Below are 54,436 nucleotides of genomic sequence, written 5' to 3'. Positions count from 1 at the left end.
GTCAACCCGGCCTTCCGTCTGCCGCCAGATCTCCGGCCCGGTGGAGCGGACGTGGGCGTCCCGATTGGAGAGGTTGTCCCATTGGTTGGCGTACAGGACGCCGTTGGGTTCGGTGCGCGCCAGTTCGAGCGCGAGGCGCTCGGCCACGTGCACGTAATTGTTGGGATCACTGTACGGCGCCGCGGGCACTTCGCGCAGTTCGGCCCCGTACAGGCGAAGCGCATCTTTCTTCTCCTGGCTTTGCGTCTGCGGGATCACGACGACGGTGCGGTAGCCGCGCGCGTTGCCCACGAGCGCGAGACCTATGCCGGTGTTGCCTGCAGTCCCCTCGACGATGAGGCCTCCCGGCCGCAACTCGCCGCGCGCTTCGGCATCGAGCACGATGTAGAGCGCCGCGCGGTCCTTCACCGATCCGCCGGGATTCATGAACTCGGCCTTGCCGAGAATTTCGCAGCCCGTCAGTTCGGACGCTTGACGCAGCCTGATGAGCGGTGTGTTGCCCACCGCCTCGGTAAAGCCATCACGCACGTCCATCAGCTCAGAATAGCCGATTCTCCGGGAAGCGCCAGCCTCAGCGGTTGCAGCCCAGGCGCGCCTTGCGCGGCAACAGCAGCACCAGGATCAGAACCAGCAGCGCCAGCGCGAGCAGCGTGGGGAATCCCGGCATGTGGCCGAAGCCGCGCCCCTGCACGTACGCGCTGACGATCCGGAAGATCTGATAGGCCGCCGCCGCGATGCCCAGCCACCAGGCCCAGGCATGGCGCTGCCACAAGCCGAAGGTCACCAGCGCGGCGATCAGCAGCGCGATCCACAGGGTGGGTTGCGCCAGGCTGTGCCCCAGGGCGCGGAAACTGCCGGTGCGCTGGAAGTGATAAACGGCGCCACTCACGAGGAGCGCGCCGTAGGCGGCGCTAGACAGGGAAGCGAGGCGGATCTGGGTATGCGCGGACATGTGCAGGAAATGTACTCGACGAGAGATCTCAGGGGATAATCGCCCGCCTCCATGGAAACCCTGCGCCGCGCCCGTTTCATTGCCCGCCTCGTGCTTGCGTGGTTCGCCGTTTCCGTCGGGATCGCCATTGCTTCGCCCATCGTCAACCCCCAGGGGCTTGAATTGGTCTGCTCGGCCGCCGGGGCCATCAAGATCCTGGTCAAGGGCGAGGACGGCTCGACCCAGGCGAAAAGCCATACGCTGGACTGCCCGATGTGCGCGGCGATGGACGCGCCTCTTCCCGCTGGCTTGCAGCCGATCCCCGCCGCGTTGCCGCTCTCGCGGGCGATGCAGTCGATCCCCACTGCCCGGCTGGCCGGGCTCACGGCCGCGCCCCTGCCGGCCCGAGGGCCACCTTCTCCGCTCTCGATCTGATCGCGCTCTCGCCTCGTTTTTCAAACGGGCTGCGGGCACATTTCATTGTGAGTTGGAGAAGAATATGAAGAAATCCCGTCTTGCCATCGCGCTTGCGCTGGCCTTCCCGTTGATGGCTCCGGCCTGGGCGCAAAGTGGCGCCGAGGCACCCGTCAGAAGCCTGGGCGTCGTCACCATCACCGGAGGCCCGCCCACCTCCCTGCCCACGCAAATCCCCACCACCATGGAGGGCGTCACGCGCGAGCAGATCGAGCAGACCATCAATGCCACCGACAGCGAGGACGCGCTCAAGTACTTTCCGAGCCTGCTGGTGCGCAAGCGCTACATCGGCGACTACAACCACGCCATCCTCTCCAGCCGCGCATCCGGCACCGGCAACAGCGCGCGCTCGGCGGTCTATGCCGACGGCATCCTGCTCTCCAACTACCTGGGTAACGGCGTCGGAGGATTGAGCTTTCCACCGCGCTGGGGCCTGGTGACGCCCGAGGAGATCGACCGGGTGGACGTCATGTACGGCCCCTTCTCCGCAGCCTATCCGGGCAACTCGGTCGGTGCCGTGGTCGACTATGTGACGCGCATGCCCACCCGGTTCGAATCCCACGCCAAGATCGGTTACGTGAGGCAGCCGTTCGAGCTGTACAACACCAATGCGACCTACAACGCCTGGCAGGCCAGCGCCTCCGCCGGCAACAGGTCGGGCGACCTGGCCTGGTGGTTCAACGTCAACCACACCGACAGCCACGGCCAGCCGCTGACCTTCGCCACCCGGCTGGTGAGCACCGGGACGCCCGGTGGCGCCGGACCCCCCGTGACCGGCGCCGTCCCGGATCGCAACAACACGAACGCGCCGATCTACGTGCTGGGTACGGGCACCGAATACCGCACCCGGCAGGATCATCTGAAGGTCAAGCTGGCCTACGACTTCACGCCCACTGTTCGCGCCGCCTACACCTTCGGCTTGTGGCAGAACAATGCGGAGGGCCGGCCCGTGTCGTACCTGCGCAATGCCGCAGGGCAGCCGGTGTACAGCGGGCCGATCAGCATCGACGGCCGCACGTTCCCGGTCGTCACGGGCGCCGATTTCGCGCTCACCAATGAAAGCCTGACCCATTTCATGCACGGCCTGTCGGTCAAGAGCCACGCCCAAGGCGTGTTCGACTGGGAAGTGGCCGCCAGCCTGTACGACTACAACAAGGACGAGAAGCGCCAGAACGGCGCAGGCGCCGTGTTGCCGGCGTCGTCCAGCGGCGGGCCCGGCACGCTGGCCGACGGCAGCGGCACCGGCTGGAACACGCTGGCACTCAAAGGTGTCTGGCGGCCCAGCGGCATGCAGGGTGCCCACATCGTGGATTTCGGCTTCCAGCAGGACAGCTACACACTGAAGTACCTGACCTCCAGCATCGCATCCAATTGGATCTCCGATCCGGCCGGCAGCGTCGCCAGCAATGTCGGCGGCCACACCCGCCTGCAAGGCCTCTACGCGCAGGACGCATGGGCCTTTGCGCCCAGGTGGAAGACCGTGCTGGGCGGTCGCGCCGAATCCTGGCGCGCCAGCGGCGGCTTCACGCAGATCCCGGGCGCCGTGCCGGCAGTCGACACATCCTGGCAGGAACGCCACGAGTCCTATTTCTCGCCCAAGGCCGCGCTGTCGTACCAGTGGGCATCGGACACGGTATTGAAGACTTCCGTCGGCCGTGCCGTGCGCTTTCCGACCGTGGGCGAACTCTATGGCGCGACTTCGACGGCCAACGCGCAATTCATCAACGACCCGAACCTCAAGCCCGAGAAGTCCTGGACCACGGAGCTGAGCGCAGAGAAAGACCTGGCCAACGCCCAGCTGCGCCTGACGTTCTTCGCCGAGAACACACGCGATTCGCTGTACTCGCAGACCACGCTCGACCCCATCGCCAACAGGAACGTGACCCGCGTGCAGAACGTCGGCCACATCCAGACCAAGGGCCTGGAAATGGCCTACAACGGCAGCGATGTACTGGCCAAGGGCCTGGACCTGGCCGGCAGCATCACTTACGCCGATTCGGTCATCAAGGAGAACGCGGGCTTCGTGGCCGTGCCCGGCGACACCCTCGGCAAGCGCCAGCCCAACATCCCCAAATGGCGTGCCACCGCGCTCGCCAGCTATCGCTGGAATTCACAGTGGACCAGCAGCCTGGGCGCGCGCTACAGCGGCCCCCAGTTCCGGACGCTGAACAACAGCGACGTCAACGGGTACACCTACCAGGGCGTCAGCAAGTACTTCACGGTGGACTTGCGCGTGCGCTGGCAGGTCAGCAAGCAACTCACCACGGCGTTCGGCATCGACAACCTGAACAACTACAGGTTCTGGAACTTCCACCCTTATCCGAAGCGAAGCTACACAGCCGAACTCAAGTTCGATCTGTGATCAGGGCCGCAGGCCGCGCAACACGGCCTCGGTCATGGTGACGGTATTGCCCTTGCCGCGGATGTCACCGGTGCGCGCCTGGGCGTCGCCCAGCGCTTCGGTGATGGCGCGGGACATCGACGCGGCCATCCGAACCGCACCGGGGTTGGCGCGGCTGTGCCCGAGCCAGTCGAACATCATGCGGGTGGATTCCATCATAGCGTACGGGTTGGCGATGCCCTTGCCTGCGATATCGGGCGCGGAGCCATGCGTGGCCTGCGCCATCGCGACGTCGCCGTCGCCGATGCACAGGCCTGGCGCCATTCCCAGTCCACCGACCAGGCCGGCGGCTTCATCGGACAGGATGTCGCCGAACATGTTGGTCGTGACGACCACGTCGAAAGTCTGGGGATCGCGCACCAGGCGCATCGCGAAGGTGTCCACGATCACGTCGTCCACCAGCACATCGGGGTATTCGGGCGCGAGCTTCTTGCACTCTTCCACGAACATGCCGCAGCCGAGCTTGAAGACGGTGTCCTTGTGCACGTAGGTCAGGTGCTTGCGCCGCTGGCGCGCCAACTCGAACGCGGCGCGCGCGACGCGGCGGCTACCGGTGCGCGTGATCACGCGAACCGAGAGCGTCACCTCGTCGGTGGGCCGGAATTCACCCGATCCGAGAAGCATGTTGCGGTCCGGCTGGAAGCCCTCGTTGTTCTCGCGCACGATCACCAGATCGACGTTGTCGTGCAGGCAGCCAATGTCGGGATAGGAACGGGTCGGCCGCACGTTGGCGAACAGGTTGAACGACTTCCGCAGGATCGGGTGCGGATTGATCGCGTTGGGTACCTTCGGGTAGGCCCGGTGGCCGATGGGCCCGAGGATCCAGCCGTCCAGCGTCTTGAGCGTTTCCAGCGTCTCGGGCGGCAGCGTGTGGCCGTGCGTGTCGAGCGCGGCGCGGCCAATCGGCAGCGGGTGCCAGTCGATGGCGACGCCGTGCAGTTCGGCGGCGGCGCGGCTGATCGCGACCGACGCGGGGACGATCTCGTGGCCGATGTCGTCGCCATTGAGGATGCCGATGCGAAGGGGCGTGATGGTGTTCATGATGGTTATTCGACTTTGACGTTGGCGTTTATGACCAGGTTGACCCAGAACTTGCCGTCCTCGGCCAGGAACTTGTCGAACTGCTCGGGCGAGCCGGAGATCGACACCTCGGTGCCCTCGCGCGCCAGCGCCGCCTTCACCGAGGGCTGCTGCATCGCGCTGACGGTCGCGTCGTAGACCTTCTTCACGATCGCGGGCGGAGTGCCGGCCGGCAGGAACATGCCGTACCAGAACTCGATGTTGTATTCGGGCAGGCCGGCTTCTTTCATGCCGGGCAGGTCGGGCACCAGCGGCGAACGCTCGCGCGTGCTGACGGCGATGGGGCGCAGGCGGCCGCTGGCGGCCTGCGGCAAGACCGAGGGCGAGGTGCCGAAGGTCAGCTGGGTGTCGTTGGCCATCACCGACTGCACCGCCAGGGCGCCACCCCGGTATGGCACGTGCGTCAGCTGCGCTCCCGTGAGCATGGTGAACAGCGCCGCGCCCAGGTGCGGCGCCGAGCCGTTGCCCGAAGTCGAGTAATTGAGCTTGCCCGGATCCTTCTTCGCCGCCGCGATCAGCTCGGGCACGGTGCGGATACCCGTGGCGGGATTGACGGCCAGCACCAGCGGCGAGGTCGTCATCTTGGTCACGGCCAGCAGGTCGGTGGTCGGGCTGCGCGACGCCGCGCAACTCGAGGCCGGCGACATCACCATCGGCTGCGTGTTCTCCGCGGTGCACCACTTCCTGCCTGCCGTGATCGACTCCTACCGGGCATCCCAACGTGCTGGTGCGAATCATCGAGGACGGTGCGGATGGCGTCTTCGCCTCGGTCAAGCACGGCGAGGCGGATTTCGGCATCAACTACATCGGCATGCAGGAACCCGACGTCGACTTCACGCCGCTGCTGAAGGACCCGTATGTGCTGGCCTGCCGCGCCGACCATGCGCTCGGCGCGCGCCGCACGGTGCGCTGGGAAGAACTCGCGGCCTGGGACCAGGTGCGGGTGTCCCAGGCCAGCCGCAACCGCGTCTTCATCCACCAGGCGTTGGCGGAGCTGCCCGCCCAACCGCGGCCGGTGTGCGAAGTGCGTCACGTATCGACGCTGATCGGCCTGGTGGAAGCGGGCCTTGGCGTGGCGATTGTTCCGCAACTGACCGTGCCGCGACGGCCCGCCGCTGTCGTTGGGATACCGTTGGACCCACCGGTCACCCGGACCATCGGCCTGATCCAGCGGGCCGGCAGAACCCTGTCGCCCGCAGCCGACGCATTCGCCAAGCTTTTGGTCCAGGCCAGCCGAACCAGGAGCGGACCGGCTCGCCGTCGCCGAGACTGATCAGCTGATATACATCAGCATTCGCAACTGTGCGATTTGTCCTACATCAAGTGCCGCCCCCATGACTTGGCCTGATCCGCCTCAGCGGCGATGCTGGTTCTTGTGAGCCATCCAGGAGAACCGCCATGAGCGCAACCCCGAAACCGGCAGGAAGCGATTCCGACGAATCGATCGATGAGTTTCCGCCGGTGCCCGACGAAGACGGTCCGCACGACGTGCCTGATGAAAAAGTCATCGAGAAGACCTTGCCCGCTGTGCCGATACCGGGCGGCGGCGACACGCCGCGCTCGACATAGCACTTGCGTTCCTTTCCCGCGCCTCCATCTGCTGTGTCTGGAGCACAGATGGGAGCCGCCGACCTCGAACTTCTCGACGCCTATTCGCGGACAGTCACGCAGGTAGCTGAGCGGGTGGGGTCGAGCGTCGCCGCCGTGCAGGTGCACGACCGGCGCGGCAAGCCGGCCGGCAGCGGGTCCGGCTTCCTGTTCACGCCGGACGGCTACCTGCTGACCAACTCGCACGTGGTGCGCGCGGGCCGCGCGAGCCGGCCCGACGCCTCCACCACGTTCCACGCCTCCTTCAGCGACGGCCGCCACTTCTCGGCGCGCTGGGTCGGCGATGACCCGCACACCGATCTGGCCGTGCTGCAGGTGGACGGCGTCTCGCAAGGGCCGTTGACCTGTGCGACGCTGGGCCGCTCGGCCCAGGTGCGGCGCGGCGAGATCGCCGTCGCCATCGGCAATCCGCTGGGCTTCGAGCACACGGTGACCGCGGGTATTGTGAGCGCGCTGGGACGCAGCATGCGCGCCTCCACCGGCCGCATGATCCCCGACGTGATCCAGACCGACGCGGCGCTCAACCCCGGCAATTCCGGCGGGCCGCTGCTCAACTCGCGCGGCGAAGTGATCGGCGTCAACACGGCGATCATTCCGCAGGCCCAGGCCATCTGCTTCGCGGTTGCCGTGGACATCGCCGGCATGGTCATCCCGCAGCTGCTGCGGCATGGACACGTACGGCGCGGCTGGCTGGGCGTGGGCGGCAGCACGATGGCGCTGGACCGGCGCATCATCGTGCCGTTGGGCCTGCAGCAGAGCCATGCCGTGCGCGTGCTGAGCGTCGAGCCGGACAGCCCGGCCGAGCGCGCCGGCCTGCGCCCCGGCGACATCCTGCTGGGCATCGACGGCCAGGACATCCCATCCGTCGATGCGCTGTACCAGGCGCTTCACCCGGATCGGGTGGGCCGGGACTGCATGCTGAAGATCCTGCGGCCGGGCAGCGCCGCGCCCCTTTACCTGCAGGCGAGGCCGGTGGAAACAGCGGCGGCTTGACGTTGTGCCACTTCACTCTTTGGGGTTAGCCGCCCGCGTCAGCGCCACGACCACGTCGGTCTGGGTGATCATTCCGACGAGACGCTCTCCCTCGCCAATGATGGGAATATGGTGATGGCCGGTTTTCCCGAACACGGGAAGGAGGTCCACCAGCCGGCGATGCATGCCGGCAACCTGCACCGATCGCGTCATGATTTGGCCCACGACCTCAGGCTTGTCCGAGTAAACGCTGCGGGTGGTGCGGATCAGTTTGCGCAGCTTGCCATCGAAGCCGTCGTACACGTCGAGATCCGCAGTCCGGAGAAAGTCGGCCAGCGTGATGATTCCTGCGATGCGGAACCTGCGATCCACGACCGGCAACGCCTTGATGCCGCGGGTTCGCAGCAGGGCCCACGCCTCCTGCAATGAAGTTCCGAATTCAACGGTCACCAGATTGACGGACATGACGTCCGCGCAGCTCACCTCGGCGAGTTTTCTCTCGTAGCCACGCAGTTGGGTCTGGATCAGCAGGTTTCGGAGGTCATCGCGGCTGACGTCCAGCACCTGGTTGTAGCGCGCCAGCACCCGGTCCAAGTCCGCTTCCACCGTGTCGGCCGCGTCGGAAACGGGCCGCCTTTGCTGCATATGCGGGTAGCTGCGGCCTGTCGCATTGTTGTATGCGATACCCGCGAGCACCAGCAGCACCGAATTGAGCATCACCGGATAAACCGCGAACCAGGGTTGATGAATCCCGCTCAACACCACCATGAGCGCCGTGGCACCGCCGGGCGGATGCAGGCAGCGCATCGCCAGCATCACGCCAATCGCGGTCGCGACGGCCACCCCGGCCGCCAATTCAGGCGAACCAAGTAAATGCGCTCCGTGAACACCTGCAATGCCGACGAGCGCGGACAAGGTGTTGCCGCCAATGACTGGCCAGGGCTGCGACATCGGTCCGCTGGGTATGGCAAACAGCAGCACCGCACTGGCGCCCAGCGGCGCAATCATCCAGGGGAACTGCCCGGCCATCGAGCCACCCGCCCAGTGGCACAGAATGCCCGCAAGGGATATGCCGATCAACGCTCCCGCGACGATGCGCAGACGTTCTCGAGAATCGATGCGCGTACGCGCAGGCAGGAAAGCGCGCCACCAACGGACGCCCGCCTCTGCGGTCGGGGAGGATGTAACGGGCATTGATCAGTGGCCCGAACCCGGCGGCGTTTCTTTTCGTTCGCCGGGTTCGAACTGTCTCGCGGAACTAGAGAGCCGCGTCCTTGAGCTTCTTGAGCGCGCGAACCTTGATGCGCACGGTGGCCGGCTTGGCGTCGAACCAGCGCTCGATCTTGGTGAACGGGTCAATGCCCTTGCGGCGCTTCTTGGCCTCGACCTTCTGAACGCCGATCTTGAGCAAGCCAGGCAACGTGAATTCGCCCAGGCCCTTCTTGGCCACGGAACCCAGAACGGTTTGTTCCAGCGCGGCCAGAATGGCCTTGACCACCTTGGGCTCGCTGCCGCTCTGCTCGGACAAATGCGTCACCAGCGAGGACTTGGTGAGCGTGGTCTTGATCGGCTTGATGCTGGTATCGGCCACGGCCTTGGAGACGGGAGCTGCTTTCGCAGGCTTCTTTGCTGCGGGTTTCTTGACTGCTTTTTTTACGGTTGCCATGAGGAATATGAGTAGTTGTTGAGGGCGCACGCCCGATTGAGCGCGCGACGGGATTGTATGTGGCCCTCACCCGGTCACAATCTCGCCATGCAATTCCAGCCGGTGCTTGATGAGATCGTAGCCACCTTGCGTCCTGAGCTGGGCCAGGCGGGACATGTCGCAAACTACATCCCGGCGCTCGCGCGGGTGCCCGCCGGGCAGTTCGGGATCGCCCTGAGGACTTGCGACGGCGATGAAGCCCATGCCGGCGACAGCACGACGCCCTTTTCCATCCAGAGCATCTCCAAGCTGTTCACGCTGACGCTCGGTATGAGGGAACTGGGCGAGACCCTGTGGGAACGGATCGGCCGCGAGCCCTCGGGCAACCCTTTTAACTCCCTCGTGCAGCTGGAAGCGGAACACGGCATCCCGCGCAACCCATTCATCAATGCGGGGGCGATTGCCGTTGCCGATCGCCTCGTCAGCCTGTTCGATGCGAAGGCCGAGATCCTCAGCCTGCTGTCCAGCCTGTGCGGCGATCCTGTCGACTTCGACGAGGAGGTCGCGGCCTCCGAGGCTGCCACCGGCTTCCGTAACGCCGCTTTGGCCAACTTCATGAAGAGCTTCGGCCGCATCGACAACGATGTTGGGACCGTGCTCGACATGTACTTCCACCATTGCGCGATCCGGATGAGCTGCCTGCAGCTGGCGCGTGCCGCCGGCTTCCTGTGCCGCGACGGCGTGCACCCGTACACGGGCGCCCAGATCCTGAGCGAACGGCAGGCGCGGCGCGTCAATGCGCTGATGCTGACGTGCGGAACCTACGATGCGGCCGGCGAGTTCGCCTTCCGCATCGGGCTGCCGTGCAAGAGCGGGGTCGGCGGCGGCATCGTGGCCGTGGTGCCCGACCATCTCACGTTGTGCGTCTGGTCGCCGGCGCTGGAGCCCAGCGGCAGCTCGCTGCTGGGCATCAAAGCGCTCGAACTGTTTACAGCCAAGACGGGGCTGTCGATCTTCTGAGTTCGTGCGCACCGGCGCACGTCCGGCATTGGCCCGTATTTTTCATCGATTTTTCACGTCACGCAAAAGATTTAGGCGTCCTGCGGCGCGATCGTTGCACGTCGGCTCACGCAGCCGGCAAGCACCCTGATGAGTTGCGCCCACGGCACGACGCACCGGGGCAGGACAGGGGACCACGAGCGGTCCTTCTTTTTGTCCTGAATCTCCATCCCGCTCGAGGAGAACGACATGAACCGCAAACTACCGTCCGCTATCGCCGTGGGCGCCGTCACGACCATTGCACTGCTTGCCGCCGCAGTCATCGCCAGCACGCCCGCCTACGCCGACGACATCACAATCGAGCAGTCACCGTTTGTCAGCAGCCGGACCCGGGCGGAAGTCAGCGCCGAACTCAAGACACCCTATCCCGGCGGCAATCCGTGGTCCGGTGCGTACAACATGTTCCAGGCGCGCAGCACCTCGACGAGTGAGCAGATCCAGGGCGAATACACAATGAACCGGGACAGTGCCAACGCATTCCACGGACAGGACAGCGGCTCGGTATACCTCATGAAGGCGCAGGCTCCCCTTGCACCCAGTTACACCGGCGTCATGGGAGCGCCGGCTCGGTAAGTGGTGAGCTGCCCGAATACCCGATGCGAGGCGGCGCGACCGGTGCTAAGCTTGCTTGCACCGAGTTCGCAATGTCCGATCGCTATGTATTCGGCAGCTTCCTGCTAGAGCGCACGCAACAGCGCGTGCTGCACAGCGACGGAACCCCGGTGGCCCTCACGCCGCGACTGTTCAGCGCGCTCCTTGTCTTTGTCGAACGCTCCGGGGAACTGCTGGACAAGGGCTCGATCATGGATGCCCTGTGGCCTGGACTGGTCGTCGAGGAGAACAACCTTAACCAGGTGGTTTCGGGCCTGCGGCGCGCGCTGGGCGACGACGCCCACGGCAGCCGCTTCATCGAGACCGTGCCGCGCCGCGGCTTCCGCTTCGTGGCTGCCGTCACCGTGCTGTCCGCCGGCGAAGACTGGCCTCCGCTGGGAAAGCCCGTCGCCGCCAGCGTGACGCAGGTCGCACCACGCTCACGGCGCCGGCGCTGGCGCGCCGTGGCGATGGCTTGCGCAGCCGGGGCCGGTACCCTGCTGGCGCTGGCGCTCTACTCGCGCAGCGTGCCACCCTCCATCGACGCGGAACTGACGGATCGGCGTTCGATCGCCGTGATGCCGTTCACTGACCTCAGCGAGCCAAAGGCGCCCCACGTCGCTCATGCGGTCGATCACCAGCTGACCATGGACCTTGGCCGGCTCCACAGCATTCGTGTGATCTCGCGTGAATCGAGCGCCGTGCTAGGAAGCAGCGGTACCCTGGATCCGAAGCGCGTGGGCCGCGAACTCGGCGTGCGGCACCTTCTGACCGGCGCCGTCCGCCAGGAGGGGAGCAGCCTGTCCGTCACCGTCCGCCTGCTGCGAACCGATACGGGCGCCCTGCTCTGGAGCGATCGCTTCGACTATTCGTCGGTTGCGGACTGGGCCGTGCAGCAGAACATCCTGGCGAGCGTCGGCAATCTCCTCGACATCAAGGTCCAACAGTCCGTGCTCGAGCGGGCGGTGCTTTCGCCGCCGAGCAGCGCGGCGGTGGACCGCTGGATGCGGGGCACTTACGTGATGACCACGTTCGTGACGCGCGAGCAGCTGATGCTCGCCCGCGGCCATTTCGAAGCGGCCCTCGCCGCCCAGCCCGACTCGGTCGCTGCTCTCGCAGGCCTGGCGTCCACGCATGTCCGCGAGGTGCACAAGCGCTGGAGCGCGGATCCGAAGCGGTCTCTCACGATTGCCAAGACGCTGGCGCGGCGTGCCCTCGCCGCGAACCCCGACGACCAGAGGTCGCTGCTGGTGCTCAGCAGCGCCTTGAACTTCGCCGGCGAGCTCGACGACGCCATCACCACCACGCAGCGGCTGCTCCAGCTGAACCCGAACAACGCGGCAGCGAACCGCGAGCTCGCGATCAGCTTCTATTTTCTCGGGCGTTGGGAAGACGCGTTACGGCAAGTCGAAGTCGCGGAGCGGCTGAACCCGCTGGATGTCAACAGCATGTCGGCATTGCACGACACTGCGGCCACGGCGCTGGTCGCGCTGCACCGGTACGACGAAGCCGTCGAACGGTCGCGCCGCGGCGCCGCCACGAATCCGTCGAACCTGGTCCCCCTGCTCGTGGCGGCCTCCGCCGAGGCGCACCGCAACAACCTGGTCGCGGCACGGCAGCAGGCGGCCGAGATTCTCAAACGCCAGCCCGGCTACTGGGTAGGCCGCGACCGGGGCACTCGTGGTTCGACCGCACCGGCCTACGTGGCCGCCACGGATCACTTTTCCGAGGGGCTCAGGCTTGCGGGATTGCCCGGAGGTCCGCCTTCGGCCGCCGCTCCCGCGACGGCGAGCCGATAGCGCGGCGTACGAACCGGTCGGCGCTCAGCCCGCAACCACGTCCTGTCGTTGCTGGCCCAGGCCTTCGATGCCCAGCGTCACCACGTCCCCCGGTTTCAGGTACATCGGCGGCTTCATGCCCAGGCCGACGCCGGGCGGCGTGCCGGTGGAGATGATGTCGCCCGGACGCAGGCTCATGAACTGCGACAGGTAGGACACCAGCTGGCGCACGCCGAACACCATCGTGGCCGTGGAACCCTTCTGCCGCCGCACGCCGTTGACGTCCAGCCACATCGGCAGGTGCTGCGGATCCGGGATCTCGTCGCGTGTCACCAGCCAGGGGCCGGTGGGCCCGAAAGTGTCGGCCGACTTGCCCTTGGTCCACTGACCCTGGCGCTCGATCTGGAAGGCGCGCTCGGACAGGTCGTTGATCACGCAGTAGCCGGCCACGTGGTCCATCGCATCCTGCTCGCTCACGTATTTGGCGGTCTTGCCGATCACCACACCGAGTTCGACCTCCCAGTCGGTCTTGACCGAGTTGCGAGGGATCTCGACCTGGTCGTTGGGGCCGACGATCGCCGAAGTCGCCTTCATGAAGATGATGGGCTCCGGCGGCACGGTGGCGCCGGTCTCGGCCGCATGGTCGGAGTAGTTCAGGCCGATGCAGATGAACTTGCCGGTCCCGGCGACGCAGGCGCCCAGGCGCGGCGAGCCGTTCACCAGCGGCAGGCTGTGCGGGTCGACGGCGGCCAGGCGCGCCAGTCCTTCGGGCAGCAGCACCTCGCCGGCGATGTCGCGCACGTGCGCCGACAGGTCGCGCAGCCGGCCCTGGGCATCGAGCAGGCCGGGTTTTTCCTGGCCCACGAGGCCGTATCGCAGTAGTTTCATTTCGTCTCTTCCTCGTGGGGTTTCAGATGGCCCAGCCGCCGTCGATGACGTGGATTTGGCCGGTGGTGTAGGTGGCGCCCGCCAGGTAGAGGGCGAGTTCGGCGATTTCCTCGGCCGCGCCGATGCGGCCCATCGGCTGTCGCGCCACGAACTCGGCGCGCGCCTTGTCGAAGTCGCCGGTCGAGCGCAAGCGGTCCTGCAGCGAGGGCGATTCCACGGTGCCCGGGCAGATCGCGTTGCAGCGGATGCCCTGCCCCACGTAGTCGGCGGCGACCGACTTGGTCAGCCCGATCACTGCGGCCTTGGTCACGCCGTAGGCGAAGCGGTTGGGCACGCCCTTGACGCTGCTGGCCACCGAGGACATGTTGATGATGGCGCCGTCGCGCCGCTCCAGCATGCCGGGCAGCACGGCGCGCAGCGTGCGCACCATCGCCTTGACGTTCAGCTCGTAGGCGAAGTCCAGGTCCTGGTCGCTGGCCTGCAGTACCGTGCCGCCGTGGACGACGCCGGCGCAGTTGAACAGCACGTCGACGGCGCCGATGTCGGCCACCAGCGAGCGCACCGCGCTTTCGTCGAGCACGTCGAGCCGGCGCGTGGTGACGCCCTGCACGTCTGCCAGCGCGCCGAGCGCTTTCTCGTTGATGTCGGTGGCCCAGACGCCGGCGCCGGCGCGGGCGAAGGCTTCGGCGCTGGCGCGGCCTATGCCCTGGGCGGCGGCAGTGATGAGGACAGTCTTGCCTGCGAGGTTCATGCGGCGGGTTCTCCAATGGGGTTGAGTCCGAATTCCGCGCGGAGCGCGGCGCTGTGTTCGCCGACGCACGGCGCGCCGCGCGCGCTGCGCGGGCGCTGCCCGTCGATGCGCAGCGGGCCGCGGGTGGTGTGCACGGGGGTGCCGTCGCCGCGCCGCACCGTCTGCAGCATGTCCAGGCGGCGGAAGGCTTCGCTTTCCAGCAGGCGCGGCCAGTCCAGCACCTCGGCGCACCAGACGTCGGCCGGCCGCAGCCGCTCCAGCCAGTGGGCCGTGTCCTGGTGCACCAACGTGGCGGCGATCAGGCGCTTGATCTCGTCGCGCTTTTCGAATGCATCGGCCGGCGTGTAGCGGCGCAGGTCAGGCAGCGGCAGCGTTTCCGCAAGCTGTTCCAGCGGCATCATGGCCAGCGCCAGGTAGCCGTCGCGCGTCGGGTAAATGCCGTAGGGCGCGGCCAGGTAGGCATTGGCGTTGCGATAACCCGCACGTTGCGGCAGCCGGCCGCCGTCGTTGAGGTGCGTGGTGAGCAGCTCGAACTGCAGGTCGATCAGCGCCTCCAGCAGGCTGGTCTGCACCAAGGCGCCTTCGCCGGTAATGCCTCGCCGCACCAGCGCGGCCAGGATGCCTTCGGTTAGCACGTGGCCGGCCAGCATGTCGGCGATCGAGAGGCCCAGCGGCACCGGGCCGTCGTCGGCGTTGCCATTGAGCCAGGTGACGCCGGACACCGATTGCGCCAGCAAGTCCTGCCCGGGTAGCGGGGCCCAGGGCCCGGTCTCGCCGTAGCCGGAGACGCCGGCGTAGACCAGCCGCGGGTTCAGCGCGCGCGCCGCCTCCCAGCCCAGGCCCAGACGCTCGATCACGCCGGGGCGGAAGTTCTGCACCAGCACATCGGCGCGTGTCACCAGTTCGCGCAGCACCGCCAGGTCCTGCGGCTGCTTCAGGTCCAGCGCCAGGCTTTCCTTGTTGCGGTTGATCGCATGGAACAGCGTCGAGTCGCCGCCCACGTCGGTGTCGGTCAGGTACAGGGTGCGGCAAATGTCGCCGCCGCCGGTGCGCTCGACCTTGATCACGCGGGCGCCCAGGTCGCCCAGCCGCAGCGCCGCCGACGGCCCCGAAAGGAACTGGCTGAGGTCCAGGACCAGCAGGCCTTGCAAGGGGCTCATGCGGGCAGGCTCGCTCGGAACAGGCGGTTGATGTCGTCGACGATCGCGCCCGCCGCCTCACCGGCACGCAGGCCCGCCAGCAGGCGCTGCGAGGCGGCCTCCTGGAATGGCATGTAGCCGTCGTGGCGCGGGCGCACCCAGGCACCCTCCAACGTGGCGCGGGTGGCGCGGTAGAAGTCGTGCGTGGCCGCGTTGACGGCGCCGTCCTCCCAGGCGGCGGCGTGTCCCGGCTGGCCGCCGGCCGCTGCGTAAGGGCCGGCCTGCGCCTCGGCGCCGGCCACCCACAGGGCGAACTCGAGCGCCTGCGCAGGATGGGCGCTACCGGCCGAGACCGCGATGCCGGTGCCGCCCAGGGCCGAGCCGCGCGGCGGCCGGCCATCCAGCGTCGGCATGTCGGCGAAGCCGATGCGCGCCGGCCGGAAGCCCTCGCAGGCATAGCTGACGTAGCCGTAGATCAGGGGCACGCAGTGGATGGTCGAATCCTTTTGCGCCATCCGTTCGAACACGGCGATCGGGTCTTCGTCGAAGCAGGCGGCGTCCAGGTGCGGCAGCAGCGCGCGCAGGCGGGCGATGGCTTCGACAGCCGTCGCGCGGTCGAACAGGTCCGGGCCTTCCACGCGGCCGGGCGCGCCCAGTTGCGCGGTCAGCGTGTACAGGCACATCAGCGCGTGCGGCGAGCGCAAAGGCAGTGCGACTTGACCCTGGCGCGCCAGCTCCAGAACGCCGAGCCAGTCCGCGGCCGGGGCAGCCAGCCGGTCCGGGCGCCAGGCTTGGACCTGGGTCGCCGCGTCGATCGGTAGTGCCCACTGGTGGCCCTGCCAGTGGTAGCTGGGATAAGAGGCGCCGACGCTGCCCTCGGCGATCGCAGCCAGGCGCGCGTCGGCCAGCGGCAGCAGGCAGGACTCGCGCGCGACCTGGCCGACGTGGGGATGGTCGATCACGATCAGGTCGTACTCGCGCGCCAGCTGGTCCACGGGGAAGGACTCGAAGTCCTGCAGCGAGCGGCGGTCCCAGCTGATCTTCACGCCGGTGCGCTCGCGCCAGATCGCAGAGCAGGCCTCCAGCGGGCGCCAGCCGCGCGGGTGGTTCCAGGTCATGCCCTTCAGGGCCAGTTCGGTCTTGTTGGTCATTGGACGGGGCCGGTGCCGTAGATCAAATCGGGCAGCCACAGCGAGATCTGCGGGAACACCGACAGCAGCACGAGCAGGCCCAGCATCACGGCCAGGTAGGGCGCGATCTCGCGCGAATACGCGCCCATGCTGACCTTCAGGGTCTGCGAGGAGATGTACATGAGCCCGCCCACCGGTGGCGTGATGCCGGCGATGGTCAGGTTGGTGATCAGCACGATGCCGAAATGGACCTTGTCGATGTGGGCGCCTTCCACCAGCGGCAGCAACATCGGGGTCAGGATGATCAGCGCCGCCGAGCCCTCGATGGCCGTCCCCAGCACGATCAGCACCAGGTTGATCAGCAGCAGCATGGCGATCGCGTTGGTGGTGGTGCCCGCCAGCCAGCCCGACATCGCCTGCGGCACCTGCTGCCACGACAGGTAGAAGCCGAAGGCGGCGGCGGCGCAAATCATCATCATCACGCTGGCCGAGTCGCGCACCGATTCGGCCAGCACCTCGGGCAGGTCCCGCCAGTTCATGTCGCGGTAGCCGAAGATGGCGACGAGGATGACGTACAGCACCACGATCGCGCCCGACTCGGTGGTGGTGAAGATGCCGTAGCGGGTGCCGGCCAGGATCACCACCGGGATCGACAAGGCCCACAGGCCGTCGATCACCGCCTGCGTCACCTCGCGCGCACCGGCCCGGCTCTCACGCTGCGGCTTGTAGCCGCGCTTGAGCGCCACGAAGTGGGTGGTCAGCATCAGGCCCGCGGCCAGCAGCAGGCCGGGTACGATCCCGGCGGCGAACAGGCGGCCGATCGAAGCTTCGGCCAGGAAGCCGTAGACGATCAGGCCGATCGACGGCGGAATCAGCGCGGTGATGATCGCCGAGGACGAGGTGATCACCGCGGCGAAGGGCGCGCTGTAGCCGCGCTGCACCATCTGCATGCCGATGGTTTTCGACAGCATCGCGGCGTCGGCGTTGGCGGACGCCGTCAGGCCGCCCAGCAGCGTGGCCAGCACGGTGCACATCTGCGCCAGCGCGCCGGTGGCGTGGCCGACCAGCACTTCGGCCAGGTGCAGCAGCCGGCGCGTGATGCCCGACGCGTTCATCACGCAGCCGGCCAGCACGAACAGCGGCAGCGCCAGCAGCGACACCGATTCGGTGCCTTCGGCCATCTGCTGCGCGAAGTTGGCCAGCGGCATCTCGCCCAGGTTCAGGAGGAAGAAGCCCAGGGCAGCGACCGCCATAGCCCAGGTCACGGGCGTCTGCAGCGCCAGCAGGACCAGCATCAGCGCCGCGGGAAGCCACAACTGCAGCGTACTCACGATGCCATCTCCGTGGAAGGACGCCACTGCCAGCCGTCGCGCCAGGGCGCCAGCAGCACGTGCTGCACCAGCATCAGGACGGAGGCGATGGCCATGGGCGTGTAGACCAGCGAACGGGGGACGTCGAGCGAGACGACGCGGATGGAATGGGCGATCACGGCCTGCCAGGCGAACATGGCCGCCAGCACGGCGAACAGCGCAGCCAGCAGGAACCAGTTGAAGATGAAGATGGCGCGCCGCAGCGGCGCCGGGAACAGCGCCACCAGGGCGTCGACGTCGGCGTGCATGCGCCAGCGGATGCAGGCGGCGGCGCCGAAGAACACCAGCCAGCTGAAGGCGATGACTGCGGCCTCGAAGGTCCAGGCCGCCGGCTGTGGGAACAGGTAGCGGGTGACCACGCCCCAGGTGATGGAGAACACGATCGCCAGCATGCAGGCGACGCCGATCGCCTCGTCGATGCGGCGCAGGCTGAGCAGCCGGGCGGCGCCGGGCGAAGGGGTGGCGAGCGGGGCGGGCGGCGTCTGCGCCGGGCCGGCACTCAGGGAGACATTGCTCACGGATGGCCTCAGTGCGCCATCGCCTGGCGCGCCTTGTCGTAGATGCCGGGCGTGAGGCCGGGCACCTTGGCGTAGGCGGCGCGCGCCTTCTCGGCGAAGGCCTTGACGTTGACGTCGGTGACGATCTGCACGCCCTGCTTCTTCAGCTCCTCGGCATAGGCGGCATCGGAAGCCAGCGTGGCGGCGGTCAGTTCATCGCCCGCCTTGCGGCCTTCTTCCAGCAGGATCGCCTTCAGGTCGGCCGGCAGGCTGTCGAAGAAACTGGTGCTGGTGACGAAGGCGGCGAACATCATCTGGTGCGCGGTGGTGGAGATGACCTTGCGCACCTCGTACAGCTTGGAGCCGGCCAGCGAACCGTAGTTGGCCTCGGCGGCGTCGACGACGCCGGTCTGCAGCGCGTTGTAGACCTCGCCCCAAGGCAGCGCCTGCGGCCGGGCGCCCAGGGCTGTGAAGGTCTCCAGCATGATCGGCGAAGGCGGGACGCGCAGCGTCAGGCCGGCGATGTCCGCGGGGGTGCGGACCGGCTTGCTCGCCAGCAGGTGGCGCACGCCGAACAGGCCGTCGGCCATGATCAGCTTCAGGCCCTGGGCCTCCAGGCGCGCCGACATGTCCTTGAACACAGTCGAAGCGAACAGCCGCTTGGCGTCGTCCGGGCCAGCGAACATGTAGGGGCCGGCGACGACGGCCATGTCGGGCACGAACTGGCTGAGCTGGCCGTAGTCAGTGACGCTCATCACGCGGGCGCCGCCCTTGATCATCTCGTTGACCTTCTTCTGCGGGCCGAGCTGGTCACCGGTGAAGATGCTCAGGGTCAGGCGCCCCTTGGACCGGTCCTTCACGCGCTCGGCGAAGCTGTTCATCACCTTCACCACTGGCTCGTTCGGGTTGGCCTGGGAGGTCGAGAAACGCAGTGCGTAAGTCTGGGCCTGGGCCGGCACGAAGGCGGCGCTGAGGGAAACCGCGGTGGCGGCGGCGAGGAAGGCGCGGCGTAGCGTCATGTTGTCTCCTGATGGGGTGGCGTCTTAAATTCTTTAGCGAACTAACAGTTCGTATGCGAATCATAGAAACAGCACCCACAAAGCGCTCTAGGGGTTTTCCCTGAAAGTTTCAGTGAGTGGCACTTGAAAATGACGCGCAAGCGAACTTATCATTCATACATGAACGAACAATTGGATTCCTCCGGCGCTGCCGAGCTGCCCTTGGCGGGCCTGCGCGTGCTGGATTTCAGCCAGTTCCTGGCCGGGCCTTCGTGCGCGCTGCGCATGGCCGACCTGGGCGCGGATGTGATCAAGGTCGAACGCCCCGAAGGCGGCGACCTGTGCCGCCAGCTGGTGGTGGCCGACCAGCGCGTCGGCGACGACAGCGCCCTGTTCCACACCATCAACCGCAACAAGCGCAGCTTCGCCGCCGACCTGAAGCAGCCCGAGGACCTGGCGCGCATCAAGGAGCTGATCGCCAAGGCGGACGTGATGATCCACAACTTCCGCCCAGGCGTGATGGAACGCATCGGTCTGGACTACGCCGCGGTCCAGGCGCTGAACCCGCGCATCGTCTATGCGGCCGTCACCGGCTATGGCGAGCAGGGGCCGTGGCGCGACAAGCCGGGCCAGGACTTGCTGGTGCAGTCCCTGTCGGGCCTGGCCTGGCTGACGGGAACGGGGGGCGACGATGCGCCGCCAGTGCCCGCCGGCGTCTCGCTGATCGACATGATGACCGGCGCTCACCTGCTGCAAGGCATCCTGGCCCTGCTGCTGCGGCGCGGTGTCACCGGTCGCGGCGGCCGGGTCGACGCCAGCCTGCTCGAATCGGCGATGGACCTGCAGTTCGAGCCCTTCACCGCCTTCCTCAATGGCGATCGCCGCCAGCCGCAGCGCAGCACGGTCAACCACGCCAGCGTGCATGGCGCCGCGCCGTACGGGATCTACCGCAGCGCCGACGGCTACCTGGCCGTCGCGATGACGCCGATGGACGAACTGGCGCGGCTGATCGCCTGCGAGCCGCTGGCTCGCTTGGCCGCCGACCGCAGCGGCTGGTACCGCGAGCGTGACGCGCTCAAGCGCGCGCTGCAGGACCACCTGGTGACGCGGACCACCGCCAACTGGCTGGCCGTGCTGGAGCCGGCCGGTGTCTGGTGCGCCGACGTCCTGACCTGGCCGCGGCTGGTGGCGCATCCGGCCTTCGCCGCGCTGGAGATGGTGCAGCCGCTCGGCGAGGGCGCGGCCGCCATGCAGACCACTCGCTGCCCGTTGCGTATCGACCGGCAGGTGCTGCGCAATCCGCGCCCGGCGCCGGCGCTCGGCCAGCACACGCAGGAAATCATCGAGGAACTCGGGCTCGCGCCCGCCACCACCGCAGAAAGCATGGCATGACCGAAGAACGCTATTTCGAGGACTACGAGACCGGCGCGCAGCGCCAGACCACCGGCCGCACAATCACCGAGGCTGACATCGTGCTGCACGCCGGCCAGACCGGCGACTTCTTCCCGCACCACATGGACGCCGCCTGGTGCGCTACGCAGGACTTCGGCCAGCGCATCGCGCACGGCACCCTGGTGTTCAGCGTCGGCATCGGCCTCACGGCCTCCACCATCAATCCACGCGCGATGTCCTACGGCTACGACCGGATGCGCTTCGTCAAGCCGGTGTTCATCGGCGACACCATCTATTCGAAGGTTGAGATCAGCGACAAGAGGCCGCATCCCAAGCGCGGCGGCCATGGCATCGTGGTGGAAACCGTCACGGTCACCAACCAGCGGCAGGAAACCGTGCTGGTCTGCGATCATCTGCACTTGGTCGAACGGCGCGCGCCCCTGTGACGCCGGCGACAATCAAGAAAAGACCATGACCCGAGCCGAGTCCGAATCCGCGCCCCGCAGCAAGTACGCCGTCCCGGCCCTGGAGAAGGCGCTGGACGTGCTGGAATACCTGGCCGAGCAAGCGGTGCCTCTCACCCAGGCCCAGCTGGCCCGGGCGCTGGGGCGTGAGCCGGGCGAGCTGTTCCGCATGCTGACCTGCCTGGAATCGCGCGGCTACGTGCGCCGCGACGATGCGGGCGGCTACCAGCTGACGCTCAAGCTGTTCGAACTGAGCCGTACGCACTCGCCGCACGAACAGCTGATCGAGGTGGCCATGCCCCTCATGCACGATCTGGTGGACCGGGTGCGGCAGTCTTGCCACCTCTCGGTGCTGCACCGGGACCAGGTGCTGGTGCTGGCGCAGGTCGAAAGCCCGCAGCCGGTGCGCCTGTCGGTGCAGATCGGCTCGCTGCATTCGCCCGTGGCCACCGTGTCCGGCCAGCTGCTGCTATCCCACATCCCGGCGCCGGAGCGCACCGAACTGCTGGCACGGCAGGCCGACTACCTGCGCATGGGCGCGGCCGAACGGCAGGAGTTCGCCCAGAGGCTTACCCGCGTGCGGGAAGACGGCTGGGCCTATGCGGAAGGCGCGCGCTTCGTCGGCGGTCTAGACCTGGGCGTGCTGGTCGGCCGCGAAGGTGCGAAAACGAAGGCGGCGCTGACCATCGCCGCGGTGAAGGGCGCGGACGGCCCCGACCTGTTCGAGTTGCTGCCACGGCTGCAGCAATGCGCAGCGGAGATTGCCCGGGGCTGTGGCCTGGCCTGAGCAGCTACCGCTCCGCGCGGTTACTGGTACCGCGCCGTGTCCGTAACGAAGGACCATTCGTGCCGTAGCGGCCGACGTGCAGGTCATCGACAAGGATGGCCGGCTTGCGCTGCCCGACCAGGTCGGCGAGGACCTGTGCGGAACCGCATGCCATCGTCCACCCCAGCGTGCCATGCCCCGTATTGAGCCAAAGATTCGGATACCGGGTGCCGCCGAGCACCGGCGTGCCGTCCGGCGTCATCGGGCGAAGGCCGGTCCAAAGAGTGGCCTTCGACACGTCTCCGCCTTGCGGAAACAAGTCGCTCACCACCATTTCCAGCGTCGCACGCCGGCGCGGGTTCAACCGCAGGTCGAAGCCCGACAGTTCCGCCATGCCACCAACACGAATCCGGTCGTCAAAGCGGGTCACGGCGATCTTGTAGGTTTCATCCATGACCGTGGAGACAGGTGCGGCCGCATGGTCGCGGACCGGCACGGTGAGCGAGAACCCTTTGACCGGATAGACCGGGATGTCAAGCCTGGCGGATCTCAGCAGCCCCCTCGAATAGCTTCCGAGCGCCACGACGTACTGATCGGCCGTCAGCATTTCGCCTCCCGAGCGAACACCGGCGATGGCCCCTCCGGCCACAGCCAGCGAATCGATCGGGCGCCCCCACAGGAAGCGCACACCTATTTGCTCCGCCAACGCGGCGAGGCGAGTTGTGAACAAATGGCAGTCCCCGGTCTCGTCTCCCGGAAGGCGCAGACCGCCCACCAGTTTGTCCTTGACCAAAGCCAACGCCGGCTCGGCGACGGCGCAAGCGTCGCGATCCAGCATCTGGAAGGGGACACCGCACTCCTTCAGCACGGCGATGTCCTTCGCGGCGGCGTCGTACTGCTTTTGCGTGCGGAACACCTGCAACGTGCCTCGCTGGCGGCCTTCGTATTGGATGCCCGTGTCCGCGCGCAGCGCCTGAAGGCAGTCGCGGCTGTACTCAGCCAGCCGCACCATGCGACTCTTGTTGACCTTGTAGCGCTCGGCGGTGCAGTTGCGCAGCATCTGCACGGTCCATTGGAGCTGCCAAAGCGACTCCGCCGGCTTGATGAACAGTGGCGAATGACGCTGGAACAGCCACTGCAACGCCTTGAGCGGGATGCCGGGCCCTGCCCACGGCGCCGAGTAACCCGGCGACACCTGGCCCGCGTTGGCGAAGCTCGTTTCAAGCGCTGCTCCCGGCTGCCGATCGACGACCGTCACCTCGTGGCCATCTCGGGCCAGATAGTAGGCGCTGGTCACTCCAACGACGCCCGCGCCCAGTACAAGGATCCGCATGATGCTACCGCGCCTCCACGCCGGAGAAGTCTAGACTGATCTGGCGCGTGATGTGAAGGAAGCGGTCGATGTCGGCTACTGAATTGCAGTGCAGCGGCGAAACACGGATGGCACCTTCCAGGCCGAACGAGTCCAGCATCCGCTTCGAGTACAAGCTCGTGGACACCCGTTCGTAGACGATGACCCCGCGCTTTTCGTACTCGCGAACGGCTTGGGAATGCTCCAGGTTGTCGATGCCGATGGCGAGGATCAGATCGCGCTTGGTCAGGTCTTCGTAGTCGAGGAAGACCTGCACCCCGTCGAGGTGCCGCAGCCCCGAGCGGCCATCGCTGCCGTTCAACATGCGTGACAGCAACGCCCGCTCGTGCAATTCGATCTTCTTGATGCCACAGGCGAATAGTTCGCGCCGGTCGGCGCTGGTGATGAACTGCCCGCCGATCCAACACACGTAGTTCACGATCTCGGTCACCACGCCGAACTGCCACGGCGCCGAGCTGCCCAGGTCCCAGAAGTCCTTTTTCTTGCCCGCCAGCTTGTGGTGAGGCAGCAGTGCGGCTCGATCCGACACCCACGAAATGCCGGAGCCACGGCAACCGAAGAACTTGTAGGGCGCGATGTTGATGCCGTCGACCGGCGTCCTCTGAAGATCGATGAGGCCGTGCGGAGCGTGTTGCACCGCGTCCACGACGATGTAGAGGTCGGGCTTGATGGCGCGTGCCTGTTTGACGATCTCTTCGATGTCGAGCTTGGCACCGGAGATGTTGGATGCGTAGATCACGCTCAGTAGCGCAGTGTCTTGGTCCACCAGCGCAACGATGTCGGCCACATCGACGCCGCCGGTGACAGGGTTGGACCTGGCAACCCGGAGTTCCTTGCCCAGCCGCTGGGCGTAGAGGGTCATGGCGTCGAACGACGAAGGGTGCTCGAGCGTCGTGGTCACCATGTTCGTGCCCGGGATGTTCTCGGCCACGGCGCGAACCATGTCGAACATTGCTCCCGAGGCCGTCAGCGACGCGTAGACACTGCCGCCCCGAGCGTTGAGGATCGTGCGCACGTCAGACGTGCCATCGGCCTGGACCTTCTGAAGGAACAGCGCCAGTTCGTGAATGCGCTCCGGGCAGTCGGGCAACGCGTCGATCTGGGCGAAGCGTTCGGTCGCCGATTTCAGCCTGAAGGACCCTCCCGCATTGTCGAAGAACAGACGCTCGCGCCCGTTCATGTCGCGATCGACGTAATGAAAACGGTCCTTGATCTCTTGGGTCAGCGCCTCGGAGAAGAGAATGCCTTGGTCAGTGGTCATGATGATTTGTTGTGTGGTCTGAAATGGGGGCCACTCAGTGGGAGCGCAGGTCCGACAGGAATTTTTGCGCCCGCTCACTCCTGGGCCGACTGAAGAAGTTTTCGGGGGTATCGATCTCGACCAGGCGGCCAGCGTCCATGAACCAGACCTTGTCGGCCACTTCTCGTGCAAAGTTCATCTCGTGGGTGACGCACATCATGGTCATGCCGTCGCGCGCCAGGCTCTTCATCACTTGCAACACCTCGCCCACCATCTCCGGGTCGAGCGCGCTGGTCGGTTCGTCGAAGAGCATGGCCGGCGGGTCCATGGCCAAGGCCCGCGCGATCGCCACGCGCTGCTGCTGGCCGCCGGAGAGCTGTCCCGGGTATGCGTCCGCCTTGGCGGCAAGGCCGACTCGATCGAGCAACTCCACCGCGCGCTGGCGCGCCTGCGCTTTGCTCTTGCCAAGAACGTTTGTCGGCGCCAGCATGATGTTCTCGGCCACCGACAGGTGCGGGAAGAGGTTGAAGCTCTGGAACACGAAGCCGACGTGGCTGCGAAACTTGTTCAGGTCGAGCTTTGGAGCGTGGATGTCTTGCCCGTCGAACTCGATCCTGCCGCCCTGGATTTCCTCCAGCCGATTGACAGTCCGGATCAATGTGGACTTGCCGGATCCCGAGGGCCCGCACACCACGACGACTTCCCCCTTGGCGACATCCGCATTGATGTCGGTCAGCGCCTGGAAGTTGGGGCCGTACCACTTGTTGACGGCGCTGAAGACGATCATCTTCTTGCCGTCTGCGGCAGCAGAGGTCTTGTCCATGATGAACCTTTGTGAAAGCGAAGGGGCGTTACTCGACCGGCTGCACCAGCGCGGTCACGGTTACCGGTGTGCGCGGAGACACTCCCTGGGAGCCCGCGCGTTTTGCCGCAATGCGCCGCTCGAGGTGGCGAGCCAGTTGGGTCAGCGAGAAGCAGAGCAGGAAGTAGATGCCCGCCAGGATGATGAACACCTGGAACGGCTTGGTGAGCAAAGTGTTGTTGACCTGGTTCGCCGCGAACGTCAGTTCGTTGACGCTGATGACGTAACCCAAGGAGGTTTCCTTGATGGTCGAGACGAACTGGCTGACCATGGCCGGCACCATGTTGTAGAGCGCCTGCGGCAACACCACTTTGAACGTCGTCTGCATGTAGCTCAGGCCCAGTGCGCGAGAGGCCTCGGTCTGTCCATGCGAGAGTCCCTCGATTCCCGCGCGGATTACTTCCGCCAGGTAGGCCGCTTGGTAGATGACGAGGGTGACGACCATGGTCGTCACGCCGCTCACCGTGCGTCCTGTCAGCGCGGGCAGAAAGAAATAGACCCAGAAGATGAACATGATGAGCGGCACGCCGCGGACCAAGTAGACGACCGCCGTGGCGGGCGCGCGCAACCAGCGGATCGGGCTGACCCGTGCCAGCGCCAGAAGGACGCCGAGGGGGAAGGCCAGAGCCAGGCCGAGGACCGACAGCAACAGCGTGATCGCGAGGCCACCCAGCGGGCCGTTCGGGTACTGCCCGATCAGCAGCAGGGTCCAGTTGTCGCGCAGGATCGTGAGGATGTCTTGCACGGCTTACCTCGTCTGGATGCGCAGGCGACGCTCGACCATTCCGCCGGCGGTCATGATGAGCAGCGAGATGGCCAGGTAGGCAGCGGTCGCCATCAGGTACACCTCGACAGTTCGAAATGACTGGCTCTCGATCTCGCGGGTTGCATAGGTGAGTTCCGCAACGCCGATCGTCATGGCCAGGCTGGTGTTCTTGAAGAGCAGGACCGTGTGGCTGACCAGGGTTGGCATCGCGATCCGGATGGCTTGGGGTAGCACCACCAGGCGGCTGGTCTTCAGGTACGACAAGCCGAGGGCCCGGGCCGCTTCGATCTGCGACCTGGGGATGGAGCGGATGCCGCCGCGAAGGTCTTCCGACATGTAGGCCGCCATGGCCAGGCCGACCGCGATGAAAGCAAAGACGAACTCGCTGTGATGGGCGTTGAGCCACTGCTGCCAGCCGGCAGGAAGTAGCGTTCCCACGCCGAAGTACCAGAGGAAGATCTGGACCAGCATCGGCACGTTCTGGTGGTACTCGACGTAGGCGGCGACAAAGCCCTGTGCGATGCGGCTGTTGGTCATCCGCACCACCGCGAGCACGATGCCTATGACCATCGCCAGAACCCATGCGAACAGCGTGAGTTCGAACATGGTCACCATGCCGTCGAGAATCATCTTCAGATACTCGGGCCGCATCAGAATCGAGAAATCCAGTTTGGCGTTCATGAAACTGTGTCCGGTTGAGTGACTGCGACGGCGTGGCGCTGATGTGGCCGATCAGCCCTTGATGGGTTCGATCTTGAAGCCGCGCGGCATCTTGTAGGGAGTGCCCATGCCCATCCACTTGTCGTAGACCTGCACCGCTTCGCCGGACTTTTCCATGGACTCCAACAAGCTATTGACGTGCTTGATCAGCGCCGTTTCGCCCTTGCGCATGCCGACTCCCCACGGCTCCAGCATCAGAGACGGCTCGAGGATCACGACCGGCGACGTTGCCTCGGACTGCTGCTTGAATTTCACCAGAGCGAGTTCCGACAGAACGAAGCCGTCGACCTTGCCTTGCTGCATCGCCAGGAAGCCGCTTGGCGGGTCTTGAAAGGTGACCGTCGTTGCGGTCGGCAAGGCCTTGCGCACTGCCAACTCGGAGCTGGAACCCTTGGTGGCGCTGACACGCTTGCCCGCCAGGTCCTTGACGGCCGTGAAGCCGCTTGCCTTGAGCGCGGCAACCTTTTGCTGGCTCGCGAAGTATTGATTGCTGAAGGCGATCTGCTCGGCGCGCTCGGGCGACCAGCCCAGATTCGCGATGACGACATCGACTCGCCCCTGCTGCAGCTCCGGAATACGGGCGGCCACGGCGATGGGCTTGAGCTCGAGCTTCACGCCGAGCGACTTGGCCACGGCCTTGCAGAAGTCGACGTCATAGCCCGTGATTTCGCGGGTCTGCGGGTCCGGGAAGCTGAAGGGCTCGGAGGTGCCCAGCGTGCCGCAGGTCAGGACGCCCTTCGCCTTGATGTCGGCGAGCTGGTCTGCACTGGCGGTGCCAGCCACGAGGGTCGAGGCAAGAATGACGAGGGCGAATCTGGCGTTCATGGTGGTCCTTTCGGGTGTTTTAGGGTCAGGCCGAATTCTGGTCGACCGGTACAATTTAAAAAAGCGATATTTACGCATCGAAAGTTATCGAAAAAAGAGATATTCTTAGGGTTAACGCCAGGAGGGTGCGCACGTGATGACGTTCAAGCAGCTGGAGGCGCTCTTCTGGATCGCTGAGCTAGGTGGCTTTTCCCAAGCCGCACTGAAATTGCACACCACACAGTCGGCCGTATCCAAAAGGGTGCAAGAGCTGGAACTGTTGTTCGACACGGAGATGTTTGACCGCAGCCAGCGCAGCGCACGGCTCACCGAGAAGGGCGAGGAAATGTTCATGCTCGCCAAGAAGCTGCTTGAGCAACGTGACGCTGCGATCGAGCAGTTCAGTCGCCCTGAAGTGATTGAACGACGCGTGCGGATCGGCGTGACGGAAATGACCGCCATGACCTGGCTACCGCGCCTGGTGAACCTGATTCAACGCTACTACCCGAAGGTCATCATCGAGCCCGACGTGGACACCTCCGTCCAGCTGAGGGACAAGATGCTGGCCGACGAAGTCGACTTGATCGTCTTGCCTGATTCGTTCCCGGACACGCGCTTCTCATCGAAAGTGCTGGGAAGCGTGGAATACGCCTGGATGTGCAAGCCGGGCATGCTCGACCCACGCAAAACCTTCCGGCTTCATGAACTGGCCACGCATCGACTCCTGGTCCAAGGGGAAAAGTCAGGTACCGGGCTTCTTTACGCGCGATGGTTCAAGGCGCTCGGCTTCCAACCTGCGAATGTCATCAGCAGCAGCAATCTGGTCGCGCTGATCGGCATGACGGTTTCGGGGCTGGGTGTCAGCTATCTCCCTCGGCAGTGTCTCGCCCCGATGATTGCCGCAGGCATGCTCGACGTGATCAAGACTACCCCCTCCCCGCCCGACGTGGACTATGTAGCCGTATACAAGGGAGGGCACCGCAGCACGCTGGTCTCTTCGATCATCATGCTGGCGCAGGAGTGCTGCGACTTTACGCGCGTGTTTCAAACGTCGAAGGATGCGCCAGACGCAGCGACTTAGCGGCCGCGACGAAGGAAACACGTAACACCCGTGCACTTCACGATTCGCACGTCGTGGCTCGGCGAGAATGGACAAATGAGAATTGAATACACACGTCATAGCGGAGCTGGGCTGACCTATGACATAGAGGTCGACAGACACGGCAATTATGCGATCAAGCTGAATGCGAAGGTGGTCAAGCGCGTCACGGCTTTGTCGAACTATCTTGGGAAACCAAAGTGGGGCAGCAAGAAACTTGAGGCCGATGCTGCCGAAGACGCGAAGAAAGCCATCGAAGCATTCAGGACGGATGCGGGTTAGGTCACCACTTTAGCGTCGCGCGAACAGCGGCTGGTCGTAGTGCGCCACGCGAGTGCGGCGGCCGCGGATGCACACCTCGCTGAACTGGTACAGGATGGCCGCTGTGGGCGCTGCAATCCAGGTATCCCCCACTGGCATGCGCAGGATCTCGCGCCTCGGCTCCTCCGATGGATCGAGAAGCGGTGCATCCGGGCGCAAGAACTCCGTCACCGGGATGCGATGTACGCTGGCGACCTCGTCCGGGTTCGGTTGCAGCGTGTGCGCGCTGCCGGCCCATACGATGACGGGCGTGATCACGAAGCCGGAGCGGGTAGCGTAGTCGTCCAGGGTCCCGAGTACGTCGGCCGCACTCAATGCAAGCCCCACTTCCTCGTGCATCTCGCGCAGTGCCGCCGCTTCGGGCGTCTCACCCGGATCAATGCGACCGCCAGGCAGTGCCCACTGGCCCGCATGGCTGGACAACGCGGCAGCGCGGCGCGTCAACAGCACGGCTGCGGAGCGACTCCCATTCGCGGGCGCGCGAATACCGGCGATAAGGGCCCCGTCGCCCTCTTCGACGAGCGCCAGCGCCACCGCCGCCGCGCGCTGAGTGCCCACAGGAAGGCGACGCACCGCGAAGGCGGCGAGGCGGTCGCGCACCTGATCACGCAGCGCCGCGTCCAGTAGCATGGGGCCATTGTGGCAGGAGCGTCACGGCGGCGCGTTTGACCCCACTCGCTTCTGCACGGCCTGGAACAGGCGCCCGCGAATGAGTTGCATGGCTTGGCCGCGCTGCTGGCTTCCCGCCGAAACGGTGGAGGTGATGGCGACCACCAGGTCCAGCGGTTTATGGACCCAGATGAACTGGCCGGCATAGCCGCTGGCGAAATACGTGCTGTCGGAAGGCACCCACCAGAACAGTCCATAGGGCAGCCGCACCGGCGGGCCGCCGTCGCTGTGCGCCCTGACGGCCTGCGCCGCGAATCCCGGCGGCAGCAGCGCATGTCCGTTCCAGGCGCCGTCCTGCAGGAACAGGTGCCCCAGCTTCGCGATATCGACGGTGCGCAGGTGCAAGCCGCGCTGGTAGGACGGCTCGTTCATGCCCAACGGCTGCACGAGTTGCTCACGTGCATAGTCGCCCAGTGGGCGAGCGGTCACCTTTTCCAGGACGGCGGTGACCAGGTTGACGATGCTGTTGTCATATGCAAAGGACTGGCCGGGCTGGCTGCGCAATGGTCGCGCCCACGCCTGCTCGGGCGCCTGTGGGGCCGCCGTGCCGGTGGCGTCGCTCACTTCGAAGCCAGCCGTCATGGCGAGCAGGTGATGCAGAGTGATCGTCTGCGCCCGCGGATCTGCATTGAGCGGACGCCACGCCGGCACCAGTTCCACCACCGGCCGATCGAGCGACGCGATATGGCCCTGCCGGAGCGCAATGCCGACCAGTGTTGCCAGCGCACTCTTGGCGACGGACTGCGTGTCGCGAAGCGCCTCGGGGTTCCCGTCGCGATGGTACTGGTAGGCCGTGCGACCCTTCAGAACCACTACCACGCTCTGGATGTCGGTGAGCCGTTCGCCAATGCTCTGGTCGAAACCCTCGAATGCGGCTGCATCGAGCCGCTGTTCTTCGGGTGTTGAGGTGCGCCAGGGGGCGACGGGCTGCGCCGCACCGGCAGCGCCCGCGAGCAGGCAGAAAGCAAGAACGAACGGGCGCATGGAGTCTCCATGAAAAAGTCCGCCAGACGGAGGCCTTCGCCAGGCAACCGCGATCCTACTTCATCTCTTCAGAATTCCAGGCTCAGGCCACTCGGCAACTTCTTCATGCATGCATTGAACTGTTCGCCTTGCAGCCAGCCTTGCAACCATTGCTGGATAGCGTGCAAAGGTTGCGCATCGAACCAGCCGGGATCGACCGCACGAAACTGCCGAACGAATGGGAAGATGGCCAGATCAGCCGCACAGGGTTCATTGCCGCCCAGATAGGGCTCCATCGCCAGTCGCTGCTCAAGCGGATGCAACAGGCAACTCACGGCCTGGTCACGATGAATTGCCGGATCAGTTTTCTCAAACCGTTCCGGGTATTTGTAGAGGTCAAGTTGCTGCTTGAAAGGGCCATCATTGAGCGCTATCAAGGCCAGGTTGCTTTGTGTATCTGCTCGCTGCCACCAACCTTCTTGATCTCGGCCCTGAAACGCCCAGCGCATGATGTCCAGACTCTCCTCAATGACCAGGCCATCCGGCAATACCAGAACCGGCACCGTTCCCTTCGGAGAAGCCTTCAGCATCTCGAGGGGCTTTTCCCTCAGCACGATTTCGTACGCAGCGAATCCGACCGACGCCTGAAGAAGCGCCATCCGCGCCCGCATGGCATAGGGACAGCGGCGGTACGTATAGAGCAGTGGGCGTTTCAACATTGACGCAAAGGGGCGCGACCCCGCAGCCTACTTCGCTCGCTTTGGCCTTGCCTTTTCGACGGATGTATTGAGGGCGATCGCGGCACGGATGAGCGCCTTGAACGCGTCCGCGTCGACCTCCTCCCCCTCATGGATGTCAATTGCGCGCCTTGTGTTCCCATCGAGGCTCGAGTTGAAGAGCTTGGCCGGGTCCTGCAACGAAGCCCCCTTGGCAAAGGTCAACTTCACTATCGACTTGTAGGACTCGCCGGTGCAGATGATCCCCTCGTGTGACCACACGGGTGTGCCCATCCACTTCCACTCCTCGACGACGTCCGGGTCCGCCTCTTTGATGAGCTTGCGCATCCTGCTCAAGGTTTCCCCGCGCCAGTCTCCAAGCCCGGCGATTTTCTTGTCGATCAGCTCAGATGCCGGCTGGCCCTCGGTCGGACTCGACTTTTTCATGTTCTCCTCCCAAAACCCTCCAATGTAGCGAAAAACGTCAATAGCGCCGATGATCCTGCGCGTCGATCCACAGGACCGCACACTCGTACCCATAGTCGATTGCTTCGATGGCGCTGGCCAGATGCCGCTTGGGCGCGTCGACGCGAACCTCGTCTTCGCTTTCCGATCCCCGCACATGGATGCTGACCGGCCACATGGCGAGGTTCCCAGCCGACAACGTGGAAACCCGGATCCGATAACCGCTGTGGCAGCCGATCGCCTCGAGACGTTCGCCACGCTCAATCATGTCGTACTTCATAGCCTTCCTTGGCGCAAATGCCCTACGCAGCAGTTTGCACCAGTAGTGCAATCTGTGGGGGGCCGGTAGTCAGCCAGCTGAGCGTTGAAGCGGACGTGCAAGCGAACCTGGGCAGTGCCATACTGTGTCTCTCAACGCTTCACCTGTCCGGCGATGAGTCACGCATTCCCGACACTTCGCGCATGCGCCGCAGCCTGCCTGCTCTTTGCCGGCAGCGCCTCGCTTGCCGCATTGCCATCGGCAGCCACCGACGAGGACGTCGTCACTTCCCTGCAGGACGCGTATGCGCGGTCGGTCCCACCCGGTGAGCAGGCGGACCTGCATCGCGAGCTTCTCGCGACCGTGCTGCAACGGGTCAAGCGCAGCCATGCGACGGAAGTCGATCTGCCTGCTTTCGCTGCCGTCGCCATGAAGGTGATGGAGCCGCTGCCGCCGGGCGGCGGCGATCCGATGGAGGTGTTCAAGAAGGCAATCAACGAGGCCTTGCGCACGCTCGATCCGCATTCCCGCTACCTCGACGCGCGGGCCCAGGGCAACGAACGCGGCGGCTTGAGCAGCTTCGGCGGCCTGGGACTCGAAGTCGAGCCCAGCGAGGGTGCCGTGCGCGTAGTGGCCTCGATGCCCGACAGCCCAGCGGCGCGCGCCGGCCTCGCGCCCGGCGACCTGATCGTGCGTGTGGACGACCAACCGATTGGGGGCCTTCCGCTGGCGGAAGCGATTGAGCGAATGCGCGGCCAGCCTGGCACGCCGGTGTCGATCACGATCCAGCGGGCGGGCACCGCCCAGGAGTTCACGGTCTCGCTCACCCGCGACATCATCCGCAGGCAGCTGTTGCGCTGGAGCATGGAAGGCGAGGTCCTGGTGCTTCGCCTTGCGGGCTTCAGCAGTGCGGCGGCAGCGTCACTGGTGCAAGCCATCGCGGACGCCACAGCCCTGAAGCAGCCGCGAGCGGTGATCCTCGACTTGCGGGGCAATCCCGGCGGGCTGCTGCGTGAAGCGGTGAAAGTCGCCGATACCTTCCTGCGGGAAGGTGAGATCGTTTCGCTGCGCGGCAGCACGCCGGCCCGGCAGCGCGCCTGGCAAGCCGACGCCGACGAACTGCTCGCGGGCTTGCCGATGGTGGTGCTTGTCGACGGACGCTCCGCGTCCGCCTCCGAACTCGTCGCGGATGCGTTGCAGCACAACGGCCGCGCGACGGTGATGGGGCAGCGAAGCTTCGGAAAGGGCAGCGTCCAGACGACCTTTCCCCTGGGCGAGCACAAAGGTGCGCTCAAGCTGACGACGGCTATCTATCACGGACCTTCCGGGCAAACGGTACATAAAGTCGGGGTCGCTCCGGACGTCGAGCTCCTTGCGGACGCGTCCCCGCCGCGCTCGGTCAAGGCGCGCGTGGATCCCGGACGCTGCAAGGCGCTGAAGGCGAGCGACCCGGCGCTTTCGTGCGCCGTCGCATACCTGCTGGCTGGGAGCATCGACGCTTTCGTCGCGGGGCTTTCGGACTGAATGCGCGAAGATACGGCGATGCAAGACTCTCCCTCCCCTTCTGTCCAACCGCGCAATCCCCTCCACGGCATGACGCTGGAGGCCATTGTTAGGGCCCTTGAAGCCCACTACGGGTGGTCTGAGCTCGGGGTGCGCATACCGGTGCGCTGCTTCACGCACGAACCGAGCATCAAATCGAGCTTGCAATTCCTGCGCAAAACGCCCTGGGCTCGCGAGAAAGTGGAAGGCCTTTACCTTTTCATGCTGCGCGATGCAAGGCGCTGAGTCTGCGCGTCGAGACTGCGCTGAAGCAGTTGAGGAGCCCCAATGCGTTCGGTCCATGCGGCGAACGCGCGTGTGGGTCCGCTCCACCGCAACTCGTCGACATCGCTGAACAGCTTCGCATCGGTGTGGAGTGTCGCCAGCCGCTTGAACAACTTTGCGGGTTCGAGTTGATCGCCCAAGACATTCGCCGGAAAGGCCTCGATGGGCCCGTAAAGGTTGAGCAGGCGCGCGGCACCGACGGCCCCAATCCCTTTGATGCCGGGATATCCATCAGCGGCATCGCCGACAAGGGCAAGAAAGTCCGGGATCAATGCCGGCTCTACGCCAAACTTTTTCCGGATGTCATTGGCGTCACGAATCTCCTTACCCCTTCGGTCGACCTGAAGCACGCGGTCACCGCGAACGCACTGAGCCAGATCCTTATCGGGCGTCCAGATGCGCACCATCTCCACCCGTTCATCCTCATCTGCAAGCCGCGCGGCCGTCGCCAGCGCGTCATCGGCCTCGAGCTCGATCATCGGCCAGACTGCGACGCCCATCGCAGCAAGCCCTTCCTCCAGGGGATGGAACTGAGCGAGCAGCGCGGGCTCGATTCCCTCACCGGTCTTGTAGCCTGGCCACATGCGATTGCGAAACGACTCGATGACGTGATCAGTTGCCACGCCGACATGCGTGACCTTGCTTTCGATCATCTCCAGCACGCCGTTCAGAACGCCGATCACCGCGCCGAAGGGCCGATCCTCGCCCTTCGTGAAGCGGCGCAAGCCGTAGAACTGCCGAAAAAGCTCGTAGGTGCCGTCGATGAGGTCGATGATCATGCGGATTGTCGCTAATGCTAACGAAGGGGACCGTGCGCTCCTACAATTCACTGCCTCCCACTCAAATCGAAATTTCCGTGCAGTTCTCCCCTTCCGATCTGGATCAGCTGGGTTCGGCACTTGCGCAGGCAGCAGCCGACGAAATCATGCCCAGGTTTGGAAGGTTGCAGAAAGCGGGAATTCGACAGAAGAGTTCGGCCTTCGACATCGTCACTGAAGCCGACGAAGCTGCTGAGAGGGCGATCACGTCACGCCTGAACTCATGCTTTCCGGAAGCCGTCGTTGTTGGGGAGGAAGCTGCCGATCGCCACCCCGAGTTGCTGCAGGCGCTGGGCAGTGCGGAACTGGCCTTTCTGGTCGACCCGCTGGATGGCACCAAGAACTTTGCCTCGGGCCTGCCCTTGTTCGGCGTGATGGCTGCTGCGCTGATGCGCGGGCAAATTGTCGGCGGCGTCATCCATGATCCTGTCGGCGGCAGCACGGCCTTTGCGCTGCGTGATGGTGGCGCGTGGATGCTGGCCCAGGACGGCGCTCGCTCGAGCCTGCAAGTCGCCAGTCCGGTGCCGGTACGCGAGATGGAAGGAATTGCCGGAACGAATTTCCTGCCCGAACCTTTGCGCTCCAAAGTGAATGGAAACCTTTCCCGGCTTTCGTCGACGAATTGGTTCCGTTGCGCAGCGCACGAGTACCGCCTGGCGGCGTCCGGGCATTGCCACATCTTGTTCTACAACAGGCTGATGCCGTGGGACCATGCCGCAGGCTGGTTGCTGCATCGCGAAGCCGGGGGCTTCAGCGCCCATTTCGACGGAACCCCGTACCTGCCGACCCACACCACCGGCGGGCTCCTTTGCGCTCCCAGCGAGGCTTCCTGGCACGAAGCGCGGGCAGCGCTCCTCACTTAATCGCTGCAACACATATGACCGAACCGATCAAGTCTGGCGACCGCTGCGAAGTCATTGCCGGCGCCCTCGGAAACACAGGGCCGAACATCGGCAAACAAGTGACCGTTGTCGAGCTGCGCGGAGAGCACAGCGAGCACGGACGGATATGGCGCTGTCATGGCGAAGGGCTCGTGACCGAATTCGGCGCCTTAGGCACGCAGGCCGACTTCGCTCAGTCCTGGCTGCGCAAGCTGCCGCCGGACGGGGTACCCCCTGCAGTGCAGCAGCGGGAGAAGGTGTCAAGCGGCTGACAAGTCATCGCTGCGCGCCTCGTCCTGAATCCACTGGCGGAATGCCTGCAAGGGCGGGTAGGTCTCGCGGCTCACTGGCCACGCCAGATAGTAGTTGTCGGCGCTCTTCATCGGCTTGTCGACGGCCAGCACCAAGTCCTGCCGCGCGAGTTCGGCTTCGATCAGAAACGTGGGCAGCAGGGCAACGCCCAGACCGGCAATCGCGGCCTGCGCGGCGACCGCGAACTGATCGACGAGCATGCCGTGCACCTCGTCGAACTCCACCCCAGCGGCACGCAGCCACCTTTCCCAAGCATCGGGACGGCTGACGAGGTGCACCAATGGCGCCGCCAGCAGATCGGCCGGGTTGCGCAGCTTGAACCGGGCCCGAAGCTCCGGACTGCAGGCCGGCACAACGGTTTCTTTCATCAGGAAGTCGAGCTTGGCCCCTGACCACTCGGGGGAACCGAAGTGGATCGCGGCATCGAGCGGGTCCCTCTGGAAGTCGAAGGGGGCCAGTCGCGTGCTCAGGTTGATCGTTATCCCGGGATGCGCGGTCTGGAACTTGGGCAGGCGCGGCGCCAGCCACCGCGTGCCGAATGTAGGAAGGATCGCCAGGTTGAGCGTGCCGCCCTGCGGGTTTGCTCTGAAGCCCAGCGTTGCGGTAGCGATCTGCTGGAGGGCGCGTCGAATTTCGTGCGCGTAAGCTTCCCCTGCAGCCGTCAGTCGAACCGTCTGTCGCTCGCGCACGAATAGCTCCGCACCCAGCAGGTCTTCGAGGCTCCGGATCTGCCTGCTGACAGCACTCTGCGTCAGATGCAACTCGGCGGCGGATGCGGTGAAGCTCTGCAACCGCGCAGCCGACTCGAACGCCGCAAGGACGGACATCGAAGGCAAAAACCGGCGGGATAGCAGAGTCATTGAGGTCATTCTGTTTCGGAATGATATAGGACCGGAATATCGTTTGCCAGCGGCGGTGACACCTTCCAGAATCACTTTATTCACACCACCCCTGTTGATGCGGCTGAAGAATGATCCAAGCATTCGTTACTTCCGACGAGATTCGAACAAGCTTCTCCGGCGCCATGTCCGGGATGTACCGCCGCGAGGTTCCGCAATACGGCACGTTGCTGGATCTCGTCGCCGAGGTCAACGCGGCGGCGCTGCTGCGCGAGCGGGCCTTGCTTGCAAACCCGGCCGAATCGGCACGACTGGAGGTCGAACGACACGGCGCGATCCGCCTTGGCACGCCGCACGAGCTGGACACCATTCGGCGAATCTTTGCCGTGATGGGGATGTTTCCAGTCGGCTACTACGACCTCTCCGCAGCCGGTGTCCCGGTCCACTCGACCGCATTCCGTCCGGTGACCGAGAGTTCCCTCGCGGCCAACCCCTTCCGCGTCTTCACTTCGCTGCTGCGGCTCGAGCTGATCAGGGATCCGGAGCTTCGCGATCTCGCGGCCGAGATCCTGGGGAGCCGCGACATCTTCTCGGCACGGGCTCTGGAGCTAACCGCCAGGTTCGAAGCTACAGGCGGGTTGACGAGTAGCGAGGCCGACGAGTTCGTTCGCGAGGTTCTGCACACTTTCCGGTGGCACGGGATGGCGACGGTGCCGCTAGACACCTACATGCGCCTGCACGATGCCCATCGCCTCATCGCGGACGTGGTGAGCTTCCAAGGACCGCACATCAACCATCTGACGCCCCGCACGCTCGACATCGACGCCGCGCAGGCGGAGATGCCGCGGCGCGGCATCGTGGCCAAGGATGTCATCGAGGGGCCTCCCCGGCGCAAAGTGCCGATCCTGTTGCGCCAGACCAGCTTCAAGGCGCTGGAAGAGACCGTGCGCTTTGCCGGCGGCCACAGCGAAGGTGCACACACGGCGAGGTTTGGAGAGATCGAACAGCGAGGCATCGCCCTCACGCGAAAGGGCCGGGTGCTGTACGACAGCTTGCTGCAGCGCGTCCGCGAAAAGAACGTTGCGGGCAGCAGCACTGCCGACTACCAAGCCCAACTGGTTGAGGCATTCGAAGCCTTCCCGGACGATCTCGACACCATGCGCCGTGAACGACTGGGCTTCTTCCGCTATTCGCTGCGCTCGTTTCCCGATGCGCGGATCGAGACGAACACCAGCATCGATGCGCTGGTAGAGCAAGGCATTGTCGACGCCGCTGCCATTACCTATGAGGATTTCCTGCCCGTCAGTGCCGCTGGGATCTTCCAGTCGAACCTCGGAGAAACCGGGCCGAACACATACTCCGCCGCGGCGGCGCGGGCCGAGTTCGAGCAAGCGCTGGGCTCCGAGGTTCTGGACGAGATCGAACTGTACGAAGCCCAGCAAGCGGCCTCCATCGAGCAGGTGAGGCGGCACCTTGCGCGCGGAGCTTCCGAATGAACGGCGACCTGCGCACGCACGGCCTCTGGGAGGCGTCGGCACCGCCAGCGCCTCGGACGCACCCGCTGACGGAGCGGATCGCCGTAGATGTGGCAATCATCGGCGGCGGCTTCACCGGATCATCCGCCGCACTTCACCTGGCCGAGCGCGGGGCGAGCGCCGCGGTGCTGGAAGCGTTCGACATCGGCTTTGGCGCCTCCGGCAGGAACGTGGGACTCGTCAATGCCGGGATGTGGGTCATGCCGTCCGTGCTTGTTGCCGAACTCGGCAAGACACACGGCCAACGCCTGCTGGACCTGTTGGGCAACGGGCCTTCCGCGGTCTTTGATCTGGTTGCCCGCCATGGCATCGAGTGCGAGGCCGTCCACAACGGCACGCTGCATTGCGCGGTGGGCAAACGGGGCATTGCCGATGTTGCGGAGCGCGCGCGCCAATGGCTGGAACGGGGCGCCCCGGTAGAACTGCTGGACGCGCAACGAACCCAGGAACTCACCGGTACACGGACTTATGCGGCTTCATTGCTTGATCGCCGCGCCGGCACGGTCCAGCCGCTTGCTTATGTTCGCGGCCTGGCTGCTGCCGCACTGCGTGCCGGCGCGCGCGTCCACGCGCAGACGCGGGTGACGGCGGCCGAGCGCGTCGGCTCCGAGTGGCAACTGGCGACGAGCAGCGGCGGCACGGTATCCGCGAAATGGGTCATCGTGGCGACCGACGCTTACACCGCGAGCAACGGGCTGTGGCCCGGCATCCAGGCAGAGCAGGTCCAGCTACCGTACTTCAACTTCGCCACGGCACCGTTGCCGCGGGAAAACGCGCAAAGAATCCTGCCCGATCGCCAAGGCGCCTGGGACACCCGCCAAGTTCTTTCCTCTTTCCGGCTTGACGCCGCGGGACGACTCGTCTTCGGAAGCGTCGGCGCATTACGAGGCGTGGGGCGAAGCATCCACCGCGACTGGGCCCGTCGCGCGCTCGCCCGGATCTTTCCGCAGTTGAAGGAGGTGCCGTTCGAACATGAGTGGTATGGAACGATCGGCATGACCAGCAACGCCATCCCCCGATTCCATGAACTCGACCGCAACGTGGTCTCGTTCAGCGGGTTCAATGGACGAGGTATCGCACCGGGAACAGTCCTGGGCAGGGAATTGGCGAAGTTCGTGCTGGGCGAGGTCCGCCGGGATGACTTGCCGTTGCCGGTGACGCCAGTGGTCACAGCGCCGTGGCGCAACGCGAAGGCGCTTGGCTACGAAGCGGGTGCCCAAGCGTTCCACTTGGTCGACGCCCGAATCTGAGAAGCAGGTACAGCAGTGATCAACGATCTTTTCATACCACCCTACGCCAATCCGGCAGGTTCGCCGATCCGCGAACTGTTTCCCTACCTGAGCAAGCCCGGAATGATTTCATTCGCGGGTGGCTATCCCTCGCCGGCACTATTCGACGCGGAAGGTCTGAGCCAGGCCGCGGAACGCGTGTTCGCGGAACCCGCGAAAGCCCTCCAGTACGGTCCCACCGAAGGAAGCGCGCCGCTGAGGCAGGCGCTGCTCCGGTTGTCGCGCGACCGCGGCGTCGCCTGCTCTGCGGACGAACTGCTGGTGACAACCGGCTCGCAACAAGCCTTCGATCTCCTGGTGCGCACTCTTGTGCAGCCGGGCGACGTGGTGCTCCTGGAAGCGCCGGCCTATCCAGCCGCGATCCAGGCGCTTCGCCTCGCGGGCGCGGTGATCCACGAGGTGCCGATGGATGCAGAAGGCCTGCGGACCGAACTGATCGAGGACACGCTGAAGGGATTGCCGCCCGGCGCGAAGCCGAAGCTCCTCTATACGGTCCCGACGTTCTCGAATCCCCGCGGGACGCTGCTGCCGCACGCACGCCGGGTGGCGCTGATCGAGGTCGCCCGCCGCCACGGATTCCTGATCGTCGAGGACGACCCGTATGGCGAATTGACGTTCACGGGCGCGACCCCGCAGCCGCTCTACGCCCTTGCTCAAAATGAACCGGGCGCAGAGAACCCGGTGGTCTACCTGTCCAGCTTGTCGAAGACCGTCGCGCCTGCGCTTCGCATCGGCTGGATGGTGGCCTCGGCAGAAATAGTGAGGCGCTGCGTGGTCGCCAAGCAGACGGTCGACCTCTGCACTTCACCGATCGCCCAGCTCATTGCCTGCGAATACCTGCAATCCGGCCGTTACCCCGGGACGGTCACCAAAGCACGGGACGAATACAAGGCACGCGCCGAAGCCATGGCTGATACGCTCGATGCAACGCTGGGTGCCCGCGTCCGTTTCGAGCGCGCTCAGGGAGGCATGTTCCTCTGGATGGAGTGCACGGCTCCGGTCGATCCCCAGCGCCTGTTCACTACTGCCGTCGAAGAGGGCGTCCTCTTTGTACCTGGGGCGGCCTTCTACTCCCGCGTTGCCAAGGGCGTTTCCATGCGCCTTTCATTCGCCGCGCCCGATGTCAGCCAGATCCGCGAAGGCGTCGCACGACTGTCGCGCGCTTTCGATTCTTCAACCTCCAACATTCCTGCCCTGTCATGACTACCTCCATCACCTCCTCCCTTCTCGATCACTTTGGCGTGGCCGCTGCCGCACGCGGGGGCGAATTGCCAGTTGTCTCACCCATCGACGGCGCGGAGATCGCGCGGGTCCGCACGCATTCTGCGGGGCAGGTCGCCGAGGCCATCGCCCGGGCTCAGGCCGCGTTTGTCGCGTGGCGCGACGTGCCTGCGCCGCAGCGGGGCGAACTGGTTCGCCTTCTGGGAGAAGAACTGAGGGCCGAAAAAGAAGCTCTCGGAAAACTGGTCTCGATCGAGACCGGCAAGATTCTTTCGGAGGGCCTCGGAGAAGTGCAGGAGATGATCGACATCTGCGACTTCGCCGTCGGGCTTTCGCGCCAGCTGTACGGCCTGACGATCGCATCCGAGCGGCCGGGACACAGGATGATGGAGACGTGGCATCCGCTCGGCGTAGTTGGCGTGATCAGCGCGTTCAACTTTCCCGCCGCCGTGTGGGCATGGAATTCGGCGCTGGCCATCGTCTGCGGCAACGCCGTCGTGTGGAAGCCGTCCGAGAAGACGCCTCTCACGGCGCTCGCATGCCAAGCCATCTTCGAGAAGGCGGCGAAGCGTTTCGGCTCCGCCCCGCAGCACCTGTCGCAAGTGATCGTCGGCGGACGTGAGGTGGGAGAGACCCTTGTAGACGACGAGCGGGTGGCGCTCGTTTCCGCCACGGGCAGTACGCGCATGGGCCGTGAGCTGGGCCCGCGTGTGGCGCGCCGCTTCGGCCGTTCGCTGCTGGAACTGGGCGGCAATAACGCCGTGATCGTGGCCCCGACCGCGGACCTCGACCTGGCGGTGCGCGGCATCGTCTTTGCCGCTGCCGGCACGTGTGGGCAACGCTGCACGTCGACGCGCAGGCTGATCGTGCATGAGAGCGTGAAGGAAGCGCTCGTGAACCGATTGAAGAAGGCGTATGCCGGCTTGCCCGTCGGCAACCCGCTTGAGACTGGCACGCTGGTAGGCCCGCTGGTCGATGCCGCCAGTTTCGAGGGGATGCAAAGCGCGCTACGCGCGGCCCGCGACGAGGGCGGCCAAGTCACCGGCGGTGAGCGCCTGCTGCAGGATCAGCACCCGACCGCCTACTATGTCCGACCGGCCATCGTCGAAATGCCCGGGCAGACGGACACCGTCCGGCGCGAGACTTTCGCTCCAATCCTGTATGTCATGGGGTACCGCGAGTTCGAGGATGCGCTTCGCCTGCAGAACGACGTTCCGCAAGGCCTGTCCTCCTCGATCTTCAGCAATGACATGCGCGAGACCGAGGTCTTCCTGTCCGCGCGCGGGTCGGACTGCGGCATCGCCAACGTCAACATCGGCACCTCGGGAGCCGAGATTGGCGGAGCGTTCGGGGGCGAGAAGGAAACCGGCGGAGGGCGCGAGTCGGGCTCCGACTCGTGGAGGAACTACATGCGCCGTGCGACGAACACCATCAATTACTCGCGCGAGTTGCCGCTCGCGCAAGGCGTGCGGTTCGACGTCTGAACCGCGAGAGCGGACGAAACACTCGCTGGCATGAGCGTACACTGCCGCCTGAAAGGCGCTCATGCACCGCATCAAGATCCGCCAGCTCGAAACCCTGATGGTCTTTATGAAGACCGGCTCCGTGACGGAAGCGGCGGAGCTGCTTGGCACCACGCAGCCCAATGCCAGCAAGGCGCTCAAGCAGATCGAGGACGCTATCGGCATTCCGTTGTTCAAGCGCATGGGCGGCCGGCTGCATGCGACACCGGAGGCCGAGATCATCTACAGCCATGTCGTGCGCCTGATGGACAACGTGGAATACATCGAGCGGCTGTCCATGGATCTGGCACAGCTGAAGCGAGGCCAACTCCGGATCGCCACGTTGGCCACGTTCGGGGTTGCATTGCTGCCCGCCGTGACCGCGAGCTTCAATGCCACCCATCCGGACGTAGGCATCCAGATCGACGTCGTCGACTCCGAAAAAATCCACGTGCTGGTGGGCCGCGAGGTCTACGACTTCGGGTTGGTGCACCACCCGGAAGTGGAAGAGGAACTGCACGCGCAGACCCTCGGCGCCGGTGAAATGGTCTGCCTGCTGCCGCGCACACATCCCCTCGCCCAGCAAGCCTCGATCAAGGTTTCGGAGCTCGCGCGCTACGAGGTGATCACCTACCCGGGCAACATCGCCTTCGGATCGGTAGTGGCCAGCACGTTTGCCGATGCAGGTGCCCGGCTTCGCAAGACCATCTCCGCCAACCACAGCCTCGTCGTTCGAAAGCTTGTGGAGCGCACCGGGCGTGCGGCCATCGTCGACGAGTTTTCCGTCTGGGACGCGGACACGGAAGGACCGCTTGCGATTCGGCGGCTCGAGCCACGCATCCCGGTGGCGATTGGTCTGATCGCTCCCAGCCGCCGGCCGCTATCGAAGGCGGCCGAGGCGTTCATCGTCGAGCTCCAAGGGACGCTCGCCACCTTGTCAATCCGAAACAGGCGGGGCGCTACCTAGTCTCTGGCCGGCACGCCGCGTAGCCGCTGCATCTCCAGCCTGTCCTTCCATTGCCGCCAAGATACCAGCGCCCGCACCGGCAATGCGTGCATGAAATGAAGCGGAATGCGTTTGAGCGCCGTGAGCGGAACAACCAGCTCATTGCGTGGCTTTCCCAGCGCGAAGTCCGCGATGTCACGGCCGATGAACGTGGCCATGGCGACGCCGCGTCCGTTGCAACCCAAGGCAGCCGTCACACCGGGCGCCAATTCATGGACTTCCCACGTGCCCACGCGCGACATTGCCATCCAGCCGTGCCACTGGTACTGGATCTGGAGGGGCTTCAGCTGCGGAAAGATTTCTTCCACACGCCGCAGCGTGCTTGCGACATCCAGTCCAGTATCCGGGCCCAGCGCGGGCCCATATCCGTTGAAATGCAGTTGCCCGTTACGGCACACGCGAATGCCAAGCAAAAGGCGCCTCGAATCCGTCATTACCTCTCGACGGGGAAGGATCTGCGTTTGCAGATCCTTCGGCAGGGGCTGCGTTCCGACGTGGTATGAGCGCGCGGGAATGATCGATTGTTTCAACCCTGGCCAGAGTTCGTCCGTATAAGCATTGGTGCAAATGAGAACGTGCGCGCCAACGACGCAGCCGGACGAGGTGCGAACCTCCCAATTTAGCCCGCGCTTGGCGATGGACACGGCGCGAGAGTTCTCATGGACTTCAGCGCCCGCGGCCACCGCGGCGCGCGCAAGGCCCCTCACATACGCCAGCGGGTTGATGCTGCCGCCACGGCTGTCGTGAAACGCGCCCAGATAGAACTCGCTGCCAACCACCTGGCTTGCCGCCTTTCGGTCGAGAAACTGCACCGGCTTACCGAGACGCTGAAGCTCATTCGCCCGTGTTTCGAGAGCGCGCGCAGCGGCTTCTGAATGCGCTGCGATCAGCATCCCTGTGCGCTGCGCCTCTGCGTCGATTCCGTATTTCTCCGCCAAGCGGAAAACGAGCTCCGGCCCGCTCTCCGCCGCCTGGTTGAACCGTTCACCAACGACTGGGCCATAGAGACGCTCGGCCTCTTCCCATGACATCTTGGACGCGGGTGCCAGATGGCCCGCATTGCGACCAGAGGCGCCCCAGCCGATTGAGTTCGCCTCCAAGACAACAACCCTGGAGCCGCTCTCCGCTGCATGCAAGGCAGCCGATACACCGGCGATCCCCCCGCCCACGACCACGATATCCGCCTTGACCTCTCCGGTGAGCCGCGTGCCATTGAGGGGCTCTCCCGCTCCGGCTGTGAATACCGTGCTCGGCATTTCGCCGGGGTCACGAAGCGGGGCGTATGGGGCCACTGCCTTTTCCATTGGTTCTTGAAAGCCGTGTCACTGCATTGTCGCCACTCGGCGAGCTTCGTCGTGCAGGTGATCGAGCAGCTGCCGTCCGAGCCGCGCGAACTCCGGCTCCATGGTGAGCTCGTAGGTGCGCGGACGCTCGAAGGGAACAACCAGCTCGTCAATCATGCGGCCCGGGTGCGAGGACATCGTATAGATGCGGTCTGAAAGCAGCAGCGCCTCATCGATGTCGTGTGTGACGAAGAGCACAGTCATCCGCTGCCGCTCCCAGATCTTCAGCAGCAGCTCCTGCATCACCATCCTGGTCTGTGCATCCAGGGCACCGAAAGGCTCGTCCATGAGCATCACCCGCGGCTCGTTGATCAGGACGCGGGCAAGCGCGACTCGTTGGCGCATGCCGCCGGAGAGCTCGAGAGGCAGGCGGTTCGCGAACTTGCCAAGCCCGACGAGGTCTAGGTAGTGCTCGACCTTCTCCCTAAGTTCCTTTTCGCCAAATGCCTTGCGCACGCGAGGGCCGAATGCTACGTTCTTCGCGACGCTCAGCCAAGGGAAAAGGTTCGCGTCCTGGAACACGACGGCGCGTTCGGGGCCGGGTTGCTGCACGTCGACGCCGTCGACTACCACGCGGCCGGTGGTCGGCTGCAAGAAGCCCGCTACGAGGTTGAGCAATGTGGATTTTCCACAGCCGCTCGGGCCGAGCAGGGCCACGAACTCGCAGTCCTGGGCATGTGCCGTGATGCCGTCAAGTGCTATCACGCGGGGACCGCCGGCGTCCCCACCAAAGGCTACAGAAACGTTCTCGATCGAGATCTTGTGTTGTGGCTTCATGGGAATAGCGTAGTGAGTTGCGAGAAGCGCGAAAAAAGTTGTGTCGTTTCGCCCGGAGTCAAGTCGACCAGCGGCTCCCGAACGTGGCCGCCGCGCACGTTAAGGGCCCGCATGAGACTCTTGATTGATGTGGCCAGCCCTCTCTCCAGCAGGGCGGACACCAGCATCGTCGTCTGCTCCTGCAGTATTCGCGCGCCACTAACATCGCACGCCTGCGCCATGCGCCACAGGCGAACCGCAGCGTACGGCGCAACGTTGGCGGTGAAGCTGACGGCGCCTGCCGCGCCTGAGGTTACGGACTCGAGGATGTAGCTGTCGCGCGTACAGTACACGCCAATGCGCTCCCTCACACGGCTGACCAATGCCGGCACCTGCGCCTGGTTGCCCTCAGCAATGCCCGTTATGCCGGGCACTTCAGCACAGAGCGCTTCGATGTCATCGACGCCGAGCGAAGTCGAAGCCTGCTTGTTGTAGATGATGATGGAAAGAGCGGTGCGCTTCCGAATCGCGGCGACGAAGCCGATCCTCGACCGCAGGTCGCCTTCGGCATCGAGCACGAGAAGGAGGTCCGTTGCGCCAAGCTCCTCGGCGTCGCGTGCTTCCATGAGCGACTCCTCCCTGGAGCCCAAACCAACGGAGGCAATCACTGGCACCGCGCCGGCTGCCACTTCAACCGCGATCGCGATGCATTCCGCACGCTCTGCAAGTGTCATCGCGCTGCCCTCGCCGGTCACCGCGTTTACCACCAGGCCACCACAACCCGCGGCCAGCAGCATGCGCAGATGCGCACGAAAGGCCTCCGCATCGATCCGGCGGTCAACGCGAAACGGAGTAACCGTGGAACAAAGGATTCCCGAAATATTGGTGGGAGCTGCTGCGCGAACGGAAATCGTATACATCAGAACCTGTCCACCTTGAAAGGCTGCATGTCAATGGAGGGCGTCCGTCCCGCAACGAGTTCAGCGACGAGACGGCCGCTTCGGGGCGCGCCGGTCATCCCCAGGTGGCCGTGGCCGAATGCGAAGAAAACGTTCCGAAATGTCCGATGCTGGTCGATGATGGGCAGACTGTCGGGCATCGAAGGTCGCATCCCCATCCATTGAGTGCTGCCCATCTCCGGAAGCCCTGGGAGCAGCCGCTTCGCCTGCTCCCATAGTCGAGCGGAGCGCGCGTAGTTCGCCGGGGCGTCGACATCGGCAATCTCGACCGTTCCCGCGACGCACAGTCCGCGTTCCATCGGTGTCACCATGAAGCGACGTTCCGCGTCGAGCACGGGCATCCGCAAGCGCACGCCCGGCGCGTCGGCCATCACGTGGTAGCCGCGTTCCGGCGCTAGCGGTACCTTGACTCCGAGCTCGGCGGCGAGTTTCGTCGACCACGCACCGGCCGCTATCACGACCCTTTCGACCGGCAACGTGCCGCAGTCGGTGTACAGCATCCGCGGACCATCAGGACCGCAATCGAAGCCGAGCACGCGCCGCCGCAGCACAGTTCCGCCGGCAGCGACCAGGTTTTGCGCGATGGTTTTCACGAGGCGCTCCGGATTCACCGTGAACCCATTGCCCGGCAGCAGCAGACCCGAGCGATACAGCGGCGAAACCGCCGGCTCCATCTCCCTCAGCTCCGCTTCGTTCAGGAACTGCATGGCGATGCCCGCGCGCTCGCGCAACTCGCGTGCGATGCCGTCCATAGGTTTTGGCGATCGCCACGCGAAAAGGTGCCCGCTCACGCGCATCAGGTCGTCGAACTGGGACGCCGTCAGCAACTCGCGATAGCCCTCGAACGGCTGGCCGTTCAGGGCGACGAGTGCCGCGGAGTTCCTTTTCAATCGATCCATGCGTCCCTCACGAATCCATCGCACCAGCCAAGGCACTGCGTGCGGGAAATAGCTCCATTGGACGGAGAGCGGCCCATCGGGGTCCATGAGCCACTTTGGGACCTTCGCGAGTAGGCCTGGTGTCGCTGCCGGAACGATGGATCCGGGACTGATGCCACCGGCGTTGCCGTAGGAGCAGCCCTCGCCCGGGCCGCATGCGTCGATGAGCCGCACGTCAAAGCCGGCCCGCTGCAGGTGCAGCGCCGCCGATGCACCGACGATGCCCGCGCCGATCACCGTGACGCCGAGGCTGGCATCTTGTGGCTGCCAAGAGCTGGGAACGGGGAGACCTTCCCCTCGGTGCGCGCGCATGGCTACTGCGTGGAAGTCAACTGCAGTTCGTCGAGGATGGGCCGCAGGCGCTGCATGTCTTCTTCCGTAGCGTTCTCGAGCGGCGGCCGCACCGAGCCGGCCCGCCATCCGAGCTCGTTCATCACTCCCTTGATGGCCGATGGGAAGCTCCTGACCACAAGAGCCCAGGCAACCGGGTTCAGTGCATCCTGCAGAGCGCGCGCGCGCGCATTTTCTCCTGCTTCGTGGGCGCGCCAGAGTTCGACGGGCAACTGCGGCACGACGTTCGACGAGTACGTCACGGCGCCCGATCCGCCCGCAGCGGCGAGTTCCTGGATGTACGTATCGCGCGAGGTGTAGACCGCGACCTGGGGCGAGAGGCGCCGCACCACTTCCGAAGCCTGCAGTTGGTTGCCCTCTTTCAGCCCGACGAACCTTGGCGTTGCGTCCGCGATGGCTTCGAGCTCGTCCACTTCCAGCTGGCCAGACGTGTAGGTCGTGTTGTAGATGATGAATGGCAGGGCGCTCTTGCTGCCCATTCGGACGAAGTAATCGATCCTCTCCTTCCGGCTCAACCGGTAGAAGTAAGGCGCGATGATCATCGTGCCGGCCGCGCCGGCCCTCTCGGCCCCTTGGATGTCATCGATCGTGTCGGTGTCAGAGACACTGCCCACCGTCGCGATCACGGGCACTCTGCCAGCGGCGACTTCGCATGCGCACTTGACGCACGCAAGGCGTTCGTCCGCGGACATGCTGAGGCCTTCGCCGGTCACGGCGTTGATTACCAGGCCGGCGTTGCCGGCCTCGATCATCCTCACAAGGTTCTCCGAGAACGCGTCAAAATCAATCCGTCCGTCAGCGCCGAACGGCGTGATAACGGCAGGCAGAATACCCTTCCAAGCCATCAGAGCTTCTCTCTTTCTTTGAGGGTGTTGAAGTTCAGCGCGCGGCGCGCTTCTCGACCCATGACAACCGGCGCTCGACGCCATGCTCCAGCAGCCTGTCGGTGATGAACCCGCAGAAACCCACGGCGATCATTCCGGCCACGACATAGTCGAACTGAAACTGGTTGTACGAGTACATGAGGGTGTAGCCGATGCCGGACTGCGCACCGAGCATCTCTGACACGACCACCGTGGTCCAGGCGAGCGCTGCAGCGACACGCAGGCCCGTCACCATGCTGGGCAGCGTCCACGGCAGCACGACCCGAAAGGCCACCTGTGCGCGGGTCGCACCGAGCATCTTCGCGGCCTGGACGAGGTTGCGATCGACCGACCTGGCTCCCGCCAACACGTTCACATATACCGGGAAGAATGTGCAGAGCGCGGTCAGGAAGACAGCCGGCTTGAAGCCGATCCCGAAGATGATCAGGGCGATCGGCACCCAGGCGGTGATGGACACCGATCGGATTGCGTTGACGCCCGGATCCACCATCGATCGCACGGTAGACGACACGCCACCCAGCAGGCCCAGGGCGATCGCCACCGAAGAGCCGATGAGGAAGCCCGTCAGCACCCGCGCCAGGCTCGCTAGCGTCGCGGAAGCCCACATTCCCGAGAAGACAGTGCCGTTCCCGCCGAAGACCCAATCCGAAAGCGCAAGGAGCGACTGAGTCACGCTGGGAAACATTCCCCTGCCCAGCGCCCCGCTCGTGGCCACCACTTGCCATAGGGCGCAGAAGAGCGCCGGCAGGAGGAAGGGAAGCAGGAACCTTGCATAGGATTTCTTCGCGCGACGCGGCTTGGCTGGCGGAGCCACCTCGGGTACTACGGCGTCATCGGAAGTGCGGATAGTCGCGGGGAAGTTCACTTCAGAGCACCCAGTTGCTCGGCGGATTGGCCCGTGGCCTTCTGCAAGGGCCCGTAGTCGACCAGCGCCGTGAGCTTCTTCGTCAACTCAGGAACCTGTTGCGGCTCCACGCCGGGCACGTACTTCGGAATCACCTGCACTTCCTTCATCGGGATGTCCCACACGAGGCCATGGGAGATCGACTTGAACGCGTCCTGCAACACCTCGCGATTGCCCGTCTGGTACTTGGTGTACAGGTCGATCGCCTGCCCGGGGTTGTTCTTGAGGCGCTGGCAATCGCTGACATACGTCTTGAGCACGCTGACAACAGCGTCTTGGCCTTCCTGGGTGCGCAGCAGGTCATTCGATGCCATCCAGCCCACGGAGATCGAATAGGTGGAACTGAAGAGCGTGCGCGTCATCTCCGGCGCACGCTTCACGAAACCGGCGGCAACAGCGATAGCGATCGCCGGCTCAAACGAAGCCGCGGCATCGATGTCGCCGTTGCGCAAGGCCACCATGATGTCGGTAGAAGACTGGAAGTTGACGAACTTGGGGTCGCTACCCAGCTTGAGACCAGAAGCGGAAATAGCGTTCTCCATGGCCGTGTATTCGGACGAGCCGCGCACGCCCCCAACTGTCTTGCCCTTCAGCTCCTTCCAGGAAGTGATGCCGGTCTTCGCGGCGACCACCATTGACGTGGTGCCTGAAGTTGCACCCGCCACGAACTTACCGGCAACGTCGCCCTTCGTCAGGGCTGTTGCGGCTACGGAGTAGCCCAGAAGGCCCATGTCGAGCTGGCCAGTATTCAGCGCGAGCAGCACTTCGTTGCTGTTCCTGAAGCTGAGGAGTTCAGTCTTGAAGTTGGGGCTCTTCGTATTTTCCACGGCCGACAGGGGGCAAATCAATCCCACAGCGGGGATCCAGCCAATGCGGACCGTCTTGGTCTGGGCCACGGCGAGCGTGGATGCCATCAAGATCGAACCGAAGACGAGAAGTGAACGGAAGGGTGCACGCGACATTTTGGCTCCAAGAAGAAGTGTCATAGCGCAGTCAGTATGTCTTGGCATGTCGAATAGCGCTAATTCATAATTTTCCGAAAGACATGCCTTTTTTGAATTGAGCGGCGCGGGTAAACACCAACTACGGCGTTCGAGCACTCGGTCGGGAACAGCCAGTTCTACCCTTCAGAAGGCAATAGGACTTGTCAGCCACATGAGACCTCCTCCCGTTGCTGATCTGTTCAGCGAAGTCGACGCGATTGACTTGGCGCCGAGACCTCCCAGCCCTATCCTGCCCCTGCCCCTGCCCCTGCCCCTGCCCCTGCCCCTGCCCCTGCGCCGTCGTACCTCGCGCACACCATGCCTGCCAGGCGTCGCGCGACGCCACTCATGCTGTGGCTGGATCGATGCACGAGTCCGATGTCGCGGTGAAACGTGCGCTCTCCCAGGCTGATCGCGCGAACGGCGGCCGGCCAGCGCTTGAAGCTTTCGGTCTGGGGCAACAGCGCAACGCCCACCCCTTTGGCCACCATTCGGACAATGGCTTCCAGTTCGTCGAGTTCGCAGACCTCGCGCACCTGCAGATGCGAGGCGCGCAGGAACCGGTCCACCTGACGGCCACCGAACGACTCCCGGTCATAGCGAACGAAAGGCTGGGTAGACAGCAGTTCGGACCAGTCGTTTCCGCTCACACTCCGCGGCACCAGCAGCCGGTACGGTTCGCGCGTGAGCGTGGTCCAGCGCAGGTCGCTCTGCAACGAAAAGGGAGGGCGAATCACCATCGCCAAATCGATCTTCCCGGCGTCGACCAGGTTCAGCAGCTGCATCGACAGGCCGGGGACGATGCGGACACGGCAGTCCGCGACTTGCTTGTAGAAACTTGCCAGGACTTCCGGCAGCCATGAACGCTGGACCGAAGCGATCGCCCCGACATTGACAAGGGACGACGCTGCCGACCCCGACTTGCGCGAACCCAGATTGCCGTACAGCCTGATCAGCTCCTGCGCTTGTTCGACGACCTGGTGGCCGCGCGGGTTCAGGCGAGCAGCGCGGGCGCTGCGGTCGAACAGGGGAAAGCCGAGCTCGGCCTCCAGGCGCTGCATCTGCGCGCTGACGGCCGCTTGCGTCAGGCCGATCTTGTCGCCCGCGGCGGCGAAGGTGCCTTCGAGTGCCACGGCGACAAGGGTTTTGAGCTCACGAATCATACAAACAAGGCTGATGCTCAGACCAAATATACATTGATTTTATTTTTGATTGAGATTGCCTAGGATTGCTGCATCCCCTCACCACCCATCCATTTCCTCATGCAAGCTCCGGCAACCAACCCCGCACCGATGTCCCCTTTCCACCTGGCCTTCCCCGTTCACGACCTGGCGCTGGCACGCCTGTTCTACGGGCAGACGCTCGGCTGCCCCGAGGGCCGCAGCTCGCAAGAGTGGATCGACTTCAACTTCTACGGTCACCAGATCGTCGCGCACCTTGCGCCGGCCGAGGCCGGTCCGGCCCAGCGCAATGCGGTCGATGGGCACGGCGTGCCCGTGCGCCATTTCGGCATCGTGCTGCCGATGAAGGATTGGGAAGCGATGGCCGAGCGCCTGAAGGCGCGGGGCGTCGAGTTCATCATCGAGCCGTACGTCCGCTTCCAGGGCCAGCCCGGCGAGCAGGCAACGATGTTCTTCCTCGATCCGTCGGGCAACGCGCTCGAGCTCAAGGCATTCGCCGACATCAAGATGCTCTTCGCCAAATGATCCGGAGGACTTCCATGCTTGGCAAAATCGGTGGAATCGGGTAGCGGCAATCTGGCCAACTTCAGACCGTTCGCCAACGGCGCCTGACTCAAAGTAGCGACAGCGCGGTTTTCGAAGCCGAGCGCAGCGGCCAAGGCGGCAACCTGGCTCACGACATGAAGAAGCCGCCGTTGATGTCGATCACGGCTCCGTTCACGAACGCTGCGTCCTCCGACGCAAGATAGAGGATTGCAGCCGCAACCTCGTGGGCCTTCCCGATCCGGCCTACGGGGATCTGCGCGGCGTAGTCGGTGTTCTGGCCGGTGCCACCGGCGGCACCCATGAGCGTGTCGACACGACCGGGAGCCACGCTGTTGCAGGTGATACCGTCGGGGCCGAACTGGGACGCGATCGACCGGCTCAATCCGAGCAAGGCCGCCTTCGACGCCATGTAGGTGGCGCCGGCCACGATAGACTTGCTGCGGCCAGCGAGCGAAGCGACATTCACGATCCGGCCCCAGCCCATGTCGCGCATGCCCGGAATGAACTGCTGGCACATGCGGAACGCCGCATACAGATTCACGTTCATCACCAGGTCCCACTCGGCTTGCTCGATCTGCAGCAGCCCATTGGAGCGGCCGTTCACCTTGGGGGAGATCCCGGCATTGTTCACGAGCACGGAGGGCGGAGCCCAGCCCCGGACCGCTTCCGCCACCTGCAGCGGCGCCTCCGCCGCCGCGACGTCGACCGCCACGGCCACGGCGCTTTCTGCGCCAAGCGCGGCCGCGCTGTCCTTCACTTGCGGGTCCCGGTCGACAAGAGCCACCCGGTAACCATCCCGCACCAGGCGCGTCGCTGTCTCCAGCCCGATCCCGCGCGCAGCTCCCGTGACGATCGCGGTGCGCGGGTGGGACGGCACTTTCTTCGCTTCCATGTTCATCTTCAATTCCCCGGCTTGGTCATTCCGGCCTCGCGCAGGGCCTTGCCCATGTCGTGGTAGCCAGTTTCAAGGAAGGTCTTGTAGCGGCGCGCATCCATGGCCACCGGGTCCACGCCTAGCTGCTTCAAGCGTTCCTGGTACGCCGGCGACTGAACAGCCTTGAGCGCCGCCGCTTCCAGCGCCTGCAGCGCCTCGCGCGGCAGGCCACGCGGTGCGGCGATGCCGGTCCAGGAATCGATCTCCACGTCGTAGCCCGCCTCCTTCATCGTGGACGTACCCGGCAGCTCGCTCCAGCGGACCGGACTCACCGAGGCGAGCAGCCGCATCTGGCCGGACTGCACGAAAGGCATGATGTCGCTCGGGGTCTGCACGACCGCGTCGACGTGGGAACCAAGCACGGCGCTCACCGAGTCGGGGCCGGACTTCATGGGCACGAAGGTGAAGTTGCCGCCGGTCAGGGCGCCGAGCTTCAGCAGGGCCAGGTTGTTCGGCGCGCCGGTGGCGCTGAAGGTCACGCCCTTGCCCTTCTTCGCGGCTTCCACCAGGTCCTTCACGGTACGGTGCGGCGAATCGGCGCGCACCGCGACGCCGTAACGGTAGCGGCCGATGCCGGCGATGACGTCGAAGTCCTCCAGCTTGTAGCTCACGTCCATCATGTGCGGCGCGATCGCGGCCGGAGCGAACGAGAGGATGCCGAACGAGTAGCCGTCCGCGGGGCGGCGCGCGATGAAGGCCGGGCCGAGCGTGCCCTGTGCCCCCGCCTTGTTCTGGACCACGACCGGCTTGCCCAGAGTTTTTTCCATTTCGCTGGTCAGCGCGCGCGCGACCAGGTCCGTACTGCTGCCGGCCCCGTAGTTGACGAAGAAGTTGAGCTCACGCGCGGGCCAGGGCTCGGCCGCCAGGCTGGCGCCACCGAGGACCAGGGCGGCTGCGGCCACACAGCCGCTGCGCAGGCAGGTTCGAATTTTCATGACTGTCTCCTTATATCTTTCAAATACTTCAAACTTCAGTGGTCAAGACGTGGTCGACAGTCTTGATTGCTGAACCGGTTGACTCACTGCCGCGCAGCCTGTGTCTCCTGCGAGCCCGAGCTCGTATCAAAGCAAAGGGCGCACGGTGGTGGTCTCTTTGTTCTGCTGCATCCCGAATGGTTGACCGAACACATTTCGTATTCGTAAGGCTGGGAGCTGGAGAACTGCTATGAGTGAACCCGTTTATGTAGGGGTCGACGTCGCCAAGAACAGCTTTGAAGTGGCTGTCACCGGCGAGCTTC

At 65.0% G+C, this 54,436-nt stretch carries 59 protein-coding genes (1 of these 59 cut by a window edge); 23 read left to right on the top strand and 36 right to left on the bottom strand.

Going from position 1 to position 54,436, the window contains the following annotated elements:
• Together HNE04_RS22445 and HNE04_RS22440 are read right to left on the bottom strand one after the other, a co-directional pair.
• A protein-coding gene (locus HNE04_RS22445) for a cysteine synthase A (protein WP_172224283.1) crosses the window boundary here: on the bottom strand, positions 1-534 show its 5' portion. 471 nt of this gene lie to the left of the window's left edge; 534 of the gene's 1,005 nt are visible here — the first part of the coding sequence; it begins with the start codon at positions 532-534; its stop codon lies off the left edge, out of view.
• 37 nt (positions 535-571) lie between these two features.
• Positions 572-952 carry a hypothetical protein gene (locus HNE04_RS22440; protein ID WP_172224280.1) on the bottom strand — a complete coding sequence of 127 codons (381 nt, stop codon included), beginning with the start codon at positions 950-952 and terminating at the stop codon, positions 572-574.
• A 51-nt stretch (positions 953-1,003) separates the two neighbouring features.
• Between HNE04_RS22440 and HNE04_RS22435 the strand changes: the two genes are divergently transcribed.
• Together HNE04_RS22435 and HNE04_RS22430 are read left to right on the top strand one after the other, a co-directional pair.
• Positions 1,004-1,366 (top strand): hypothetical protein, encoded by a 363-nt coding sequence (locus tag HNE04_RS22435; RefSeq protein WP_172224278.1) that lies wholly within the window; start codon positions 1,004-1,006, stop codon positions 1,364-1,366.
• 64 nt (positions 1,367-1,430) lie between these two features.
• Entirely contained in the window at positions 1,431-3,767 is a 2,337-nt protein-coding gene (locus tag HNE04_RS22430; protein WP_172224275.1) for a TonB-dependent receptor, read from the top strand.
• Here the strand turns inward: HNE04_RS22430 and HNE04_RS22425 are convergent, their stop codons facing one another.
• Positions 3,768-4,847, bottom strand: coding sequence for an isocitrate/isopropylmalate dehydrogenase family protein (locus HNE04_RS22425; protein WP_172224272.1), 1,080 nt, complete (start codon positions 4,845-4,847; stop codon positions 3,768-3,770). It lies immediately after the preceding gene.
• Between the two features lie 5 nt (positions 4,848-4,852).
• Positions 4,853-5,539: a tripartite tricarboxylate transporter substrate-binding protein gene (locus HNE04_RS22420; RefSeq protein WP_235965308.1), complete on the bottom strand. Its 687-nt coding sequence runs from the start codon at positions 5,537-5,539 to the stop codon at positions 4,853-4,855.
• A gap of 68 nt (positions 5,540-5,607) precedes the next feature.
• On the opposite strand from HNE04_RS22420, the gene HNE04_RS22415 reads away from it, so the two are divergent.
• The 3 genes from HNE04_RS22415 to HNE04_RS22405 all read left to right on the top strand — a co-directional run bounded on the left by HNE04_RS22415 (position 5,608) and on the right by HNE04_RS22405 (position 7,487).
• Positions 5,608-6,159, top strand: coding sequence for a LysR substrate-binding domain-containing protein (locus HNE04_RS22415; protein ID WP_172224269.1), 552 nt, complete (start codon positions 5,608-5,610; stop codon positions 6,157-6,159).
• Between the two features lie 125 nt (positions 6,160-6,284).
• Entirely contained in the window at positions 6,285-6,455 is a 171-nt protein-coding gene (locus tag HNE04_RS22410; protein WP_172224266.1) for a hypothetical protein, read from the top strand.
• A gap of 48 nt (positions 6,456-6,503) precedes the next feature.
• A complete protein-coding gene (locus HNE04_RS22405) occupies positions 6,504-7,487 on the top strand; it encodes a S1C family serine protease (RefSeq protein WP_172224264.1) in 984 nt (327 codons plus the stop codon).
• A 12-nt stretch (positions 7,488-7,499) separates the two neighbouring features.
• Here HNE04_RS22405 and HNE04_RS22400 read toward each other — a convergent pair whose 3' ends face one another.
• Together HNE04_RS22400 and HNE04_RS22395 are read right to left on the bottom strand one after the other, a co-directional pair.
• The gene (locus tag HNE04_RS22400; RefSeq protein WP_172224261.1) at positions 7,500-8,660 is read right to left on the bottom strand and encodes an HPP family protein; all 1,161 of its coding nucleotides are present in this window, start codon (positions 8,658-8,660) and stop codon (positions 7,500-7,502) included.
• 64 nt (positions 8,661-8,724) lie between these two features.
• The gene (locus HNE04_RS22395; protein WP_172224259.1) at positions 8,725-9,132 is read right to left on the bottom strand and encodes an HU family DNA-binding protein; all 408 of its coding nucleotides are present in this window, start codon (positions 9,130-9,132) and stop codon (positions 8,725-8,727) included.
• An 87-nt stretch (positions 9,133-9,219) separates the two neighbouring features.
• Here HNE04_RS22395 and HNE04_RS22390 point away from each other — a divergent pair, with 87 nt between their 5' ends.
• From HNE04_RS22390 to HNE04_RS22380, 3 genes are all read left to right on the top strand, one after another.
• Complete coding sequence (locus HNE04_RS22390; protein ID WP_172224256.1) at positions 9,220-10,131, top strand: glutaminase; 912 nt, start codon at positions 9,220-9,222, stop codon at positions 10,129-10,131.
• Between the two features lie 228 nt (positions 10,132-10,359).
• Positions 10,360-10,743: a DUF4148 domain-containing protein gene (locus HNE04_RS22385; protein WP_172224253.1), complete on the top strand. Its 384-nt coding sequence runs from the start codon at positions 10,360-10,362 to the stop codon at positions 10,741-10,743.
• A gap of 71 nt (positions 10,744-10,814) precedes the next feature.
• A complete protein-coding gene (locus tag HNE04_RS22380; RefSeq protein ID WP_172224251.1) occupies positions 10,815-12,560 on the top strand; it encodes a winged helix-turn-helix domain-containing protein in 1,746 nt (581 codons plus the stop codon).
• Positions 12,561-12,584: 24 nt separating this feature from the next.
• Here the strand turns inward: HNE04_RS22380 and HNE04_RS22375 are convergent, their stop codons facing one another.
• The 7 genes from HNE04_RS22375 to HNE04_RS22345 are packed head-to-tail and all read right to left on the bottom strand — an operon-like array spanning position 12,585 to position 19,333.
• Positions 12,585-13,427 (bottom strand): fumarylacetoacetate hydrolase family protein, encoded by an 843-nt coding sequence (locus tag HNE04_RS22375; protein ID WP_172224248.1) that lies wholly within the window; start codon positions 13,425-13,427, stop codon positions 12,585-12,587.
• A gap of 22 nt (positions 13,428-13,449) precedes the next feature.
• Positions 13,450-14,178 (bottom strand): SDR family oxidoreductase, encoded by a 729-nt coding sequence (locus tag HNE04_RS22370; RefSeq protein WP_172224245.1) that lies wholly within the window; start codon positions 14,176-14,178, stop codon positions 13,450-13,452.
• Positions 14,175-15,338 (bottom strand): CaiB/BaiF CoA transferase family protein, encoded by a 1,164-nt coding sequence (locus HNE04_RS22365; protein WP_172224243.1) that lies wholly within the window; start codon positions 15,336-15,338, stop codon positions 14,175-14,177. The genes HNE04_RS22370 and HNE04_RS22365 overlap by 4 nt, the downstream gene beginning before the upstream one ends.
• A complete protein-coding gene (locus tag HNE04_RS22360) occupies positions 15,335-16,468 on the bottom strand; it encodes an extracellular solute-binding protein (RefSeq protein ID WP_172224241.1) in 1,134 nt (377 codons plus the stop codon). Before HNE04_RS22360 ends, HNE04_RS22365 begins: the two co-directional genes overlap by 4 nt.
• Entirely contained in the window at positions 16,465-17,778 is a 1,314-nt protein-coding gene (locus HNE04_RS22355) for a TRAP transporter large permease (protein ID WP_207717686.1), read from the bottom strand. Before HNE04_RS22355 ends, HNE04_RS22360 begins: the two co-directional genes overlap by 4 nt.
• Positions 17,775-18,335, bottom strand: a complete 561-nt coding sequence (locus tag HNE04_RS22350) for a TRAP transporter small permease (protein ID WP_328700390.1) — start codon at positions 18,333-18,335, stop codon at positions 17,775-17,777. The genes HNE04_RS22355 and HNE04_RS22350 overlap by 4 nt, the downstream gene beginning before the upstream one ends.
• Before the next feature lie 8 nt (positions 18,336-18,343).
• Entirely contained in the window at positions 18,344-19,333 is a 990-nt protein-coding gene (locus HNE04_RS22345; protein WP_172224239.1) for a C4-dicarboxylate TRAP transporter substrate-binding protein, read from the bottom strand.
• Positions 19,334-19,492: 159 nt separating this feature from the next.
• Here HNE04_RS22345 and HNE04_RS22340 point away from each other — a divergent pair, with 159 nt between their 5' ends.
• The 3 genes from HNE04_RS22340 to HNE04_RS22330 are packed head-to-tail and all read left to right on the top strand — an operon-like array spanning position 19,493 to position 21,955.
• Complete coding sequence (locus HNE04_RS22340) at positions 19,493-20,704, top strand: CaiB/BaiF CoA transferase family protein (RefSeq protein WP_172224237.1); 1,212 nt, start codon at positions 19,493-19,495, stop codon at positions 20,702-20,704.
• Positions 20,701-21,150: a MaoC family dehydratase gene (locus HNE04_RS22335; RefSeq protein ID WP_172224235.1), complete on the top strand. Its 450-nt coding sequence runs from the start codon at positions 20,701-20,703 to the stop codon at positions 21,148-21,150. The genes HNE04_RS22340 and HNE04_RS22335 overlap by 4 nt, the downstream gene beginning before the upstream one ends.
• A 25-nt stretch (positions 21,151-21,175) precedes the next feature.
• Entirely contained in the window at positions 21,176-21,955 is a 780-nt protein-coding gene (locus HNE04_RS22330) for an IclR family transcriptional regulator (RefSeq protein WP_172224232.1), read from the top strand.
• 4 nt (positions 21,956-21,959) lie between these two features.
• Here the strand turns inward: HNE04_RS22330 and HNE04_RS22325 are convergent, their stop codons facing one another.
• The 6 genes from HNE04_RS22325 to HNE04_RS22300 form a co-directional block, all read right to left on the bottom strand.
• Complete coding sequence (locus HNE04_RS22325; RefSeq protein WP_172224230.1) at positions 21,960-23,267, bottom strand: D-amino acid dehydrogenase; 1,308 nt, start codon at positions 23,265-23,267, stop codon at positions 21,960-21,962.
• A gap of 4 nt (positions 23,268-23,271) precedes the next feature.
• Positions 23,272-24,567 (bottom strand): aminotransferase class V-fold PLP-dependent enzyme, encoded by a 1,296-nt coding sequence (locus tag HNE04_RS22320; protein ID WP_172224227.1) that lies wholly within the window; start codon positions 24,565-24,567, stop codon positions 23,272-23,274.
• A gap of 34 nt (positions 24,568-24,601) precedes the next feature.
• Positions 24,602-25,333, bottom strand: coding sequence for an amino acid ABC transporter ATP-binding protein (locus HNE04_RS22315; RefSeq protein WP_172224445.1), 732 nt, complete (start codon positions 25,331-25,333; stop codon positions 24,602-24,604).
• Positions 25,334-25,397: 64 nt separating this feature from the next.
• The gene (locus HNE04_RS22310; protein ID WP_328700393.1) at positions 25,398-26,144 is read right to left on the bottom strand and encodes an amino acid ABC transporter permease; all 747 of its coding nucleotides are present in this window, start codon (positions 26,142-26,144) and stop codon (positions 25,398-25,400) included.
• 12 nt (positions 26,145-26,156) lie between these two features.
• The gene (locus HNE04_RS22305) at positions 26,157-26,855 is read right to left on the bottom strand and encodes an amino acid ABC transporter permease (protein WP_172224221.1); all 699 of its coding nucleotides are present in this window, start codon (positions 26,853-26,855) and stop codon (positions 26,157-26,159) included.
• Positions 26,856-26,906: 51 nt separating this feature from the next.
• Entirely contained in the window at positions 26,907-27,719 is an 813-nt protein-coding gene (locus HNE04_RS22300; RefSeq protein WP_172224219.1) for an ABC transporter substrate-binding protein, read from the bottom strand.
• Between the two features lie 136 nt (positions 27,720-27,855).
• Between HNE04_RS22300 and HNE04_RS22295 the strand changes: the two genes are divergently transcribed.
• Together HNE04_RS22295 and HNE04_RS22290 are read left to right on the top strand one after the other, a co-directional pair.
• Complete coding sequence (locus HNE04_RS22295) at positions 27,856-28,779, top strand: LysR family transcriptional regulator (protein WP_172224217.1); 924 nt, start codon at positions 27,856-27,858, stop codon at positions 28,777-28,779.
• Between the two features lie 75 nt (positions 28,780-28,854).
• A complete protein-coding gene (locus tag HNE04_RS22290) occupies positions 28,855-29,079 on the top strand; it encodes a hypothetical protein (RefSeq protein ID WP_172224214.1) in 225 nt (74 codons plus the stop codon).
• Between the two features lie 9 nt (positions 29,080-29,088).
• On the opposite strand, the gene HNE04_RS22285 is transcribed toward HNE04_RS22290, so the two are convergent.
• From HNE04_RS22285 to HNE04_RS22265, 5 genes are all read right to left on the bottom strand, one after another.
• Complete coding sequence (locus HNE04_RS22285; protein ID WP_172224212.1) at positions 29,089-29,748, bottom strand: NUDIX hydrolase; 660 nt, start codon at positions 29,746-29,748, stop codon at positions 29,089-29,091.
• 21 nt (positions 29,749-29,769) lie between these two features.
• Complete coding sequence (locus tag HNE04_RS22280) at positions 29,770-30,771, bottom strand: serine hydrolase domain-containing protein (protein WP_172224209.1); 1,002 nt, start codon at positions 30,769-30,771, stop codon at positions 29,770-29,772.
• A 68-nt stretch (positions 30,772-30,839) separates the two neighbouring features.
• Positions 30,840-31,469 carry a glutathione S-transferase gene (locus tag HNE04_RS22275; RefSeq protein WP_172224206.1) on the bottom strand — a complete coding sequence of 210 codons (630 nt, stop codon included), beginning with the start codon at positions 31,467-31,469 and terminating at the stop codon, positions 30,840-30,842.
• A 27-nt stretch (positions 31,470-31,496) separates the two neighbouring features.
• A complete protein-coding gene (locus HNE04_RS22270) occupies positions 31,497-31,913 on the bottom strand; it encodes a DUF1801 domain-containing protein (protein WP_172224203.1) in 417 nt (138 codons plus the stop codon).
• A gap of 37 nt (positions 31,914-31,950) precedes the next feature.
• Positions 31,951-32,211 (bottom strand): hypothetical protein, encoded by a 261-nt coding sequence (locus HNE04_RS22265; protein ID WP_172224201.1) that lies wholly within the window; start codon positions 32,209-32,211, stop codon positions 31,951-31,953.
• A gap of 153 nt (positions 32,212-32,364) precedes the next feature.
• On the opposite strand from HNE04_RS22265, the gene HNE04_RS22260 reads away from it, so the two are divergent.
• Positions 32,365-33,714, top strand: a complete 1,350-nt coding sequence (locus HNE04_RS22260) for a S41 family peptidase (protein ID WP_172224199.1) — start codon at positions 32,365-32,367, stop codon at positions 33,712-33,714.
• Positions 33,715-33,978, top strand: a complete 264-nt coding sequence (locus HNE04_RS22255) for a VF530 family protein (RefSeq protein ID WP_235965306.1) — start codon at positions 33,715-33,717, stop codon at positions 33,976-33,978.
• On the opposite strand, the gene HNE04_RS22250 is transcribed toward HNE04_RS22255, so the two are convergent.
• Complete coding sequence (locus HNE04_RS22250; protein ID WP_172224196.1) at positions 33,945-34,796, bottom strand: 5'-3' exonuclease; 852 nt, start codon at positions 34,794-34,796, stop codon at positions 33,945-33,947. The genes HNE04_RS22255 and HNE04_RS22250 overlap by 34 nt on opposite strands.
• A 71-nt stretch (positions 34,797-34,867) precedes the next feature.
• Here HNE04_RS22250 and HNE04_RS22245 point away from each other — a divergent pair, with 71 nt between their 5' ends.
• Positions 34,868-35,698 carry an inositol monophosphatase family protein gene (locus tag HNE04_RS22245; protein WP_407926616.1) on the top strand — a complete coding sequence of 277 codons (831 nt, stop codon included), beginning with the start codon at positions 34,868-34,870 and terminating at the stop codon, positions 35,696-35,698.
• A gap of 14 nt (positions 35,699-35,712) precedes the next feature.
• Positions 35,713-35,988, top strand: coding sequence for a hypothetical protein (locus HNE04_RS22240; RefSeq protein WP_172224191.1), 276 nt, complete (start codon positions 35,713-35,715; stop codon positions 35,986-35,988).
• Here HNE04_RS22240 and HNE04_RS22235 read toward each other — a convergent pair.
• Positions 35,977-36,888, bottom strand: a complete 912-nt coding sequence (locus tag HNE04_RS22235) for a LysR family transcriptional regulator (protein ID WP_235965305.1) — start codon at positions 36,886-36,888, stop codon at positions 35,977-35,979. The genes HNE04_RS22240 and HNE04_RS22235 overlap by 12 nt on opposite strands.
• A gap of 110 nt (positions 36,889-36,998) precedes the next feature.
• Between HNE04_RS22235 and hglS the strand changes: the two genes are divergently transcribed.
• The 5 genes from hglS to HNE04_RS22210 all read left to right on the top strand — a co-directional run bounded on the left by hglS (position 36,999) and on the right by HNE04_RS22210 (position 43,381).
• Positions 36,999-38,363: a 2-oxoadipate dioxygenase/decarboxylase HglS gene (gene hglS, locus HNE04_RS22230; protein WP_172224188.1), complete on the top strand. Its 1,365-nt coding sequence runs from the start codon at positions 36,999-37,001 to the stop codon at positions 38,361-38,363.
• The gene (locus HNE04_RS22225; RefSeq protein ID WP_172224186.1) at positions 38,360-39,652 is read left to right on the top strand and encodes an NAD(P)/FAD-dependent oxidoreductase; all 1,293 of its coding nucleotides are present in this window, start codon (positions 38,360-38,362) and stop codon (positions 39,650-39,652) included. The genes hglS and HNE04_RS22225 overlap by 4 nt, the downstream gene beginning before the upstream one ends.
• A 102-nt stretch (positions 39,653-39,754) precedes the next feature.
• Positions 39,755-40,894, top strand: coding sequence for an aminotransferase-like domain-containing protein (locus tag HNE04_RS22220; RefSeq protein WP_172224183.1), 1,140 nt, complete (start codon positions 39,755-39,757; stop codon positions 40,892-40,894).
• Positions 40,891-42,396, top strand: a complete 1,506-nt coding sequence (gene amaB / locus HNE04_RS22215) for an L-piperidine-6-carboxylate dehydrogenase (protein WP_207717685.1) — start codon at positions 40,891-40,893, stop codon at positions 42,394-42,396. The genes HNE04_RS22220 and amaB overlap by 4 nt, the downstream gene beginning before the upstream one ends.
• 61 nt (positions 42,397-42,457) lie before the next feature.
• Positions 42,458-43,381, top strand: a complete 924-nt coding sequence (locus HNE04_RS22210; protein ID WP_172224180.1) for a LysR family transcriptional regulator — start codon at positions 42,458-42,460, stop codon at positions 43,379-43,381.
• Here the strand turns inward: HNE04_RS22210 and HNE04_RS22205 are convergent.
• The 8 genes from HNE04_RS22205 to HNE04_RS22170 form a co-directional block, all read right to left on the bottom strand.
• A complete protein-coding gene (locus tag HNE04_RS22205; RefSeq protein ID WP_172224178.1) occupies positions 43,378-44,724 on the bottom strand; it encodes an NAD(P)/FAD-dependent oxidoreductase in 1,347 nt (448 codons plus the stop codon). The genes HNE04_RS22210 and HNE04_RS22205 overlap by 4 nt on opposite strands.
• 18 nt (positions 44,725-44,742) lie before the next feature.
• The gene (locus HNE04_RS22200) at positions 44,743-45,540 is read right to left on the bottom strand and encodes an ABC transporter ATP-binding protein (RefSeq protein WP_172224175.1); all 798 of its coding nucleotides are present in this window, start codon (positions 45,538-45,540) and stop codon (positions 44,743-44,745) included.
• Entirely contained in the window at positions 45,537-46,439 is a 903-nt protein-coding gene (locus HNE04_RS22195; protein WP_172224174.1) for a dihydrodipicolinate synthase family protein, read from the bottom strand. The genes HNE04_RS22200 and HNE04_RS22195 overlap by 4 nt, the downstream gene beginning before the upstream one ends.
• Positions 46,439-47,728 (bottom strand): NAD(P)/FAD-dependent oxidoreductase, encoded by a 1,290-nt coding sequence (locus HNE04_RS22190; RefSeq protein WP_172224171.1) that lies wholly within the window; start codon positions 47,726-47,728, stop codon positions 46,439-46,441. The genes HNE04_RS22195 and HNE04_RS22190 overlap by 1 nt, the downstream gene beginning before the upstream one ends.
• A gap of 2 nt (positions 47,729-47,730) precedes the next feature.
• Complete coding sequence (locus HNE04_RS22185; RefSeq protein ID WP_235965320.1) at positions 47,731-48,612, bottom strand: dihydrodipicolinate synthase family protein; 882 nt, start codon at positions 48,610-48,612, stop codon at positions 47,731-47,733.
• Between the two features lie 34 nt (positions 48,613-48,646).
• Positions 48,647-49,324 (bottom strand): ABC transporter permease, encoded by a 678-nt coding sequence (locus HNE04_RS22180; RefSeq protein ID WP_172224167.1) that lies wholly within the window; start codon positions 49,322-49,324, stop codon positions 48,647-48,649.
• Positions 49,325-49,512: 188 nt separating this feature from the next.
• The gene (locus HNE04_RS22175) at positions 49,513-50,517 is read right to left on the bottom strand and encodes an ABC transporter substrate-binding protein (RefSeq protein WP_172224165.1); all 1,005 of its coding nucleotides are present in this window, start codon (positions 50,515-50,517) and stop codon (positions 49,513-49,515) included.
• Positions 50,518-50,783: 266 nt separating this feature from the next.
• Complete coding sequence (locus tag HNE04_RS22170) at positions 50,784-51,701, bottom strand: LysR family transcriptional regulator (protein ID WP_172224162.1); 918 nt, start codon at positions 51,699-51,701, stop codon at positions 50,784-50,786.
• Between the two features lie 99 nt (positions 51,702-51,800).
• Between HNE04_RS22170 and HNE04_RS22165 the strand changes: the two genes are divergently transcribed.
• Positions 51,801-52,244, top strand: coding sequence for a VOC family protein (locus tag HNE04_RS22165; RefSeq protein ID WP_172224160.1), 444 nt, complete (start codon positions 51,801-51,803; stop codon positions 52,242-52,244).
• 148 nt (positions 52,245-52,392) lie between these two features.
• On the opposite strand, the gene HNE04_RS22160 is transcribed toward HNE04_RS22165, so the two are convergent.
• Both HNE04_RS22160 and HNE04_RS22155 read right to left on the bottom strand, forming a co-directional pair.
• Positions 52,393-53,157, bottom strand: coding sequence for an SDR family oxidoreductase (locus HNE04_RS22160; RefSeq protein ID WP_172224158.1), 765 nt, complete (start codon positions 53,155-53,157; stop codon positions 52,393-52,395).
• Between the two features lie 8 nt (positions 53,158-53,165).
• Positions 53,166-54,134 carry a tripartite tricarboxylate transporter substrate binding protein gene (locus HNE04_RS22155; protein WP_172224155.1) on the bottom strand — a complete coding sequence of 323 codons (969 nt, stop codon included), beginning with the start codon at positions 54,132-54,134 and terminating at the stop codon, positions 53,166-53,168.
• Positions 54,135-54,436 lie beyond the last annotated feature (302 nt).

This window comes from Caenimonas soli, from assembly GCF_013155545.1.
Taxonomy (GTDB): domain Bacteria; phylum Pseudomonadota; class Gammaproteobacteria; order Burkholderiales; family Burkholderiaceae_C; genus Ramlibacter; species Ramlibacter soli.
The sequence above is the reverse complement of the archived record's forward strand: the minus strand, read 5'-3'. Positions and strand labels throughout refer to the sequence as shown.

Bases quoted from the DNA above. Each gene is read 5' to 3' on its own strand.
- HNE04_RS22185 (WP_235965320.1), bottom strand. From the start codon at position 48,612: ATGGCTTGGAAGGGTATTCTGCCTGCCGTTATCACGCCGTTCGGCGCT.
- HNE04_RS22315 (WP_172224445.1), bottom strand. From the start codon at position 25,333: ATGATCGTCTTCAGCGCCGTCAACAAGTGGTACGGCCCCAACTTCCAG.
- HNE04_RS22265 (WP_172224201.1), bottom strand. From the start codon at position 32,211: ATGAAGTACGACATGATTGAGCGTGGCGAACGTCTCGAGGCGATCGGC.
- HNE04_RS22240 (WP_172224191.1), top strand. From the start codon at position 35,713: ATGACCGAACCGATCAAGTCTGGCGACCGCTGCGAAGTCATTGCCGGC.
- HNE04_RS22305 (WP_172224221.1), bottom strand. From the start codon at position 26,855: ATGAACGCCAAACTGGATTTCTCGATTCTGATGCGGCCCGAGTATCTG.
- HNE04_RS22275 (WP_172224206.1), bottom strand. From the start codon at position 31,469: ATGTTGAAACGCCCACTGCTCTATACGTACCGCCGCTGTCCCTATGCC.
- HNE04_RS22435 (WP_172224278.1), top strand. From the start codon at position 1,004: ATGGAAACCCTGCGCCGCGCCCGTTTCATTGCCCGCCTCGTGCTTGCG.
- HNE04_RS22400 (WP_172224261.1), bottom strand. From the start codon at position 8,660: ATGCCCGTTACATCCTCCCCGACCGCAGAGGCGGGCGTCCGTTGGTGG.
- HNE04_RS22425 (WP_172224272.1), bottom strand. From the start codon at position 4,847: ATGAACACCATCACGCCCCTTCGCATCGGCATCCTCAATGGCGACGAC.
- HNE04_RS22360 (WP_172224241.1), bottom strand. From the start codon at position 16,468: ATGACCAACAAGACCGAACTGGCCCTGAAGGGCATGACCTGGAACCAC.
- HNE04_RS22375 (WP_172224248.1), bottom strand. From the start codon at position 13,427: ATGAAACTACTGCGATACGGCCTCGTGGGCCAGGAAAAACCCGGCCTG.
- HNE04_RS22160 (WP_172224158.1), bottom strand. From the start codon at position 53,157: ATGGAAGCGAAGAAAGTGCCGTCCCACCCGCGCACCGCGATCGTCACG.
- HNE04_RS22285 (WP_172224212.1), bottom strand. From the start codon at position 29,748: ATGCTACTGGACGCGGCGCTGCGTGATCAGGTGCGCGACCGCCTCGCC.
- HNE04_RS22300 (WP_172224219.1), bottom strand. From the start codon at position 27,719: ATGAACGCCAGATTCGCCCTCGTCATTCTTGCCTCGACCCTCGTGGCT.
- HNE04_RS22335 (WP_172224235.1), top strand. From the start codon at position 20,701: ATGACCGAAGAACGCTATTTCGAGGACTACGAGACCGGCGCGCAGCGC.
- HNE04_RS22225 (WP_172224186.1), top strand. From the start codon at position 38,360: ATGAACGGCGACCTGCGCACGCACGGCCTCTGGGAGGCGTCGGCACCG.
- HNE04_RS22410 (WP_172224266.1), top strand. From the start codon at position 6,285: ATGAGCGCAACCCCGAAACCGGCAGGAAGCGATTCCGACGAATCGATC.
- HNE04_RS22250 (WP_172224196.1), bottom strand. From the start codon at position 34,796: ATGATCATCGACCTCATCGACGGCACCTACGAGCTTTTTCGGCAGTTC.
- HNE04_RS22390 (WP_172224256.1), top strand. From the start codon at position 9,220: ATGCAATTCCAGCCGGTGCTTGATGAGATCGTAGCCACCTTGCGTCCT.
- HNE04_RS22365 (WP_172224243.1), bottom strand. From the start codon at position 15,338: ATGAGCCCCTTGCAAGGCCTGCTGGTCCTGGACCTCAGCCAGTTCCTT.
- HNE04_RS22205 (WP_172224178.1), bottom strand. From the start codon at position 44,724: ATGGAAAAGGCAGTGGCCCCATACGCCCCGCTTCGTGACCCCGGCGAA.
- HNE04_RS22210 (WP_172224180.1), top strand. From the start codon at position 42,458: ATGCACCGCATCAAGATCCGCCAGCTCGAAACCCTGATGGTCTTTATG.
- HNE04_RS22325 (WP_172224230.1), bottom strand. From the start codon at position 23,267: ATGCGGATCCTTGTACTGGGCGCGGGCGTCGTTGGAGTGACCAGCGCC.
- HNE04_RS22340 (WP_172224237.1), top strand. From the start codon at position 19,493: ATGAACGAACAATTGGATTCCTCCGGCGCTGCCGAGCTGCCCTTGGCG.
- HNE04_RS22235 (WP_235965305.1), bottom strand. From the start codon at position 36,888: ATGACTCTGCTATCCCGCCGGTTTTTGCCTTCGATGTCCGTCCTTGCG.
- hglS (WP_172224188.1), top strand. From the start codon at position 36,999: ATGATCCAAGCATTCGTTACTTCCGACGAGATTCGAACAAGCTTCTCC.
- HNE04_RS22330 (WP_172224232.1), top strand. From the start codon at position 21,176: ATGACCCGAGCCGAGTCCGAATCCGCGCCCCGCAGCAAGTACGCCGTC.
- amaB (WP_207717685.1), top strand. From the start codon at position 40,891: ATGACTACCTCCATCACCTCCTCCCTTCTCGATCACTTTGGCGTGGCC.
- HNE04_RS22260 (WP_172224199.1), top strand. From the start codon at position 32,365: ATGAGTCACGCATTCCCGACACTTCGCGCATGCGCCGCAGCCTGCCTG.
- HNE04_RS22195 (WP_172224174.1), bottom strand. From the start codon at position 46,439: ATGTATACGATTTCCGTTCGCGCAGCAGCTCCCACCAATATTTCGGGA.
- HNE04_RS22385 (WP_172224253.1), top strand. From the start codon at position 10,360: ATGAACCGCAAACTACCGTCCGCTATCGCCGTGGGCGCCGTCACGACC.
- HNE04_RS22190 (WP_172224171.1), bottom strand. From the start codon at position 47,728: ATGCGCGCGCACCGAGGGGAAGGTCTCCCCGTTCCCAGCTCTTGGCAG.
- HNE04_RS22255 (WP_235965306.1), top strand. From the start codon at position 33,715: ATGCGCGAAGATACGGCGATGCAAGACTCTCCCTCCCCTTCTGTCCAA.
- HNE04_RS22420 (WP_235965308.1), bottom strand. From the start codon at position 5,539: ATGGTGATGTCGCCGGCCTCGAGTTGCGCGGCGTCGCGCAGCCCGACC.
- HNE04_RS22220 (WP_172224183.1), top strand. From the start codon at position 39,755: ATGATTTCATTCGCGGGTGGCTATCCCTCGCCGGCACTATTCGACGCG.
- HNE04_RS22295 (WP_172224217.1), top strand. From the start codon at position 27,856: ATGACGTTCAAGCAGCTGGAGGCGCTCTTCTGGATCGCTGAGCTAGGT.
- HNE04_RS22290 (WP_172224214.1), top strand. From the start codon at position 28,855: ATGAGAATTGAATACACACGTCATAGCGGAGCTGGGCTGACCTATGAC.
- HNE04_RS22345 (WP_172224239.1), bottom strand. From the start codon at position 19,333: ATGACGCTACGCCGCGCCTTCCTCGCCGCCGCCACCGCGGTTTCCCTC.
- HNE04_RS22405 (WP_172224264.1), top strand. From the start codon at position 6,504: ATGGGAGCCGCCGACCTCGAACTTCTCGACGCCTATTCGCGGACAGTC.
- HNE04_RS22175 (WP_172224165.1), bottom strand. From the start codon at position 50,517: ATGTCGCGTGCACCCTTCCGTTCACTTCTCGTCTTCGGTTCGATCTTG.
- HNE04_RS22320 (WP_172224227.1), bottom strand. From the start codon at position 24,567: ATGACCACTGACCAAGGCATTCTCTTCTCCGAGGCGCTGACCCAAGAG.
- HNE04_RS22200 (WP_172224175.1), bottom strand. From the start codon at position 45,540: ATGAAGCCACAACACAAGATCTCGATCGAGAACGTTTCTGTAGCCTTT.
- HNE04_RS22270 (WP_172224203.1), bottom strand. From the start codon at position 31,913: ATGAAAAAGTCGAGTCCGACCGAGGGCCAGCCGGCATCTGAGCTGATC.
- HNE04_RS22170 (WP_172224162.1), bottom strand. From the start codon at position 51,701: ATGATTCGTGAGCTCAAAACCCTTGTCGCCGTGGCACTCGAAGGCACC.
- HNE04_RS22280 (WP_172224209.1), bottom strand. From the start codon at position 30,771: ATGCGCCCGTTCGTTCTTGCTTTCTGCCTGCTCGCGGGCGCTGCCGGT.
- HNE04_RS22395 (WP_172224259.1), bottom strand. From the start codon at position 9,132: ATGGCAACCGTAAAAAAAGCAGTCAAGAAACCCGCAGCAAAGAAGCCT.
- HNE04_RS22165 (WP_172224160.1), top strand. From the start codon at position 51,801: ATGCAAGCTCCGGCAACCAACCCCGCACCGATGTCCCCTTTCCACCTG.
- HNE04_RS22440 (WP_172224280.1), bottom strand. From the start codon at position 952: ATGTCCGCGCATACCCAGATCCGCCTCGCTTCCCTGTCTAGCGCCGCC.
- HNE04_RS22155 (WP_172224155.1), bottom strand. From the start codon at position 54,134: ATGAAAATTCGAACCTGCCTGCGCAGCGGCTGTGTGGCCGCAGCCGCC.
- HNE04_RS22370 (WP_172224245.1), bottom strand. From the start codon at position 14,178: ATGAACCTCGCAGGCAAGACTGTCCTCATCACTGCCGCCGCCCAGGGC.
- HNE04_RS22380 (WP_172224251.1), top strand. From the start codon at position 10,815: ATGTCCGATCGCTATGTATTCGGCAGCTTCCTGCTAGAGCGCACGCAA.
- HNE04_RS22430 (WP_172224275.1), top strand. From the start codon at position 1,431: ATGAAGAAATCCCGTCTTGCCATCGCGCTTGCGCTGGCCTTCCCGTTG.